The organism is Arsenophonus endosymbiont of Apis mellifera (genome assembly GCF_903968575.1).
GTDB lineage: Bacteria > Pseudomonadota > Gammaproteobacteria > Enterobacterales > Enterobacteriaceae > Arsenophonus > Arsenophonus apicola.
The window spans coordinates 1-57671 of record NZ_CAJCFU010000032.1; the positions used below are offsets into that span (position 1 = coordinate 1).

Consider the following 57671-nt stretch of genomic DNA (forward strand, 5'->3'; position numbering starts at 1 on the left):
TCTTCCGTTACGTGCCAGATACGCTCACACTCTGTAGCGATAGAAGGGACTAGTAGTACTTCCATTGGATAGGGTGAAGGAATGCCGGTAACTTCTCTCAATGCATACCAGATAGCATTATTCCATGCGTCCCTGAAACGAAAGTTTTGCGTCATCAGTGCAATGATACGGGCGAGATTTTGGGTATCTTTGCTGCTGAACTTTTCGTGAGCTTCGGGTTGGTATTTTGGTGCAGAATGTAGCTCTGCTTCCATGCGGTTAAATTCAGCAATATAGGCTTCTTTGAATTGTGCAGCTTTTTTGCCTGTAAACCCCATCACTAAAAATACGAAACCATCTTTGGTCATTTCGTAGTATTTAGATTCTCGTTTTGCACCTTTGCCTATATTTATTTTCTGGAACATCTCCGCAAAATTGCGGACATGAAATTCAGACGAACAATCTAGGTTGCGAATTTTCTTTAAAACATCATCATGTCGCTTACCAAAATAATGAGAAACATCTTGAGATGAGGTAACAGCTTTGCCATTATGAATAATAACTTTAGGTGTGATAGTAGAAAGTTGAAGTGTCATATGACCTCCGATGGTAGTATTAAAATTTCTCACCACCGTTGAGGTCAATCTTGGGTGGTGAACTGAACAGGGTTGACCTTACCGGAACTACCGACCGGCCAGCTTTTCAGCTGCCCTATCCAGCCCACCATTGAATTGTGGCTAGATTACGACATTAAAAAACACGCTCGCGGCGTGTGCATGTCGCGGTAGTTTACGGCGAGAGGTCAATCCCGACACCTGAATTATCAGATGCACACAAACTATAGCGCATGATTTCTTCTTTCGTCAATGGGTATTTTGTATTCGTAGTTAAACGAATGGTTAGGGTGTTTTTGGAATTGAAAATGAGTGTGAATTTAGACTGAGATTTTAGCCGAAATGAGCTAAAATTAGAACTCACTATAAGCCGTAACTAATTGATTTATAGTGAGTGAAATCGCTTGTTTTTACGTGTAAATATGTATATTAAATGAGCTATAATTTTTTAAATGATTGATATATATGTATTTTATTTTTGTTAAGTGACTATCTTAGGAATAGTATAATTCTCTCTAATTGCGACTAATAACCTATCTTGTACCAGATCCAATTGAGCAGGTTCGAGATTTAAAAAAGAGCCGGCCGAAGTTTGTCGTATTCCTTGCCGAATAATTTCTTCCAGCTCTGCTGAAACGATTAGCACATGCAATTTTTGTTGAAAAATAAAACTAGCTGTAATGTAACGTGCTAAAAGTGTTCGAATTTGTTCAACTAACATAATCGGATCTTTTTCTTTCGGGCCCCATTGCACCAGCCCGCCTAAAATTATCTTAATATTACGAATTGATATCTGTTCTTGTAATAGACGTTGTAATACTTCGGTAATTCGTTGGATCGACACATGGCGATAGCACTCTTTCAATAATTCAGGATATTTCCTTTCTAATTGATCCAATAAATCTTTGGTTTCTTGAATACCAAAAAACTCACTGATATTACGGGTTATTACCTGACTGAAGTGACAGTAAAATTCGCTGATATCACTTGCAAACAGATAGCCTAGCGGTTCTAATCTATTTTTCTCTTCTTGCTGTACCCAGTAGTAGGTTTCACCTTGTTTCTGAGTTGTTTGGCTCTTAAGTCCCAACTGACCAAATTCATTGGTTTTATTAAGCACCCGATAACTTTCAAAGATAATATGAAATTCTGCGCTTCTAACTTCATTGACTAAAATAATGACTTTATAGGGTTCTAATTCGGCAGAATAATTAATAATAAAGTCAGGCAATAACAATCCATATTGGATTAAGATCTGATTTTTTAACCACTGGGTTAATTGATTATTTTCAATATAATCTTTATGTTGCTCTGAGATTGAAATAATTAATGGCACCGCTTCATGATAAGAGATATCCACGTTAGATTGAGACTGAACATTATTTTCTCGGTTATTAATACTACTATGATGGCCACTAATTTTTTTCTGATTTTTAGCTATTTTTTTATTAGCTAAGGTTTTTCTTAAATAGGAGCCGCTAATTAATATTGATAGCAAAATAAATATCAGTGTTGGAAAGCCAGGTAAAAAACCCATAATAAACGTTAAAACTGCGGTAATAATTAGAGAAAAATCATGGGAAAACAGCTCTTTGATAATATTTTGACCCAGATTTTTCTGTGTACCTCCCACTCTGGTGACAATAAAACCAGCACTAATTGAGATCAGTAAAGCAGGGATTTGGGCGACTAATCCATCACTGATGGTAAGCATGGTATAAGTTGTCAATGCCTCGCTGAAACTAAAGCCCATCTGTACCATGCCAACAGAAATGCCGCCTAAAAAGTTGACAAAAATAATCACAATGCCAGCAATAGCATCTCCCTTAATAAATTTCATAGCACCATCAAAAGCGCCGTATAATTGACTCTACTGTTCAAGCTCAATACGACGATGCTTAACACCATCATTATCAATAATGCCAGATTTTAAATCAGCATCGATGCTCATCTGTTTACCCGGCATGGCATCAAGCGAAAAACGGGCAGCAACTTCAGCCACTCGTTCAGAGCCTTTGGTGATCACGATAAACTGAACAACGGTTACGATAGCGAAGATCACCAATCCCACCACTAAGTTGTCACCAATCACAAATTGACCAAAGGAGGTAATAATGTCGCCGGCATCGGCATCAAGTAAGATCAGACGGCTAGTGCTAATAGATAATGCCAGTCGAAATAAGGTAGTAATTAACAATAGAGCAGGGAAACTGGTGAAATGAATGATCTTGGTGATATAGAAAGAACTCATTAATACCAATAGTGAAATGACAATGTTTAAGCCGATCAGCAGATCAACAATATAAGTCGGTAATGGTAGTATGAGCATGGCTATCACTAAGATCATGATGCCAAGTACGATAAGTTCAGGCTTGTTTCTAATTTGCAACAAAACTGATTGCAACATATTGCGTTCCCTGCTTTGAAAATTAAAGACGACTTAAGCTTTTTTCTTTTTGATAAAGTAAATCAAGTAATGCAAGTAAGTATGATTGTGTTTTTTCCCTGATCTCAGGGCTTAAGTAGATTTCTATAGTTAACGATTTAAATGCTGCCATCAGTTGTTGAAGCAATAAAATATGTTGTGTGATAACAATAGTTAGCTGTTTATTAGCAATAATATCTTGGATAATCATCATCATCGCTTCGGGATCACTTAATCCCTTAATAAAAATAGGTAACCAACTCACTTGAGCATCAGGCTGGATTAAAAAGGGTAGATTAGAGCAGTAAGCGAAAAAGATTTTGTCAGCAGAAGAGAGTTGTTTGATTCGGCCTAAAGAGGATAAATAGACAGCAAACTCGGGCATAAATGAGCAACTTGGCGACAATGCTTGCATATCACAAAGTAGCGACTGCAAAACAAAATCGATAATTAAAAAACGTTTATCATAGCCATATTGATTAACCCACTCCTCATAAAACCATAGTGGCTCAATATCTTGGCTAATAAAATCGCGGTATAACTGGCGGAGTTGCATGGTGCTTAATGCTGTTTGATAACTAAATTGTTTAGCTTTTAGCGCAATATTGATACCAGCTCGGGTTGCTTTTGCTCGTTGATGACTACCCTGGCAAAGTGAATTGATCTCAGCTTCAATCTCAAGCGCCAATGCGGCAGAAAAATAGCGCCGACGTAAAAGCTCTTTTAGCACTGAGACAAAGTCACTATCATCAGGAAAAAACTGTCTCAGTAAGGTTAAAATATCAGCTAACTTATTCTTTTGATTGTTTAATAATTTGATCGCTGTAGCCAGTTTTTTATCTACATTATCTTCCAAAATCCGGCTAGCTATATCACTACTATCCTGTTGTTTCTTTTGTAGATCTTGGCGGCGATTAAATTGACTCATTGCCATCGACATATCATCCATAATATCTAACAACTGGTGGTGGTGATTTACTACCATTGCTGTAGGTTTAGTGGTTTCAATGTCTGATGGTTGTTGGGTTTTTGGTAGCTGGCGTAACAAAACTGATGAGTTAATTTTATTGATATCTACCATTTTTATTACCTATTCTCTTTATTGATATAAGTATAAAGCAGGTCAATAGCGGCCTGTGTTTGAGGATCACTCGGTTTAAATGGATTTTTTCCCAGCGAATCATTTAACAGATTTTTTCCCTGAACCAGTCTGGGTTGCAGCATAAAAATACGCACCATTTTTTTATTGGTTGTACTGCTATAGCGAAATAATCCACCTAACCATGGAATATCGCCAAGTAATGGGATTTTACTCTCACTGGAATCAATATCTTCTCTGGTATAACCACCAATCAATAGACTATCGCCTTGGGCAACACGAGCCACTGTACTGATATTGGTACGATTAATAACTGGCAACGCATCGATTTTTTCTGTTTCACCGCTATTGGTTTTTTTTTCAGCGCCATCTTCCAAATTAATAACCATCTCAATTTCATCGCCGGTAGGCGAAAGGCGAGGGACGACACTGATCATTGTGCCAAATGTGGCTGACTCTAACGTGGCAATACGTTCTCCACGTACTTGAGCATAGAAGGTAGTGCTATTATCAAAGATGGCCGGCGTATTTTCTTGTGTTAGGATAATAGGGCGGGAAACCATTTGCGCGCTTCCTTCCAGACTCATTGCCCGTATTTTGGCTAAAAAGTGGATCCCGGCAGCAGCGCTAATATCGCTGGTATTAAGTAAAAAGTTACCATCTTTAGAGTGATAACTGCTTTGCCAATCAATACCTAGCCGATCCGCTTCATGTTTGGCGATATCAATGATCCATAATGACAGCTCAACTTGCCGTTTCGGTTGATCTAGCCGTTGGATCATTTTATTGATCAATTGAATACCTTGAATACTGCCCTTGGCTAACAGACTGTTCGAACCAGGCAAAGGCACTAACTCGATTGATTCTTTGCCGATACGGGTAACAAAGGAGGGATCTGGTTCATATTGTTCGTCAATACTAGCAATTTTTTTATCAGTTTGATTTGCGGTTTGCCTATTGGATTGAAAAAGTTGTTGTAGAACTGTACTAATGCCAGGTAAAACTAATTTTTCCCCCCGAATCGAGTAGCTTCTATCGGTGACAAAGGTATTTTTTAAAGCAAAAATGTGAACATAATCATTACCAAAGCGTTTTTCTTCAATAATATCCTGTTTTAATTGGAGTGCTTCTTGATCCAGATATTCTGCCGCAGCTTGAACCAATTTCACATAAATTGGCGGCCCAGAGACATAAAAGGTTTTATTATTGCTGCCACCGCGTAAAGGATAACGTGGATCGTAAAGACCAATGGCATATAAATACTCTTTTACGCGCTTAAAATCGATCTTTTTCAGGTTAAGCATCTGTTGTTTCATTTCACTACCATCGTAAATATAGATGACGTTACCATCATTAAAATAGATAAATGCCATTCTACGTACGAAGGTATCAAAAGCGGTTTTGGGGGATGAAACATCAAATCGACCTGAAATTCGCTTCTTTTTTACTGCTGAACTAAGAATAAAAGGTTTATTCAATTTATCGGATAATACGTCAAAAAATTGCTCAACCCGACTATCAACGGCAATAAATAGTTCATTGTCCTGTTCAATCTGCTCTTTAAGTAAAACATCGTCTTTTAAATTCGAAAATGTCGTTGCTTGATTAGGAAAAACCATCAATAGAAAACAACAGGAAACGATGGCCTGCAATAACGGGCTAATCTTCATAGAATGACTTCCTTATCAATCTAAATGACTTAGGTGTGGCACCAAAAATAACTTTTATCTCTTTTGAAAGATGTGAAGCGGAACTAAAACCGTAATCCAAAGCTATATTGGTTAGGGGTTTATTTTTTAGAATTATTGATAAGATTGCTGAAGTAGCGCGCCATGAACGTAACTGTTTTTTACCACATAGACCTAAATATTGATGACAAAGGCGCCGAAAATGGGTCTCTGAAACGCCATACTTCAGACGAATTTCCGTTATATTATTAATATTTTGTTTCATTTGATTAAGTAAGTGACGGGTAATCCAATAGCATTCATGATTTCTCATCGCTTCAATTAATGGCTGCAATGGCGTCCGATAAGGAGTTAGTAAAGTATTGATGAGTAAAGTTTGAATATCTTTTCCCGCGCAAGCATCGAGAATATACATGTGATTTTTAGTAACTACTGATTGATTAGAATAATTGGGAAGATTGTGATTAGCTAAAGCATAATCGATGTAAGCAACCAGTTTTATACAAGAAAAGATATCTGCTTTTTCTATTGTCCACTGGTTATGGCTAGGTTTTATTGTTGTAACCTGTTCAAGGGATAAAAATATTTGTTTATCAGTTAAATGATAATATTGATTCTGTTTGTCTTTTACAATTCCAAATGAATTATTAGGGATATATAAAAATAAAAAATATTTAATGTTTATATTATTAATATCTATTTTATTTTTAGGTATAAAATAGTTCATATATTCCTTCCCTGATAAATCTTATTTATAATATAAGTAAGTTTTATAATATGATGTTTAACTTGTTAGCTTTAAATTTTTTGTTAAAATGATACACTACTCTTCATAAGAAAAAAAACATAAATATATAAATAAAAAAAATCAAATTTAATCTTTGATGTATTTTTTTCTTTTATAATTTTTCAATATAAATAGTGATAAAGGTATATTAAATATTTTAATAATTTCAATATAGATAAATTTTATGAATATAAATAATAATTATGTAATTCGTTTTTTTACTGGGAAACTCAGTGGTACGCTTTTTTCGTTAATACCTGGTCACTATCAACTTATAGTTGGTGATGAACAAAGTATTTGTCAATGGTCAGAGCAACATAATAATAAAAATGATAAGGATTTTATACAACTCTATGTACCCACCCATCAGCAAAATAAGCTGATTATTATTGACGTTATTTTGCCTAATATTGATAATCAACAGGATAGTTTTTGCTATAGTATAAATGAAAAAAATAAACCAGCTAAGTCATTGGAAGCTAAATTCAATTACCCAACTTTCTGGCAAAAAATACCGCTATTTGCGATAAAAAAAATTGATGAAAAATGGTGTGATGAGTGTGAGAATTTATTTTGTTTAATTGAGAAATCCTATAAATCAAATAAAAATTACTTGATAAAAATAGCAACCACTTTTTTATTGCTTGTCTTATTTTTATTCTGTTATTATGTGTTCTCTTATGAAGTTAATATTAATAAAAAATTTTTATTTACTAAAGGAGTTATTAATCATTCACAAGCATTTGATTGTGAACAATTTTTGAATAAAAAAAATAATATAAAAAAAATTGTTGATGAAATTAATAGTTCTATTTCTAATACGGAACGTTTTTATTTCCATATAGTAAATTATAATAGTATTTCCTTTATTTATCAGAATAAAACAACTAAAGAAATGATTAAGGAATTATTAAATAAATATCAACCATGTCAATTTAATGTGAATGCTATTTTATTATCTGATTTAATTAATTATGTCGATAATAAAATTTCAAATATAGTAAAAAGTTATAAATTATGGTTGTCTGAGAAAGGATTAATTATTCAATTGCGTGAAGTTCTTACGGAAGACGAAATTTATCAGTTGAAATCGCAATTAAAACCTTATCAGACTCAACTAGGAAAAAATTTTTTTCAATTTCTATTACCTGAAGAGCAGGAAACTGAATTAGAAAAAACGCAACTTAAAAGTACCAAGGGATATATTTTCGTTCAGCCGGAACACCGATACTTTCCCGCTGGTTAGTTATTAACATTATTGGAAAGGAGATCCTTGTATGTCAATTAATAATAGTACTATTGGAGATATACTTAAAAAGACTAAAGCGACATCTGATGACTATCAAAAATGTATTAAAGATGCGGTTGAAAGATTGAAGAAAGATCCATCCAATTCAGCGGATTTGGCTGAATTTCAGGCTGCGATGGCGGGATACAGTGTTTTACTGAACTATATGTCAACGACTATTAAGACACACAAAGAGAATGCACAGACTATATTGGGTAATATGCGTTAAGGATAAATGATGAATATTAATAATAAAAGTAATATTTCTGCCATGACTGAACCTGCTGAAGGGGAATCGATGACGTTACAACAGGTTATTAGTCAGGCATATCGCCAACACTATCAAGTTGAACAGCAAGTTACTGATACATTGCAAACAGACGATCTCTCTTCACTTCTTGCTATACAGCAAACTACACATGATTATCAGGTTGAAATGTCATTATTAAGTACCTTAGCTCGTAAGGCATTAACAACCGTTGAAACGGTTATAAAGGCGCAATAACTGTGACAAGACTCTTTCGCCATATGCGCTTTTTTATCACGCTATCTCTTCTCATTTTGCTTTTATCTGGTTGTCATGATGAAGCGTTACTTAATTCGCTGAATCAACGACAGGCAAATGAAGTACTGGCAGTTTTGCAAAAACATCACATCACGGTCAGTAAAAGTGCACAAGGAAAAGGGCTCTATAAAATTAATGTGGCGAAAGAGGACTTGCCTGCTGCGGTACAACTATTACAAGAATATCAATTACCTTCGCCAGAACGGCTTGAGATTTCCCAATTATTCCCTGCTGATGCCTTAGTTAACTCGCCACAAATTGAAAGAGCCAGGTTAATTTCAGGTATTGAACAGCGACTTGAACAATCCTTAATGGCACTGGACAAAATAGCTGATGCGCGTGTCCATCTTAGTTATCCTATTGCTGCTAATAGCCGTAGCCAGGCACCGATGAAAGCCTCCGTCATCATATTTTATCATGATGAAAACCAAGATGTTGATGAATTAAAATTGGGTATAAAAGCATTTATTAAAAATGCAATTAGTGAATTGGAGTCGCAATATATTACGGTGTTCTTAATTCATAAAATATCACCAACAATTCCTTCTTATACTGAAAAAAATGTATCTGGCGGAGCATATTATTTATATGTTCTATTATTTTTTATCATAATAATAGTGGGTGGCGTGATCTATTGGGGCATTAAACGTAGATCAGCAACCACAGCTAAACAACATTGAAACAACAAACTTTTAATTTGATACAAACAATAATGTACCAACCAGCCAGTTATATTCATCATTCATTTGGTTACCCACCCTATGATAAGTTAACGATGGCGGAAAAACGGATCTATGATCAACAGGTAATGGTGCGCTTCCAATTGCCAACAGCGCTTGATTTTGATCTTGATGATAACTTACCCGCACAGTTATATATTAATTATTGGTCTAGGCTACCAATAGCGGCTTTATATTTAGGTGGTTTATATCAGTTACCGCAACTGATGATTGCCAATCAACTCAAACAATTGCCAGAGCCATTCAGACAATTTTTATCCTGGGCCAGGCTGCTGTTGCCGCCGCAAAAACAACAAATTGTCCCGCTAATTGCCACATCCTATTCACCAGAAGAACTAACAAAGTATGGTATGTGGGCAATGTTACCATTAATTGAAAAATGCTCTTTGGCATTAACAGCCCGCTTTAGTTTACTGTTTAATAAAAATTATCCACAGTGCCAAGCCAATACTGTTTTACCGGTTAATTACTCATTATTAAAAGCAACGCTTAATTATGTTACCTACACGACCTGAAAAATTATTGACTCAAGCGATTGATAATGTATTGATCCGCGCTAAGTTCAAACAGAGCCATGATTATCATGAACGACTGATCAGCCAGGCTAAGAAACAGGCCAAGAAAATAATTATTGCCGCGCAGACAGAAAAAGAAAAAATATTTAACCAAGCTAAAATTAATGGCTATTGCCAAGGCATCAGCCAGACATCTACCGCGTTAGCTATATTTATTCAGGCATACCAAACCCTAAATCACACCCTTTATAACGATATAATTAAACAGATAGAGCAAACATTAATTCAATTTTTATTAACCGAACCGGTAATTGAACAACTGTTACTTAATTTAATGGCCAAAATTGACCTACAACAGCAAAGCAAAATTTATCTGCCGGAAAAGCTGGCAGCTACATTATCTGATCGCTGGTCAGACAAATTTAGCAACATAAAACTCACTCACCACAAAGAAAACGGCATAAAGCTAGAAATGGCTAATGAAATTCTCTACTTCTCGCCGGAAAAAAGTGTAAGCGAAATGATGAAAAACATCATCGCCGATAAACAGATCACCGCCAGTAACCAGCAGCAAATAGATTGCATCACTGAATTGAAAGAAAACTTAGCCAAAACGCTACAACAACAGTTTGAACACTATCTGACACTCAGTGAGCAAAACTTGCCAAAATCAGATAGATGATTGCTTTTTAAGCACTTAACGCCATCGCCTAACAATAACAGTTGCGCCTGACGAGATGACAAGTATAATAGCGCCGTTTTCCACAATTCTCCCTCACTGCCGAAGTGGCGAAATTGGTAGACGCAGTTGATTCAAAATCAACCGCCTTCGGGTGTGCCGGTTCGAGTCCGGCCTTCGGCACCATAAAACAGCTATTTTGATGTTTTTTTGAAGTCTCTAATTTCATAATCAACTTAAAAACAAGTCAGTTACACTATTTCGTGTTCGTTCTTGGTCTCTTGTAGTCTACACTTCATTTGGGACATAATCGGGAGCCTGTCAATTCGATCAGGATTTATACCCCAAAATGAAACTCAATGCTTGCCAGATAATTTTGCACGAAACGGGTAACAAACTGCTGGCTGAGCAGCCTTCGCGGGCAAATAAGTTTAATTGTCAACGGGTCAAACAAGTTCATTTGGACTTACTCCTATAGCTGATCTAAAAAAGCTCGTTGGCTTAGTGCGCTAAACATCCCGGTTATGCCTATAGCACTTTCGCCAAGTTTTTGCTTATATTTTTCTAACATATGCACAATGCCTAAGAACTTTTTTTGTTGTTCCATTGGAGGAACTATTACTCTAACCTGCTCAAGATTTTTCTGACTAATTCCTTTGATAGTCGCACCAGTAACGAATTTTCGAATGAAGTGATCTTTAACTAACGGATCTGACAAATAATGGAATAAAAACCGCTTATCAATTTGGTTTTTATCTGGAGTTATACGAATCATCGAAGATTCAAAAATCAATGGTTCGTCCGACTGAGGGATCAAACTGGGTTTGGCAGCTCCTTCGTAATTTAGAGAGCGCCTAGATATCATTAGATCTTCATGAGTTAAAATATATTTCACTATATCAGCATCGCTAGCCTGAACTCTTTTTAGACTACCCCGTTGAATAATATCGTAAAATGCATCAGTCATGTGAACCATTTCAATACCGTATTTAGAGTATTTATCCCTAGGAAAGTAAGCTCCATTTTGAAATTTCCCTACCACTAAAGAGACAAGAGGCTTCACATCCCATCCTTTCGGATTCGTAACCGGATCACCAAACATCGCCAAAAACGTAGCCCGCAAAAAATCATCAGCTAATTTTATGGCTTGCTTGCGTTTTTGGCGGATATTATCAGCTTTATCGAGAATATTGCTTATTTTTTTCTGTATATTTTTTTCGGGCAGAGGGATGGATAAGTTTAACAAAAAATTTTTACTAACATGAGGAATTGTTGCCCCTGTACAATGCTTTCTAATTTCTCGAAACTTAGATTTTAAAAAATATCCGACATAACGTGTTTCGATATCATATTTAGGATTTATTCTCAGTCTTGCCAAAGTGCTTCCAATTTTACCTATCAACCCATAGCCAACAGTCCCAGCATTAGCTCCATCCCATGCGATAATGAGATCATTAGCTGTAACTGTAATCCCATTTAGGTCATCGGTAAAAACTAAATTATTATTATTTCTCAAATCATCTATCTGGATATATCTATGGCTTGTAGATGAAGGAGACTGAGAAATAGTATATTTTTTCCCTTTTGAAACTGTAAGAAAACTTCCCAAGGGCATTATTTTTATTGAACTCACAGCATCCCCTCCAGCTCATCCAAATCAGCCAGGATCTCTTTTTCCAACTCTTTTAACCGCTGTAGTATCACTTTTGGATCTTCATATTCCTCTGCTTGATACACGATTTCTTTATAACGGTTAATTGATAGGTCATATTTCTGCGCGGCTAAGTCCTCTTTTGGCACCACAAACGCTGCTTGTGTGCGATCTTTAAAATCAATATCAGTATCAATTCCTTCTGGGTACTGCTGTTTCAGTAACGAGGCAAATTTTTCGCCCATAAAGTTATCAACTGGCAGTCCGCGCAAAGTACGATAGTGTTTCCAACTGGCTAGCAGATGCGGCAGGTCGTTATCTTTTATCGGATTACGTTTGTCATCTAGGCTGTAGCCGTCATTTTGCAGGTCGTAGAACCAGACTTCATCCGTTTGCCCACCTTTGGTGAAGATGAGGATTGCTGTCGCTACGCCAGCGTAAGGTTTAAAGACGCCAGAGGGTAGGTTGATGACGGCTTCTAGCTGGTTATCCTCTACCAGCGTTTTACGCAGTGACTGATGCGCCTTGCTGGAGCCAAACAGTACGCACTGCGGTACAATAGTCGCGCTGCGTCCGCCCACTTTCAGCATTTGTAGGATCCGCGCCAGAAACAGTAGCTCGGTTTTTTTGGTTTTCACCATTGCCGATAGGGTAGGATCAATATCCTCTTCATCCAGTGAACCAGTAAATGGTGGGTTCGCTAGGATCAGGTTAAAGGCGTTTTTACTGGATTGTGGGAAGTTGCTGCTGAAGCTCTGGCTCATGGTGTCCTGATAGTGGATGTCCGGCTCTTCCACACCATGCATAATCAGGTTCATGGCGGCGATGCGCAGCATGGTGGTATCAAAATCGTAGCCGTGGAACATGTTGTTATCCACATGCTTACGCCACTGCGTTAGTAAATCGCCGGTAAATATTTTTTGCTCTTCCAGTTCGCCACGTTCATTGATGCCTTTTTCGGTATGGATCGATTCTAGTGAGCTGTATTTTTCCAGCAAATATTCATAGCTGGTTGCCAGAAAACCACCGGTACCACAGGCTGGATCACAAATTGTCTCACCACGCGCCGGGTTAGGCTCCATCATTTCGACTATGGTGCGGATAATATGGCGCGGCGTGCGGAACTGGCCATTGATCCCGGCAGTCGTAAGTTTGCTTAATAGGTATTCATAGAGATCGCCTTTGGTGTCGCCTCGATCCAACGGTAGGTTTTTGATCACTTCAACAGCTTTCGTTAATAGCGATGATTTAATGATCTCCAGACGGGCATCTTTCATAAAGTTACCCAGCAGCGTTACCTTCATACCGTCAGCTTGGCCAAGTTGGCGGAAATGCTGGAATACGCCGTCGCGTACCACTTCCATCATCTCATCTGAGCCAAGGTTACTGTAGTGGCTAAAACGAAATTCCTGTTGCAGTGGGGAAAAGCGTGGTTTGAAGTCTACCTCAGCAATTTTTTTGCGTTTTTCGTCTCTTTGCTCTTGCGTATCTGGCATGCGGGAATACATTAAATAGGTGATCTGTTCGATAACGGTCAGCGGGTTGGTTATACCACCTACCCAAAAATCTTCCCATAGCCCGTCAATTTTACTTTTTAAGTCACCAGTAATCATTTATTAATATCAATCCTGTTATAAATACAAAAACCCCGTTGCCGGGGCTTGCCATGAACGCATTATAGCGTCGTTGCGTCGGTCACAACAGACAGTTCTTCGATTATCTTTTGTAGTCGAGTGATCTGTGACGAGTCCGGAAATACGCCTGTAACGCCTTCGTTGTGAATATGGGTAAAGGGTTGCTCAAAAAGCTGTCTCATCTCGATTGTACCGTAATCACGAATATGATTTTTTAGCAGAGACAAGAAGCGTAGCTGTTGGCTGGTCAAATTGCTATCAGCAGCAAATTGCGCAAAACGGCCCTCTACCGCCTCATTTTCCATGCCGATAATGGTTCGTAGTAGTTTATCCAGACTGGCGGTTGTCTGTGGGTAGAACGCTTTCAGTGCCCGGATATCGATATTGGGGTTCTGAATTAGCACCAGTTTTGCCAGTTCATCCAGCTCGATTGGCGTTACTGGTTCGCCGTTGCGAATTTTTTTCAACACTGAATTTTGCTCGAACAATGGCTCGAGCGCGCCCTGAACCTGCTGGCGATAAAGCTTAAAATCAATCGAACGAATATTGGTTTTGCGGGTTTCGGTCTGGATCAGGTTGGCATTTTCCGTAATATCTACCTGTATTGCAGGGAATTTTGCTATCTCATCTCTCTCCATCAAATGCATAATGCCGCGCAGATGAATGCGGATATCTTCTAGCTCTTCTAGGCTGGCTTTCTTCCACCAGTCCAAATCACGGAGTTGATTAATGCGTTGTCCCTGCTGCTGTACTTGAGCCAGGTGTGGCGGTAACCGTTCCACTTTTTCTACGATTGCAGGCCAAAGCATATCTAACTCTTCCGCATTGGTATAACGGGCGGTTTGTGCCGTCAGAATGTCTATATCAAAATGCATAGCTTCGCTTTGGCCGCGGACATCCACCCATTGCATCAAAGGTGCTAGAACAGAAAGCAGATCCTGCTGCGTTTTTGGCGAAAGCTGACGCAGGACTTTTTCATCGCTGTACTGCGCTTTCTGTTGCCATTTTTCATGGACTGCTATCGACTTTTCATCTAGGGCATTGATCTGTTGACGAAGTTAATGGGCAACCAAATCTACCGCTTGTTTGTCGAACTTACGCTGGGCTGCAGCGCCCAAGGTTACCCATGCTTCGAAGCGTTTTTGTGCTAAGGATTTTGTCGGTTTGACTTCGGCCTCTTCGCTGTGCAGTTCGTGATAGTCGAAGTTGCCCCAGTGATCGAAGATGCGAAATTTTTGTTTATCCAGTGACTTGCCGTTGCCGTCATTGCCGTACAGTCCTGGACAAAGGCGCGTACCGCGACCAATCATCTGCCAGAACTTCACTTTTGATTTAACCGGTTTGGCAAAGACTAGATTTACAATTTCCGGGACATCAATACCGGTATCGAGCATATCAACAGAAATGGCGATGGTAAGCTCTTTATTGGTACTTTCATCGAGCCCTTTAAAATCATCGATCAGTTGCTCGGCACGGGATCGTAGTTATCAATCACCTGGCAGAAACGTCCGGCGAACTGTGGGTACATTTCATCAAATAATTCATTGAGTAGTAGCGCATGCTTATGGTTGCGCGCAAAAATAATGGTTTTACCAGGTAATTGGTTGTCCAGATCTTTGAGTCCATTTTCCATCAGGTTGCGCAGAATATAGCGGTTGGTATCTTTGTTGTAGATTGCCTCATCTAGCGATTTTCCTTCAAACTCCAGCGTGTTGGGATCAATTCCTTGTTCTTCCAGTTCGCGGATCTGCTGGTCGCTCAATTTTTCCCGTTTGATGCCTTCGCGCAGAAATTCTGTCGTGTGCGTGACAACTTCATAAGGCGCCAAGTTGTTATCAGCGATGGCATCTTCTAGGCTGTAGTTCGCAGTAGGAATACGCCCTTCACAGCCGAACAGACCGAAAGTCGTTTTACTTACCATATCGATCGGCGTTGCCGTCAGCCCAATTTGGAGCGCATCGAAGTATTTAAACAGATCACCATAGACATTATAGATAGAACGGTGGGATTCATCGGCAATGATGAGATCGAAATAGCCCACATCGAAATGGTCCATAATTTTCATCATGCCGGGATAGGTAGCGATGTAGATCCTGGCATTCTGCCGGTCAGATTTCTTCGATTTACCAACTACATACAACGGCTCATTAGTAAACTGATTGAAGGCATTTGCCGCCTGTTTACGTAACTCTTTACGGTCGCAAAGAAATAGAACACGTTTTACCCAGCGAGCATCAATCATTAGCTTGCTGAGCGCAATTGCTACACGAGTTTTACCTGTGCCGGTGGCCTGAACGATCAACGACTGGTGATATTTATTGGTGAAACGTTCGCTGACGCGAGCGATGGTTTCCAACTGATACAAACGTCCTGCTACCGCTTTACCTTCGTTATCTTTAACGTGTGACAGACTGTTTAACGGTAATCGTGTTTCGCGCTGCTGGATAAGATATTGCAGACTCTCCTTACTATAGAAGCCAAATACTCGGCGCGGTGGATAACCCTGAGTTTTATGGTCGTCCCATAGCCAGATATCGTAACCATTGGTGTAGAAGATAACTGGGCGCTGGCCATATTCTTTCTCCAGCCAGTCGGCGTATAGTTTAGCCTGAATTCGCCCCTGTGCGGCATTTACATTAGTTTTTTTAGCTTCGACTACCGCCAATGGTTTATGTGCCTCATCCCACAATACATAATCTGCATAGCCATCACCGGTTGATGTCGGTTGCTCTTTGACAGGATGTTCTTGGGTTACCTGATCAGTATTCTTGAGTTCTTCCCCTACATCCCAATTGGCTGCCAGCAGGCGAGAATCGATCAGTCGGCGGCGTGTTTCGGCCTCATCTATAGAGAGAATATCGGCAACATGCTGGTTGCGATTTTTGGCTTCATTCAGACGTTGGGTGAGAAGCTCAGCCTTTTCCTGCTCTTGCTGTAGGGCGCGTTGCAATGCCAACTCACGCTCACGACTTTCATTCTGCGCTTTGATAGCTTGTTCCAGTCGTTTTTCATCAGCACGCGTAGGTGATTGAGTTAACGGAGGAAGAGTAAATTTAGGGCTGTCATCAACATTGCCGTTGGCATAGCGGACATAGAGCCAAATGCCTAACAGATATGCTTCTTTGAGTAGCCAGTAAGTATCTTTGGCTTTAATGCGTCCGCCGTGTGCAGCACGGTTACCATGGATACGCAGAGCATCCATTTTCATGATGATGGCTTCTGGCATCATGCTGGTAAATATATTGGCGTTCATTAGGTCGTACAAATTTGCCTTAAAACCTTCAGGCAAACGCTCCTGGCGATACAACCAACGCACCATCAATTCTGTGTAATTACGTAGCTTCACAAGACAGCTTTCAGGATCGGAGTGAACATATTGTTCGGCGGTAAATCCGAGCTCGGCCAGTTCTGGCCACTGGCTACGCAACATTTCAAAATTGCGAGACTGCTCCACTAATTATTGCCTTATGTCGAGGATATAACAGGATTTCTGGAAAGAATATCACATTCAATCGGCTAGTTAAGGAAGTATATAACACATCTTCCTAATCATGGAAGAAGGTAGGGTACTTTTTATTATCACTGGTGGTTTCACTAAGGCTGAAATGAAAGAGGTTGGTCCTGACAGAGTCTCTCCGATTGATTTGATTAATGGTGACCAGCTAGTTGATCAACATACAGAGCTATCTCTAGAGGGTAACACCGGTGCAGGTAGAGCGGTTACAATATCAGCAGATTGGTTTATATATATCGATATAATTGCATCATGCCGCCTTAGCAACCAAAAATTAAAACCTAACCCACTAAACCCTCCGCCCTGATCAAAAAGAGATCAAATCATTAAATTGGATTGAGTATTGCAATTTTTTAGCCATCAAAAAGCTAATTTTTATTTAATTATGCGAGATAAAAAATCAATATATTAAAGCAGGTATTTTGTATCAAGTTATGTAGTAGTGTTAATTAACCAGCAAATTGTTAGATAGTTAGTGTTATATATACCGTAAAGATGAATATCCAGAAATTTGCTTTTACTATGGTTATTAAAAATATAGAGTTATTAATAAGTTTTTTTAAATTAAAATAAATAAATTATATTTAATTTGATTAGAGAAAATAAATAATAGATATAAGTTATAATAAAGATTAATTATTAATATTTATTATTTTTATTTTTTATGCAAACCAATTTAATAGGTGGGATATTTTTTATAATATAAATAGATAATTTAAATAGCCAAAAGCAATAATATGCATTTTAGCTATTAATTTATAGAAAATTATATTAATTTTATTATGTTTTTATGCTCTACATATACTACAGTGTAAAAATATGAAAGCGATAAAAAGAGAACTCTTTTAGATGATTATAAATAAGGTGTATAGTTTGATTTTTTATCCGTTAAATATTTTAATGTTTTTCTTATCTGTTTTTGCATAGTTAAATCTATTTCATAACAGAGAGTATCTTCTGCTTTTTCCGAAACGTTAGCAATAACTCTTCCTCTTGGATCAATAATTCGACTACCACCAAACAGATTTATATTACCTTCATTTCCCCAGCGATTGACTGCTACTAAATGGGTTGTGTTTTCTAACGCGCGAGAAGCGGTGTTTATATACCAAATATCTTTGTCTTTTTCTGACCAAGCGGATGGCATGAATAAAATATCAGCCTTTTTAGTTGCCAGAGTTCTGGCAACTTCAGGAAATCCAGCATCGTAACAAATCATGATTCCAATACGACAGATACCAATATCAAAAACCGGCAAGTTATCACCGGGCGTAAACCATAGTTTTTCATAATGGAATAGATGCATTTTTCGATATACAGCCAACCAGTTTTCTCTATTGGGTATCCAAATACCGGCAGAATTATAAATTTCACCGGTTGTATCATCGCGTTCTATAAAACCACAAATTATGACTAAATTAAGTTTGCTGGATAATTGGCTAAATAGCTTATCTGTCTGTTCATTTTTGGTTTCACTAAGTGAATAATATTGTTCTCCTAGTAATGATGGTGAATATCCAGTAGTCGCTAATTCAGGAAAACAAATAATTTGCGCATTGTTTTCCTTAGCCTTATAGCAATAATACTCTAATCTTTGTAAATTTTTATCCTTGTCACCTAAAATTGCGTCCGTCTGAGCTATTGTAACTTTGATCATTTTTTATCTCTTTGGGTATTTTATTGAAAAAATTCTTTAAAATAGATAAGCAGAAATATATCACAGCAGAGATAAATATCGAGTTAACTGATGGAATACCCATAGTTATGGTCATCCCAGCGATAGAGCCTAGAGCCCAGGCAATAATGGAAGCATAATTTATCAATGGTGTAGCAGCAGTATTTGGTAGCTTGCCTTCTTTACGGGTTGAATCAAGCAAATCTCTATTAGTGCGCAGGATATAGTAGTCAGTTAGCATTATCCCCGCTATCGGTGGGAAAATAACGCCAGCTATTATCAAAAATTCAACAAAATTGTCTAAAATACCGATAACGGTAAAGAAAGTTCCTATAGCACCAGCGATTAGCGTCAATAAAACATAATTGGTTTTCTTGCCAGTTAGACACTCAATAACATTGCTCATGCTAAGAGAGACACTATAAAGATTAATATCATTTATTTTAACCACTGCCAAAATGGTACAAATTACACCGATCCAGCCTGCATTTTGAATAAGGATGTTCACTACATCACTTGTACCCATCGCTTTAGCGATCAATATAGAAACACCATTGACAATAAATTCCCCAACAATGATGGAAATTGTTAACATCCAAAAAACATCTTTTGAATTCTGACAATATCGGCTGATGTCAGGGGTTACTAGTATTGCGACAATACATCCACCGGCGACCATGGTTGCCCCAGCGCTTAAGGTCATCGTGTCCTTTTCTGCTGGAATAATATTGATTAATTCTTTAATGTCGATTGTCGTTAATGTATTAAATGTCACCCAAATCATAACAACAAAAAATAAAGGTACCGCTATTTTGGCGGTTAGACTTAATCCTTTGAATCCGCAAGCAACTAGTACGGTAATAAATATGCCTGAAATTGTGGCACACCAGCCGAAATCAAGCTTGCCGTTTAATACATATTCTAAGGCTTTGGCACAAACACCATTTTGTACACCGAACCAGCCGAGCGAACTTATTGCGATAGCAAAGCCAATCATAGTTGAGCCTATTCGGCCAAAGCCGCACCATCTTGACAGCACACTGGTAGGTAATCCTTCCCGGCATCCTATAAGACCCAATCCTAGACCTATAAATTCAAGAATTAAGCTACCCAGTAGCGTTGCTAACATTGCCTGCCAAAATGTCATTGCGTGGCCTAATGTTGCACCCAGGATAAACTGCGATAATGAGGTATTGGCACCGATACGAATTAAAACAACAGAAAATAAATCAGAGCGTGCTGAAGGTGGAATCCTTTCAAGGGAGTGTTCTTTATCCATGTCTATATTTCTCTATATTATTTAGTCAAATAAATAGCTGCGCGGTCTGAGGAATCGCATCGGTACTTTATTATGAATATTTTTATTAATACAATATTCTATAAGTTGCTCCCGAAAGCTAATCCCCAATTTTTGGTAGATAGATTGTAATTTATTGCTAATGGTATGATGACTAACACAAAGCATTTTAGAAATTTCTTTTGGGTTAAACGAATGGGCAACCAGAAACATAACTTCTAATTCTTTTTTGGTAAATTTAGTTTCAATAAGACTATCTGTTGTGCCATGAATTTTACCAAAATTTTTAAATTTCCTAAAAGGTAATAATTCCATCTTTCTTGAATGAAACATAACGCCAACACATTTTCCGTCGATAATAAACGGAAATTTTTCACAAACGTAAGGTTGTAATAATGAATCTTCGCCATAAGGATAAATATCAATCGAAATGATATTTCTTTTCTGTTTTAGTGTCTCAAAATCATGGGTTTGAAAGTATTCTGAGAATTCAGCAATGGGATGGGGTATTTCGCCATCACTTTTGCCGTATAATTTAAAATTAGTAGGTAAATTAAATAACCTGTAGTTTTGAGGATTACTATAAAAATGAATAGATTTGTCGCCGTCAAAAATTTTTATTCCCCACGGATCGCTATTGTTTTCAAACATAGCAATCAGCTGAGGTGATATTTTCACATCCATTATTTCCTCCCGCCGATAGGACTCAATAATACTCATGAATTACCTATAAATAATCTATTTATTCCTTGTAGGATAGCGTCTTAATATAAATAAATTCTGGACATAATGGAAATTTTTCTAATAAATTATTTGTGCATTATTGCAGCAAATTGATGTAAATATTTGATTTTATTTGTTTATTTTTTTATTAAACCAGATAAACTAGCATTAATTAGATTAATAAGTTTATCTAAATAATTAAACTAATGTATTGCACAAATTTTAGCCATACAAATACCTATCTAATAAACAAAATGAATAAAAAAATAATGCGTTCGCCGATGGAAAAAATAGCAATAAAAAATCACTATCTATTGCCTATAGCAAGAGCAGATTGCGGCAAAATTTAGTTATTTATTATCTGCAATATCAAAAAAAATAAAATATTAACTAGAGTCTGATAAAAAATATTAAAAAAGCACTCATGATAAGTGTGCAGTGAAATAGTATCTTTCGAAACCTGCTTAATCAAATAATGGCTAATTGCCTAAATTAGAAATAACGTTATTTGTGAAGAATGGAGCAGTTGGTTATTTTCGTTTGTTACCAAAACTGAATAAAAACCAGACAAAATCAATATGAGGGAACTAATTTAGCGGTTGATACCAATAGGCAACAAAAAAATAGCCTAATGAAAAATAATTATATGATTGTTAAGTAATCTCTGTTTTAGGTTGGTTTTTTTTGCTTATTCTGAGTTAAATTTGTTTCATGGCACAGTTGAATGTCAGAGGTGCAAAGGGATATTGCTTGTTTTTAGTCTTAATATTTTAGTTAAGAAAGAATGATATTAAATAATTGACTTATTCAAAATAATCCGTATCTATTTTCGGTAATTTTATTATTCTCGAACTTACGCCAATTTCATTATCTATCATCAGATTTACTAAACGGTTACCATCAACCAACACCATTCCTTCAACCGATTTTGCAAAGTTTAAAGCGTGTGTCGTGAATGAGGATGTTGTAATAAATATTCCTCTTTTGGCTTTTTGCCCCGCAAGGGCACCATAGAAGGTTTTTAAATCAGGTCTACCAACAGTAGATTGCCAGCGTTTAGCTTGTACATAGATTTTTTCTAATCCAAGTTTATCTAATGAAATTATTCCATCAATGCCACCATCCCCGCTACTACCAACGCCAACGCGCTGTAAATCCTCACGATTAGCGCCATAACCGAGTTGGTGGAGAATGTCGAGAACAATAATTTCAAAGCGGTTTGGAGAGACTTGTAGTAGGTTACTAAGTAGTTCTTCAGCAACTGCATGACGAATTTCTTGATAGGCATCATCAAGTCGATCATCAGGGCTGCTGGTTTCATAAGCAGCAATCTTTGCTGATGAAGGAATATCATTATTCAATGGAGCAATATCTGCATTTTTTTTAAGTGAAATATCGACAAAATCGAAAGTAATATGATCGACCAGTTTTTTATCTAAGGGAGTGGGGTGTTGCTCAGCCCATTGAAAACCTTTGTCGGTTAAACACCATTTTCCACGGGATAGGCTTTGAGAAAGTCCGGCTCTTTTCAGTCGATCGTGTGCCCATCCAGCCCGGTTTTTATAAATAAGTTGACCACTGGTGATAACTTCAGAACGTTGTTCATCGTTTAGCCCTAGAAAATCAGCAGCGTATTCGTGTACCTCTTTTGCCGGTAGCCCGTGTGGATACTTTTGTAGAACTCTTAATACAGGCTCAATGAATTTGTCATAAGTAGGTAATGACATAGGATCCTCTTAACTAACATGGCCAATAGGAAGACCTAATAATTGATAGTATGTTGTCTAATTTTACGATTTAAACACTAAAGTAAACTATCATTGGCCGGTGGTTGCTTTCAATAACCAAATGAACATTCCATAGCTAGCAAAGTCAGCTAAAGAATAGAGCTACTTTTTCATCTAATTTATAAGTTGCTGAGCCCGTTATTTTACGCTGGTAGAGTTAAGCTAACCAGTAAAATAGATCAATTTCTCTCATTATATTGCAGTAAAAATAGCTGTAATGGCTGTTATTAATACGGCCAGCAAGGAAGGCATTATTTTTGCGAAGAGAGGAATCAACCACAACCAGCACCCAAAAAAACGGTGAGCTTGGCTCACCGTTTTACGATTATGCCAGCATAAAATCGCTTTCTTTGACAACGCCATAGATATCCAGCGCAAAGTCGGGAGTGTCATCATTGTCAGCATTTAACAACAATTGACTTAAGTTAAATTCTTTATCATAAGTCAATTGCATTTCTCCTGTTTTTTGCGGAAGGTGGTCGACGAGATGGGGGGCAATACGGTAATGGTCAGAATTAAGTAATATAATGGCAGTCAGATCAATTTTATCGATGCCGGTTTCAAAATCCATGATTACATCTGGATTGTTAAAAGGCGAATCTTCGATGCTGGCAAAAACAAAGATATCTTTGTCGCTGCCATTGCTAATTTTTGGCGCTTTTTGATCATTGTAATAATAGGAACTATTATTACCCCCGGTATATTTATCAATAATTAGGTTAGCTCTTGCAGGTTGCTTACAGTAACCGTAGTTGTTGTTATTGCAATAGCCTTGTTGATTTAGGTAGCCGGCATTATAAGCCATATTGTTGCCGTAATATTGCCAAGGCCAGTTATAGCTATAAGTAAAGCCATTGAATGTCGGAGCCGAATAATATGATGTAGGATAACTGTTATAGCCGCAGGATGGTTTTGTCCAAGGACAGTAAGAATTTCCGTTGTATCCTCCCCATGGTGAGGTTGTCCAGCAAGGATTAGTGACCTCATTATCACAATAATCCTCTAGCGGCTCTTCTTCATCAATGAAATCGTCTACTTCATTAGTTAGTTCATCATCAGTTAGTTGGTCATCTGTTTTTTTCTTGGGCGCAATTGCGTTACGATTACCACCCCATAACATATCTCTACCTTTGCCGCCATAGATGATGTCGTCACCTTTACCCCCTTCAATGGTATTGTTAGCATCGTTGCCGACAATCACGTCATTACCCAAACCACCTATCGCATTTTCAATCGTGGTGTGCTGCGTGATGGAAACATTGGCTTTTAAGCCACCGACATCGGAAAAAGAACCTTCATTTAAGTTAATGCGTTGATTTTGGGAATATTTGGAAAAATCTAAGGTGTCGATACCGCCGCCATCCCAGACACAAAAAATCGCTTTCTGGTTACTGTCGGTGAGGGTATAAAAATCTCTATCGGTGTTGGAGTTAAATCCGTAAATGTCATGACCAGTTCGGATGGAGGTGTTGGCGCCATGAATTTTTTGTATGGCGGCAATATCATGCATCAAAGGCGCAGCAGAGTGATGAAAGTGGTTGTCGCCGCCGGTTTCGGCTTCCGACCAATAACTCATTACACTGAATTGACGGGAGTCTTCCTTATATTGAGCATTTTGTTGATAACCGCCATTTGTAGAATTATAGTCACCGGGATGGGGTAATCCTAATGCGTGTCCTATTTCATGAATATAAGTATAACGGCCATAATCTCCTAATGTGGGATGTTTTAGGTTGGAAGTACTATTACTATTGCACCAAACGGTATTTTTGATGTCGGTATCGAAACTATTAGTAGAGTAATTCCAGTGGGGATTTGATTTTATCTGGGTATGGGCTTGCTCAGACGGGTAACCATCATAATAACCAAAGTCGATCATGGCTTTTTCCGCCGAATTGACTTTAACCAGTTTTATATTAGCCACATCTTCCCAGGCCTGTAGGGCAAGTTTGGCCTGTTTTTGCTGATATGGGGTTAGGCCTTTCGGGTTATAGACACCTTGATATGATCCTGGGGAATATGTTTGCCAATTGGTAAAAGTGTAAGTAATAGTTAACGATTCACTGTTTGTATGTTTTTTTGCCCATTCTTGATTATAAGCGTCTCTTGAGAGATGTTCTGCCGCTTTATCGATATCGTAAGATGGTTTGTTGTTGTTAATTAATTTAGCATTATTTTTTTGATAATTAAGTAAATTTTTAACGCTGTTCCACCCTTTATTTTTTCCATATAAGAAATTATCCATAATTCTAACTGTCTCCAATTTATAAATTAAAAACTATTAATTTTGATTGCTCCCATTCGTGCTTATGAGGTTTCTTATTTTATGATTATTGCTATTGATAAGCAGTCATTTGGAACCTTTTTGCTTTCAGTCTATAGAATTTGAATGTTTAAAAATTGTTATTAAAATGCGATATTAATAGCTTGATTACGATCTACCTATGCGCCGGTTGTTATCGCATAAGCTACCGTTAGCGAATAAAACTTATCATCAAACTCTTTCTGTTTTTAGATTAAAACAATATCTTTTTTACCTTATTGAGTAACAAAATGACTACACTGGTCTGACCTTATTTTATACTATTAATCAATGGGTTATAACTAAAAAATTCACCTATTTAGTGTGTGGTTATTGTTGTCAGGCTTGGGGATTGGTTAAATTGAATAAAAATTGACATATAAAATGACTGCGGATTTAATTTTATTATGGATAATAATCTGTAACATTGTTGCAATAAAAAATCGTTCAGCCGACGAGAAAATTTTTCCGAATCCTCTGGCAGATTCGGAAAAAAATTAAATCGCTAAGCCACCATAGTAAAAAATGACCAATAGTAGGGTTAGGGTCAGGGTACTGGTATTGAGCCGATGCCATTCTTTGGCAAAAATACGGCCGATAACCAGGGTCACAAAGCCAAACATAAGCCCCGTTGCGATATTGCAAGTGAAAACAATAAAAACCGCACACACTAGGCCAGACATGGTGTCAACAAAATCGTTGAAGTTGAGTTTTGATACATTCTGTAGCATCAGCAAGCCAATATACATTAGCGCTGGCGCGGTGGCGTAATGAGGAATTAACAGTGATAGCGGCGCTAAAAATATCATCAATAAAAAAAGCATACCAACCATCACGGCGGTTAAGCCAGTTTTGCCGCCAGCGGCTGTGCCTGCGGTTGATTCTAGATATACCGCAGCGGGGGATGTGCCCATTAAGCCAGCAAAAATCGCACTTAGCGAATCAACAGTAAATGCTTTTCCGCCATTGATAACTTTATCATTCTTATCGAGTAAGTTGGCTTGACTGGCTACTGCGCGTAGGGTGCCGGTCGCATCAAATATAGCAGTGATAATAAGTGCTAATGCATAGGGTAACATTTGCGGCTGTAAGGCAGCACCAATGTTCAGGCTAAAAGTTAGTGATTGTCCACTATTATCTGTCAGTTTGGGTAGGGCAAATAAGCCTTGAAATTGGATGTTGGGATCAAATATTAGTCCGACAATAGAGATGCCAACAATTACCAATAAAATGCTGCCTGGGATGCTGTGTTTTTCTAGACCAAAAATAATAGCCAGACCCACTAGTGACATAATGGCAGGGAATGAAGTAAAAGCGCCAAGGGCAACCGGTAATCCTGCTTGCGGATTTTTGCTAATTAATCCAACGCCATTAGCGGCAATAAGTAGAATAAACAACCCAATGCCGATACCGGTGCCATGAGCAATACCTTGCGGTAAATTGCGTAATATCCAGGTACGGATGCCGGCAATTGAGATAATGGCAAGAAAAACCCCCATGACGAAAACAATGCCAAGTACAATTGGAATGCTAATTTGTTGTCCTAGTACCAGACTAAAAGCGGTAAAGGCGCACATTGAAGTGGTGCAGCCGATAGCCATCGGTAAGTTTGCCCATAGCCCCATCAATAATGAACCGAGACCGGCAACTAAACAGACGACAGTGAAGGTGGTGTCAGGCGGAAAACCAGCCTGGCTCAACATGTTTGGAATAACGATCACCGAATAAACCACGGCTAGAAAAGTGGTGATGCCTGCTAAAATTTCCTGGCGAACATTGCTGTTACGTTCAGTAATTTGGAAAAATGTTGCCAGCGCTGTTGCCGTCTGTGTTTCGCTTGGTGCCTCCGGTAAATTGGCAGACATAGTGATGACCTCTTATAGTGATTAGCTGAAAGGCAATAAGTTTGCGAGTGAATGATTTAACGTGACGATTAGCTGTTTTAGGCCGGCTTTGATAATCCCGTTGGCTTGTTTGAGCCAATAGGCTTAGGATGGTAATTGTGATTAATCTGAGCGCATGAGTGATGATGGAGATTGAGTCATCTAGGTTATTTTTATCCATCGTAGCAGACCTATTTTTTATCGTAACAATAAGCTTTAGCTGATTTTGTGGTGCCTTGGTGAGCAAACAATGACAATATTCGCCTGTTACTGCTATTTGTCAGCTAAGTAAAGCAAATTAAAATAGTTAATTTATTGTTGTATGATGAGTGAGAGGCTGTTTGAGCAGCCTCAATCAATTACAATTTCCCTAAAGCAGTTAATATTTTCTCTGGTGTAAAAGGCCAATCCCGCAACCAAATATTACAGGCATCATGGATCGCAGTGGCAATAGCCGGTGCGGCGCCATTAACACCAATTTCCGAGATAGATTTGGCGCAAAACGGCCCGACCGGGTCGTCACTGGGAACCAAAAAAGCACCAAAGTCAGCCGGTAAATCACCGATTTTGGGTGCACCATAGCTACGGAGATCCCGTGTTAAGGGAATACCTTGACTATCATATTGGATCTCTTCGGTTAGGCTGTGGCCGATGGCGCGTAATGTTGCACCATAGATTTGACCCAGTGCTAAATCTGGGTTAATCGGGGTGCCACAATCGAGTAGGGCGTAGAATTTGTTAAGCCGAATTTGGCCAGTGCGTAGATTAACCGCGACTTCGGCAAAATTGGCACCAAATGGAAAGGCAAAATCATTGGTGACATAACTGGCAGTTGCTACCAGTACACCAAATCCGGTGCCGGTTTCCGCTTGATGGGCGATTTGGCCATAACTGATTTGACCTTGTTTACCACGGATGATACCTGGATGTACCAAAGTAACATCTTCTTTGGGCTCGTTAAGGATTTGAGCGCCGTAAAAAAGTATTTTTTCGCGTAAGTTTTCCGCCGCTTTTTTGGCCGCATTACCTGAGAAACAGGTACCGGATGAGGCGTAAGCTCCTTTATCAAATAGAGCGTGATCAGTCTCGCCAGAAATGACATGGATTTCGCTCAGCGGGCAGCATAATACTTCGGCACACAGTTTTGCCAGCACGGTATCTAAACCGGTACCAATATCGGCACCGCCAGAATGAACAATAAAGGTGCCGTCAGATTCTAGCTTGATCATGCAGTTTGCCTGATCAATTTCGGGAATACCCGATTTTTGCATAATGATAGCAACACCTTTACCGACCCGCCAATCGCCGGCAACGGGTTTTCGCCCGTGCCAGTCAATTAATTGGCGTCCTTTAGCCAAGATCGGAGCTAAGGCACAACTGGCGGCGGTAGGTGCGCTGGTGGGCGTTTTTCCTTCACCGATGGCACCGAGGATCTTCAATTCTTGACCTTCTTGCACCCGATTAAGTTCAATCACATCCAACTGATCAATGCCTAGTTTCTCCGCCAATTCAGCCATCGCCATCGTGAGCGCATAATTACCTTTTGGCGCACCATAGCCTTGATAAGCACCTGCCGGGCAAATATTACTGTAGTAAGTGGTGACTTGAAAGTTAACATTATCGCAGGGGTAAAGAGGCAGTGATAACGCCGGGCCATTACTGGGTACGGTTAGCGCATGATTGCCATAGGGGCCAGTATTGGCGCGGAAATTCATGTCAATTGCAGTAAGTTTTCCATCCTTGGTGGCACCCAGTTTAACGGTTACCTTCGCCACATGGCGTGAGGTATTAGCAATAAATTCTTCTTCACGGCTATAGCGGAAGTAGACCGGCCTACCGGTGACATAGGTAGCCCAGGCACAAACTTCTTCTAACAGTATATCTTGTTTGGAGCCAAAGCCGCCGCCGACTCGTTCTTTAATGACATGGACTTTATGCTGTTTTAGCCCAACGATACGCGCAACTTGGCGACGTAGGTGCCAGGGGACTTGAGTGGAGGCATGGATCACTAAGCGATCACCGTCCATATAGCTATAGCAAATGTGCGGCTCGGCAGGACATTGCTGTACCTGTTTAGATTGGTAGGTACGTTCAATAATCACATCAGCTTTAGCAAATCCGTCAGCAATATCACCGATGCTACCATGAATACTGGCCGCAATATTGTTGACCGGGCGGGCACCGATCGGGAAGTTGATAAACATCTGCTCGCCACGTTTTATGGCGTGTTGATTTTGTTGTGCCAGATCAGCGGGAGCGCCGTTGATATAGACAACCGGTTCATCGTGGACAATTGGGGCATCTTCCGCCATTGCTTCGTCAATTGACATGACCGGTTTTAATACTTCATATTCCACGTCAATAAGTTTTAGCGCTGCTAGGGCAATCTCCTCATTTTCTGCGACGACGGCAGCTACCCGATCGCCAACATGGCGTAGTTTTTTGCCAAACATTCGGCGGTCAAGGGGCGAGGGTTCCGGCGCGCTTTGTCCGCCAGGAGTGTAGTAGATATCTGGACAGTTAAGGTGGGTAATAACATGGATCACGCCAGGTAATGCTTCGGCTTTGCTGACATTAAGTTGACTGATGACAGCATGGGCATGAGGACTGCGTAGCATTTTTATTACACAGGCGTTGTGGGCAATGCGATCTTCGACATAACAGGGTTTAGCTTGCACCATTTTCGCTGCGTCTGTTTTAGGATGGATTTTACCGATTAGGGCCAAATCGTGGCGGAAAATAGGCGCAACGGTTATCTGATGAGCAGGATCGAGCAGCCGTTTTTTGGCTAAATCAACAACCGTATAAAACTGTTGGTAACCGGCATCGCGACTGAATAAGCCAGACAGTGCGTCATCGATAGCTTCACGATCAGGATCAGCAATGCGATTTAGTAAATCAGTGATGATTAAGGCCGCCGCAGGATCATTGTAACCAGATTGCACAATGCCGACATCGATCATGGCTTGCTGCACAATACTCAGTTGATCCCAACTAGCGAGTGATTCCGCCGTCATAATGGTGGCGTTATCCAGTTGAGCGGCGATCAGTAGGGAAGCATTATGAATGGTATGATTAAATAAGATAGCATCAGAGCCAGCGAAGCCAAATCCATCATCACTATTACGCACTGAATGCATACCAATATTGAACAGCAGTTGCTGAACATTATCACCTGCTCTACATTCCAATTCTTTGAGGCAGCCATTTAGCGTGAAACGAACCATCATTTGCTTCTCTCCTCTTTTTGCCGGCAATCAGTCAACAGATCAGCTATTAAAATACCGGCCATGTAGCGCTGGTATGCTGCACTTCCTAGCAGGTTATCTACTGGCCGAATGGCATTACTGATCGCTTTTTCCAGCTCTGCTCCTTGTAATGCTAATGATTCGATAGCAGGTAAGCGGCGCGCTTTTTCACCGACACCATCTAGGGCAATGCGGTATTGTTGCTTATCGGTGATAGCCACTGCTGCCGTAATCACTGACCAGCCGGCGGCTGAGTGACTAATTTTGCGGGTAGCGCAATGGCGAAAAGGTTTTTTAATAATAATTTCACTTAATAGTCGATCATCGGGCATGGCCAAATAATCTTCCAGGCTTAAAATTTGCCCATCAGCACACATTACTTCTGTCTCTAACACTAGTAAAACCGGTAGTAGTACCGACTCTGCTTGCTGAGCGGCGATCTCGCCGCCGACAGTAGATTGGTTACGTAGATGGCGAGAGTAGATAAAGCCTAACGCATCATATAGCGCTTGGGGAATAGCAGGCATATCGCGTAATTGCTGTAGCTTAATTAATGCGCCAATACGTAATGTGCCATTATCCCAATCAACATTATTCATCGGCAAGTTTTGCAGCGAAATGGCTATTTTGCGTTCAGTTTTTGTCGGTGTGGCGTTTAATTTGCTGCCACCAGCAAACCAGACCGCTTGATGTTGAAAACGGCGTTTAAGATCCATTGCCTGTTCAATGGTGGTTGGTCGGAAAAATTGCTCAATCATAATCCACCTGTTAATCGCTTTTTTTGTTGTGTTAGGTTTTTATTTCAGTGTGTCCATGCGCTGCCACAATTTAGCGGCAACTTTTCTGGCTTCAGCGTAAATAGGTTGATGATCGAAAGTAAATTGTCGATTTTCATAAACCATAACACCGTCTATCATTACGCTATCAACACTGGCTGAACTTAAGCCAAAGACCAGATGTCCTGGAATATTTTCTGCTTGCAGTGGTGTTGGTGCTGCATAATCGCAAATGGTTAAGTCAGCTTTATAACCACTTTCAAGCCGGCCAAATTGGGCATTAAAGTTGCGCGCCAGTAAGGTATTACCACTCCATAGATAGCGAGTAAAACTATCGGGCCATAGCTTTCCGCCGGCATCGCGATGTTTAAAAAAGGCAAATTTTAACTCTTCAAACATATCTGAACCGATGCCATCCGTGCCTAAAGCGACATTATGATAATGAGCTAGTTGCGCGTTATAGCCGACATGATTATTCATATTAGAGCGTGCGTTATGCACCAGAAAAGCATCATTTTGGTTGAGGATCTGAATATCGTTGGGTGACAAATAGAGCCCGTGAGCAATTAAGGTTTTGTGATCGATCAGATCATATTCAGCTAAACGGAGTAAAGGATCTTTAGCGTACTTATCATGGCTATGGGAGACATCATAGTGATCTTCTGCCACATGAATGTGCAAACCGCGTTGGGTTTCTTTGATGGCGCTTTGTAATAGACCAAGCCCGTCATTAGATACGGTAAATGGAGCATGAGCACCAATGTGGGCTTCTACCAGATAACGTTCTTTGCTTTTCGTACTATCAATATATTTGGCGAAGTTAATATTTTCTTCGATTCCAGCCTCAAGTTCGGCTAGCCCACCATTACGATCAGTAGTTTCAAAGCAGGTCATGCCGCGTAATCCGGCTTTTAAAAAAGCGTTGCGTAAAGTGTGTAGCGATCCATGAATAAAATTAGGTGAGGCGTGATGGTCGATAACGGCAGTACAGCCACTTTTAATCGCTTCCAGTGCGGAAATCAGGCCACTATAGTAAAGTGCTTCTTCATCTAACGCTCTATCCAGTCGCCACCATAGATTTTTTAAAGTAGAAATAAAATCCGGGCAGGGGGGGATTTGCGCAAGGATGCCACGGGATAATCCAGAATAGAAATGATTATGAGCGCAGACAATACCCGGCATAACAATGCGGCCATTCATCGGTTTAGTTTTTGCTGCTGGAAAACGGGCAGTCAAATTGGGGCCGATAGCCAAAATTTCGCTATCCTTGATGGCGATATCAATATTTTCTCTTATCTGGGCAGGCTCAAATTCGATTGCGGTGGCATTTTTTAAAATTAACATGATCAGGCCTCCACATGAGTTAATAGATATTGATGGTGTTTGTGTACGTGGCTAATGATTTGACACATGTCGTGCAGTTCGGGCGGTATCTTTTGAAATTGGCTGTCATTATTGATGCGTAATAGCCAGGTTTGGCTGTTGAGTCGAACAGAGATGCGATCGCCTTCGGCCCAAAAACCAGGGTTAGTGCTATTAATAAAGTCCTCTTCCAGGCTAAAAATAGTCAGCTTATCTCGGTATGGTTTACCTTGCCAAGGACAGAATTGCGCACAATTACCACACTCATTGCACATGGCATCTAAATGCAACGTTTGGTAGCGATTTTGAAAGCCAGGTATGGCAATCGAAACATTGGCGCGATTTGGGCAGACATCAACACACTTACTGCAAATATAATTACATTCCAGACAGCGATTGGCTTCCTGTTCAACGAAAGCTTCACTGTGTTGTTGGTCAATTAGGGTGACGGCAATTTGACCTTTACGCTGATAAAGATGTTGCGGATCAACATTACTCCAGTACTTATTACCATGATGGCTATAAATATTTTCCCGTCGCAAAATGGTATCGACAGCACGACGGGCGGTACTGATCGCCGCGACAATGGAAGAAGGCCCTTGTTGCACATCGCCGATTAAAAATACGCCGGATTGCGTGGTTTCTCCGCTCACCAGATCAATAGCCGGCTTGCCATCTTGAGCGAGTGGAACGCCCATTGCGGTTAGCATTTGGCTATCTTGTTGCTCACCTATTGCGGTAATTATGCTATCAATTTTAAGCTGGTGGTTTGTTCGGTTGCCACTGCCTGACGACGCCCGGAGCTATCAACTTTACCTAAAGTCATCAATCTGACCGTCAATTTACCATCAATAGCGAAATGTTCAGGATTGGCAAGGAACATAAATTTTACGCCATCAGCTAAAGCTTCTTCATATTCCTCTGGCCAGGCGGGCATTTCGGCTTTTGAACGGCGATAGATGATAGTGACTTGTTCTACATCCGGTATGCGCAGTGCTGCCCGGGCACAGTCCATGGCGGTATTACCGGCACCAATTACCGCCACATGTTTGCCCATCTTCGGGGTAAAACCACGATTATAGTCACGCAGGAAGGGTAGAGATGGGTAGATGTGATGATTTTCACCAGTCAGTTTGATACCACTGTTTTTGTCGGTGCCAACGCCAATCAACACATAATGAAAGCCAGCCGCTTTCAATTTCTCCACGGTTAGATCAGGCTGACAGCCAAATTCAAATTTGACACCGTGTTCAGCAATAAAGTTGATATCATGCTCGATAAGTTCTGCCGGGATGCGAAATTGCGGGATAATATTTTTTACTACGCCACCGGCATTGGACTTTCGTTCATAAATGGTTACTGGATAGCCTGCTCGGGCTAAAAAATAGCCGGCACTGAGGCCAGCAGGGCCGGCACCGATTATGGCAACCGGATGGCGAGTACCTGTACCGGCCGGTTTATGCCAACGCTGTTTATACTCCTGCCAGCCTTTTTCTAAGGCAATTTTTTTCAGTTGACGAATATTTAGCGCACTATCATAGTCCAAGCGAGTACAATTGTATTGGCATTGATGATCGCAAATATGACCGGTAATGGCCGGTAGCGCGTTGCGTTGGTAGATAAGTTCTAACGCATCGGTATAACGCTTTTCACCTAATAAACGGATATATTCAGGGATATCCTGTTTAATTGCACAGGCATTAACACAAGGCGCCACATAGCAATCTGTTAATGGCAAAGAGTTATCAATATTGATCTGTTGGTTGGCTTTCAACTCTTTTTGGCTATAAGCCATATTGATGGCTTGTTTTGCCAATTTGTCTAATCGTTCAACATCAATTTTTTCTGCCTGCCAGGCAGCGCTATCGGTTAATTGTCGTAGGCATTCCGTCATACGCAGATAGCCACCCGGTTTCAATAGATCGGTTGCCATGGTGATGGGGCGAATGCCGGTAGCAAAAATATCACGGATATTGATTTGGCTAGCACCACCTGAATAGGAGATAGGCAGCATGCCATCAAAGGCGCGGGAAAGAACTGCAGCGACATTGATTGATAGTGGAAACAGTGCGCGGCCGGACATATACATCTCTTCGCCAGCGAGTTTGCCCTTATGATTGATAACGCCTAAGGTATTAGTCAGTTTGACGCCAAATCCTAACTGTTTTTCACTGGCCAATGCCATTAACCGCTGTAACATGGCCAAGGCTTGTTCCAGTTGTAGATCGTGCTGGAATGAAACCTCTTTTAGGCCGATATAATTAAACCCGCAGCTATCGAGGATGTCTCTTACCTGTTGATAACCCAGTAGAGTGGGATTGAGTTTGACAAAAGTATTGAGCTTTTTATCTTGCAACATATAACGGCAGATAGCTTCGATTTCATCAGGCGGGCAGCCGTGCATGGTAGAGAGGGTGACACCACTTACCATTTGAGCGGGAATGGTGTTAGCTAATTTTGTCAGTGCAGTTTGGCGATTTTCGGTAGCCAATTGATGAATAAAATCGGCCTCTTCGATCCATGACTGTAATAACTGCCGGTAGCGGTTAAAGGTGGGATGATGAGATGCATCCATCATGCTATCGATAAATTGCTGCATAGCCGGTTGCTGAATACCGGCTAAATCGTAACCGACACTCATATTAAATATAAAGGATTTTGCTTCGCCGGTTTTACGGGGCTCAAAAATGGCTTCGGGTAGATGCAGAATAAACCAGGCTTTGAGATATTCATCCCAGGCTTTAATGAGCGTAAATTCAGTTGACCACTCAGTATTGAAACATTCATCTTCCGCATCGATACAGGGTTTATCTATTTCTAATTGATCGAGGATTTGCACGGTTTTCAGTTCGATAAAGCGGCCGCCAGTTAACCAAGAGACAATAATATTTTGGGCAAGTTGGGTATGTGGTCCGGCAGCCGGTCCAATTGGCGTGGTACAAGTTTCACCAAACACCTTAATTAATGGATATTGATTTTGCTGACGATAAAATTGTTGTTTGGGAATACCAAATATTGATTGGTTTTGTTGGTATTCATCAAAGATGCGCTTCAAAAGTTTATCGAATGGAATTGGGCGCATGATATCTCCCATGAGACTCTCCTTGCTGCGATTTAATTGGGAAAATAGACAGATAGTTGTCATAAACTTTGCAACAATCACGCCAGAAACCAATAACCGAGGAATGGTTAATAAGAAATGTGATTAATATCTAATCTTGTTTTTTATTTGTGAAATAACTCACGCTCAAACAAATAAGAATGATAATCAATAGAAAATAGCCAAGTTCGGCAGATAGTTATCTATTTCATAATTCTCAAAAAAAGAATTTCACTATCACTTTGATAAACCTAACGGGCTACAGATGTATTATTGCCCTTAAACAGAGCCAGCCAGATTTTCTATTGTGCGTAACTCCAAATAAATCTCCGGAGTATCAATATCTGCGATTATTGCCGGTTGATTCAGATCTATATATTGCCACTGACCCTTGCGTACAGCTTGCTGCATAGAGCGACAATCGGTTTGTCTTACCGCCCTATTAAGACAATGACGGGATAATAAAACCGGATGACCCGGTGTTTTTTGATAGCGAGGGATCAGCGCATAAGCACCGCGTTGGCACCAAATTTGCTGAAATATAGTGTTAGTTAGACAAGGCATATCACCGTGGGTAATAAAGCAGTAGTCACTATTAACAGCCTGAGCGCCGGCTCTAATCGAGCTGAATAGCCCCTGCTGATAATCGGCATGATAAATTAAACTGATTGCTGGGTGTTGTTGATAGCGCGCCATCAATTCTTCAGCCCGATAGCCAAACACCAGAATAATGTGAGAACACAATGCTAATGCATTTTTGATACTGGCATCAAGTATTGTTCCATGTTGCCAGGGTAACATCATTTTCCATTGTCCCATACGAGAAGAAAGACCGGCAGCCGGAATAATGCAATCAATAGTTTTGCTGATTTGTGCCGGTTTTTTGGTTAGTTGCGTAAGCGGGATAGCAGATCTATTCATTTTAATGGACTCCTAAGCAATGCCACAGGCCAATATACCCGAACCGCTCACGATGTTTTGTGATAGAACATTGAACTCATCCTCTGTGGTTATTAGTTTGATTGGTGCAGGGGGTAAAACCAGTACGCTATTTTGGCTGGCGCGGCAATTTTCTGTTTTAGGTAAAAAAGTGATTATCAGTACTACCACAAGGATGTATTTGCCTGATGAAAATATTCCCCTATTAATATGTCGCGATCCGGCTCAGTTGCCTGCGGCGGCTTTTGCCTCACCCATTTGTGCGTGTTATGCCGCTTGGCAAGCCAGTAGTGGCAAAGTGCGTGGTTTTTCCCCACAACAAATCGATGCTCTGGGTGAGCGATATTACGCGGATATCTTACTGATCGAAGCCGATGGTTCGCGCGGTCTGCCATTAAAAGCGCCTGCTTTGCACGAACCTTGCATACCGGTTAGTAGTCGCTGCGTAATTGCCGTAACAGGAGGACAGGTTTTAGCCAAACCATTAGGCCCTGACAATGTACAGCGCTGGCCTCTATTTGCTTCCATAACGCAAATTGAACCAGGAGATAAAGCAGATATTGCGGTACTTGAACATTTTATTCGGCATCCGGCAGGAATGTTTAAAAATGTTCCACTGCATGCCCAGCGTATTTGGTTAATTAACCGTTTTTCTCAATCTGAGAATTTTATCACTAACCAATTATCTGCATTGTTACTAACAACAGGACTAGATGCGATTTGGTTGGGAGCAGTCAGGGAGTCTCCTCCTATCAGGAATGTATTGCAGCGTCAGTGAAATTGAATGGATAACTCATTGAGGTAGGTATGAAAATTTTTGTCGAAGCAGCAAAACTGGAGCAGCAGAATCGCCCTTTTGCTATGGCACAAATTATTGAAAGTCGAGGTTCTACGCCGCGCCATTCTGGGCAAATGTTAGTACTCGATGATGGCAGTGTGATTGGAACGATTGGTGGTGGGATGGTAGAGCGAAAAGTGATTACTGAAGCCCTGTTAGCGTTGGCAGAGCGTAAGCCGCGTATTTTTCATGGTCGAATGACCCGTAATGGTCAGCATGCGGTTGGCAGTGATTGTGGTGGCTCAATTTCAGTTTATATTGATGTTCATGGTTTAGCTAGCCGTTTAATCTTGATTGGTGCTGGCCATGTTAATCGTGCTATCGCCCAAACGGCTGCTGCTTTAGATTTTGAAATCGTGGTGCTGGAGGTTTATGCCGATAGCCTTAATGCTGCTTATTTTCCAACCGATAGCAAGTTATTGCAGGTAGCGTCTTTTAACCAAGGGATCGAGCAATTAGCTATTAAAGCGGATGATTATGTGGTGATTGCGACTAATAGCCAAGATTGGGAAGCGCTATCATTGTTGATCCACTTACCCGTCAAATATCTTGGGCTTTTAGCCAGCCGTAGAAAAATACATACCTTTACTCGACAATTATATGAACAAGGGCTGAAGGCAAGTCAATTGGCTCACCTTCATGCGCCTGTTGGTCTCAATATTGGCGCAGAAACGCCGGCAGAAATTGCTATTAGTATTGTCGCTGAAATGTTGCAAATTAAACATCAAGCCGCCGGTGGCTCAATGAAGTGCAGTACTTTTCCTTATCGTCAGCGGGTAGTTATTCGGGGTGCTGGCGATATTGCAACAGGCGTTGCGTTGCGTCTTTATCATGCTGGTTTTCACGTCATTATGTTAGAGGTTGCATACCCTACAGTTATCCGCTGTACGGTGGCTTTTGCTCAGGCTATCTATGCCGGAGAAATGACGATTGAAGGTGTGAAGGCTAAACATGTTACTAGACCGGAGGATGTCGATCCGCTTTTGCAGCAGGGAATTATTCCCATCTTGATTGATGCAGATGCTAGCCTATTACCCGCTTTGCAGCCCGATGGTGTAGTCGATGCCATTTTAGCTAAACAAAATCGAGGAACCCATCGAGCAATGGCGCCGGTGACGATTGCTTTGGGGCCCGGTTTTGAGGCGGGTAAAGATTGTGATGCGATTATAGAAACCAATCGCGGACACAATCTAGGGCGAGTGATTTACCAGGGATCAGCGCAGGCTAATACCGGTGTGCCAGGTAATATTAATGGCCATACCACACAACGTGTTGTGAGAGCGCCGGTCGCCGGTGTTATGCATCGTAATGTCAATATCGGTGATATTGTTAGTGTCGGCGAAGATATTGCTTACATTGACGATACGCCAATTAAAGCGCCATTAAGTGGCCTGGTTCGTGGTTTATTAAATGATAATTTAGCGGTGACGGCAGGGTTCAAAATTGGCGATATTGATCCGCGTGGGGCCGCAGTCGATTTTACTGCCGTGTCGGATAAAGCGCGGGCTATAGCCGGCGGGGTGTTAGAAGCATTGATGGCCTTGATGGCAAAACCGGTTTAGTTGCTAACGGATAAAAATAGCCTAAAGGGAGTAAGGGCGCATCGCGCCCTGTAAGAGGATAACCGGTTCGGCTATAGACAAACAATCGTACCTGTTTTTCCTTCGATCCCTTGTTTGGCTTTATTTAAAACGGTAATTAATGTTTCACGCCCAGGCCGACTACAGGCGAAAGAGAGGGCGGCTTCAACTTTGGGTAACATTGATCCTTTGGCAAAATGTCCCTCATTAATATAGCGTTGGGCTTGGTCTAGATTGAGTCGTTCCAGCCATTTTTCATTATCTTTACCAAAGTTAATCGCTACTTTTTCTACCGCCGTCAAAATAATTAACATATCCGCATCGATCATTTCGGCTAATTTAGCACTTGCCCAATCTTTATCAATGACGGCACTTACACCGCGTAAATGATTGCCTTCACGCACCACTGGTATCCCACCACCACCAACGGTAATAACGACCTGTCCAGCATTAAGTAAGGCTTTGACTGTTTCTTTTTCAATGATAGCGATCGGTTTAGGCGAAGCAACCACCCGACGATAGCCCCGTCCGGCGTCTTCTTTTAGTTGATAGCCATTGGCGATCAATTTTTCAGCTTCTTGCTGAGTGAAAAAAGAGCCAATGGGTTTAGTGGGCTCAAGGAAAGCCGGATCGTCGGCGGCAACTTCCACTTGGGTAATAATGGAAGCAACGGGAATGGCTAAACCACGATTGAGTAACTCTTCACTTAATGCATTTTGTAGATCGTAGCCAATATAACCTTGGCTCAATGCCACACATACCGACATAGGTAACATCGGCGTGTGAGCGGCTGTTTTAGCCGCAGCTTCAAATGCGCGGTTGATCATGCCGACCTGTGGCCCATTACCGTGAGTAATGACCACTTTATGTCCCTGCTCAATCAAATCAGCAATAGCCTGTGCTGTGGTTTTTACGGCGACCATTTGCTCGTCTAAACCATCACCTAACGCATTACCGCCCAGGGCAATGACGATTGTTTTTTTCATAATATTCATTATTCCTGTTATTTATTGTTATTTACTATCAGGGAGGTGTCGGTTATACAGCAAAGCGTTAGCTTGTCTGGAAGGGTTGGCGATGTAAGAATTGTCCCCAACCTGCATTGCCTGTAAATTGTCCTCGACTGAAAACCGGTTTTCCTCGTGATAGGGTATGGATGATTGCTCCTTGGCAAACCATTTCTTCATAAGGGCTGTAATCTGCGTTATCATGTAACTCTTCGTGACGAATAGTGGTGCGTTTATCGGCTGCAATGATAACTACATCAGCATCTGAACCGGGGGCAAGGCAGCCTTTGCGTGGCCAGAGGCCGAATAACTGAGCGGGTTTGCTGCTGGTTAATGCGACAAAGCGTTCTGGGCTAATGCGTCCACTCATTACGCCGGCAGAAAAGAGTAATAACAGCCGATTTTCTACCCCAGGCAGCCCATTTGGGCAGCGGCTAAAGTCGCCTTTAGCGAGCTCAAGTCGTTGCCGATAAGGAAAACTACAGTGATCGGTTGCCACCACATCAATGGTGCCATCGCTAATACCACACCATAATGCATCTTGTTCACGAACATTGCGTAGCGGTGGCGTGAGAATAAATTTCATCGCATCTTCACGCAGATATTGGCGTTCATCTAGCAGCAGATATTGAGGGCAGGTTTCTATCCATACTGCCTGCTGGTGGGCTTTGGCTAGACGTAAGTAGTCGAGTCCGAGACCATTAGACAGATGCACAATATACAAGGGGGCATTGTCAGCCAGTCGTGCTAGATTGATCATGCGGGCGATAGCCTCCGCTTCGCATTCAGATGGCCGACTTAGGGCGTGATAACGCGCGTCAGTCTGACCGGCAGCAAGAAATTGGTTGCGTAAATAGTGAATAATGGCATCATTTTCTGCATGAACGGTGGTTAATGCGCCAGCCGTTTTCAATTGTTTTAATGCTTGTAATGTATCGCTATCATTTAACTTATATTGATAAGTCAGATAAAGTTTAAAACTACTAATTCCATCCGCAACCATAGTAGGAATTTCATCGATAATCGCTTGATCAATATGTTGAATAACACCATGAAAGCTATAATCAATAACCGCTTGTTCAGCCGCATATTGATGGTAGGTTGCCAGTTGATGATGTAAGCTACACCCTTTGGGGCCAAAACCCATATGATCGATGATGGTGGTGGTGCCACCGCAGGCCGCTGCACGGGTGCCGGTAAAAAAATCGTCACAACTACGTGCGAGCCCGGTATCAATATTGAAATGAGTATGGACATCAACGCCACCAGGCATCACATAACACGCTTTGGCTTGAATAACCTGGCAAGGTTCTGATGGGATAATATTGGGGCTAATTTGCTTGATAAGACCGTTTTCGATTAAAACATCACTGTGCTGTTGGCCATCAGCATTGACCACAATACCATCTTTGATCAGTAGATTCATGCGTAAGCTCCCTAATCAGCCCTAATGCAGCATCATTAGGGCTAACGAGTAAAAGGATTATTTTTTCAATTCAGATAGATAGGTTAACGGAATTGAAGCATACATTGCGGCGCAAGTAACCAGATGTTCTTTCCAGGTTTTTTCGTTGGGGGCATGGGCTTGCTCCTCTTTACCAGGACCAAATCCGATCACTGGAATACCATGACGCCCCATAATCGAGACCCCATTGGTTGAGAAAGTCCATTTATCTACCACCGGTTGGCTATGGAATAAGCCTTGCCAGGCTTTACTGAGGGTTTTTACCGTAATATGATCTTCTTCTACTTTCCAGGTAGGGAAATAGCATTCAGTTGGATAAACTAAACCAGTCCAGGAAGGGCGTTCATAGCGATACATGGAAACCGTGGCTTTGGCCTCCTTAACCGATGATAAGGCGCGGATCTCTTCTAATGCCCCTTGCCAGGTTTCACCCCAAGTTAATCGTCGATCAATTGAGATAGCACAGCTATCGGCGACCGCACAGCGGCTCGGCGAGGTATAAAAAATTTCCGACACAGTAAGTGTCCCTTTACCCAAGAACTCATCATTGCCTAACTGTTGGGCCAGTTGTTGGAGTTCCATCAATATCGGCCCCATTTTGAAGATGGCATTATCGCCACGTTCCGGCGCAGAGCCGTGGCAACTGATGCCTTGCACATCAACGCGAATTTCCATACGTCCACGTTGTCCACGATAAATTTGGCAATCTGTTGGTTCAGTGCTAACGACAAACTCGGGTTTTATACCTGATCCCTCGATGATATATTGCCAGCAGAGACCGTCACAATCCTCCTCTTGCACCGTACCGGTTACTAGCAGCGTGTATTGGTCATCCAGTCCGAGATCTTTGATAATTTTACCGGCATAAACCATTGCTGCCATACCGCCTTCTTGATCCGATGCGCCACGGCCACCGATAATATTTTCTGTCTCCATACCTTGATAGGGATCGAAAGACCAATTTTTAATATTGCCTATCCCGACCGTATCAATATGCGCATCCATCGCAATCAAATGAGGCCCATGACCAATATAACCAAGAATATTGCCCATTGGATCGATATCAATTTTATCAAAACCCACTTTTTCCATTTCTTGTTTAATGCGGTGGATAACCTTTTTTTCGTCACAACTTTCACTAGGAATGGCGATTATGTCCCGTAGAAAACGGCTCATGTCATCTTTATATTTTTTGGCGCTATCCAGAACTTTATCGAATGGAACTTGCTTAACCATGTTGTTTACTCCCGTTATAAATTCCTATTTTGCAGCAATCATAAGATGCGTTTTAAGGGTCGCGCCTTATGCTGATGTTGGGTGCTTGCCTTGCCAGACAACTTCGCGGTAGTGTTTGACGTCAGTATCCCCTTCGGTATTGATTAGCAATACAACAGCATCTTTGGTTAGAGCTAATTTTTTTCTTAACGCATCGCGTTGCGGGTGGTAATGCACTGCTGCCAATACCCCTAAACCGACCGCACCCGATTCACCGGAGATAATGCGCGGATCTTTTTGGTAAGGGTTACCCAGTACACGCATGCCTAGGGCAGCGACGGCATCTTGGCATGAGAGAAATTGTCGGGCGCAGTTACGTAGGACCGTCCAGCCGAGCGGATTGGGCTCACCACAGGCTAACCCTGCCATAATCGTAGGCATATCGCCATCAACATTGACGATCTCCCCTTTTATACCGGAACGATATAGACAGTTAGCTAACTCAGGTTCAGTGACGACTGAATGCAATTGGTTAGCACCATAGACATCAGCCAAATAACCAAGTACGCCACCGGCCATGGCACCCACGCCAGCTTGCAGAAAAACATGGCTTGGTCGGCTGATCCCCATTTGGTTCATTTGCTCCACCGCTTCATCGGCTAAAGTGGTATAGCCTTGCATGATCCAGGTAGGAATTTGGCTGTAACCGGGCCAGGCTGTGTCTTGAATAACTTGCCAACCATGCTTTTTGGCGGTTTCCATTGTCATGCGGACGGTATCGTCATAATTCATATCGGTGACGATACACTCGGCACCAAGCGCCAAAATATGCTCTACTCTCTCCTGGGCTGAGCCTTTTGGCATATAAATAACACTGTGCTGACCAAGTTGTTTGGCGGCCCAGGCAACACCACGCCCATGATTACCGTCCGTTGTAGTAGTAAAGGTTATTTTTTCTGTCAGACTGTGTTTTAACTTTTCAAAAGAGAAATTATCGATATTGATATGGTATTTTTCACACAATAATTGGGCGATAGCAGAGGTACTACCTAACATTTTAAACGCATTTAGACCAAAGCGTTGGGATTCATCTTTGACCAATATTTTGCCAACTTGAAACAGATCAGCCAATCCATCTAGCGAGTAGAGTGGTGTTGGTTGATAGTTGTCTATCTTTTGATGAAAAGTCCGCGCCTTACCTGCTTCTTTACGCGAAAACAAGTCAGATTTTTCACCAGTAAAGAAGCGATTTTGCGCGATATCTAACTTTAATGAGGAAATTGACATAGCCAACCTTATTTGTTCATAAAAATACTTTTATGCTATTAACAGCCAATAGATGGCCGGGCAGCAGCATTATTTAACGCGTTTGTCAGCGTCTTTTATTAATTGCTCGAGGATCAAATCAGGTTGAGCGAATTTTCGCGCCAGGATCATGGCGGAGATGATATAGGGTTTCCAGCTAGCTTCTTTATAAGTTGCAATGCGATATTTTTCGAATACACCTTCGGTGACTTCACCTTCACGGCAGGAAACGCCAGAGATATCTGCCGGTAAGCAGTGCATATAGAGTGCTTTGCCGTTGTGGGTAAGCGCCATCATCTCTTCAGTGCAGTGCCAGTTTTTATAATTTGCATTGTGCGCCAAGCAATGTTTTTCTAATGATTTTAAGCCATCATGATCATTGTTACGTAATAATGTGGTGCGTTGCTCCATCACTTTATATGGTGCCCAAGATTTAGGGTAAACAATGTCCGCATCTTGGAAAGCTTGTTCCATACTATTAACCTGACGGAAAGTTCCGCCTGATGCTTGGGCATTATTTTACGCGACGGCGACGACGTCTGGGATAAGTTCATAACCTTCAGGATGGGCTAATGTTACATCCATACCAAAACGCGTCATTAATCCAATAATACCTTGGGGGACGGATAGTGGTTTGCCGTAACTGGGTGAATAAGCCCAGGTCATGGCAATTTTTTTGCCTTTCAGATTTTCTAGCGAGCCAAAGTGTTCACGTAACCAGGCTAGATCAGCCATTGATTGGGTTGGATGGTCGATATCACATTGTAAATTAACTAATGCTGGCCGTTGTGGCAGTACACCTTGTTGATAGCCTTCATCCAATGCGTCACCGACTTCACGCATATAGGCATTACCTGCACCAAGATACATGTCATCTCGGATCCCAATCGCATCGGCACAAAACGAGATCATATTGGCAGTTTCACGTACTGTTTCACCATGGGCAATTTGCGATTTACCTTCGTCTAAATCTTGTTGGGTTAACCCTAACATATTTAATGCGGAAGCGTAGGAGAAACGGGTACGAGTGGAATTGTCGCGAAAGATAGAAATACCTAAGCCATTACGAAATACATTAGTTGCAATATTATCTGACCGCAGAGTTTTGAGTACGGCGGCAATATTTAGCACCTGAATTAACTCATCCTGACTTTGTTCCCAAGTCAACAAAAAATCTTTTTTGTGAAGGTTGGAGTGCAGTGCTTTGATATCCTTGAGCAATTTATTAATTGTTTTCATCATAAAATCCTAATTTAAAATAGCTAGTCAGATAGCGAATATGCTGAGCAGAACTAAGCCAAGGATCTGCATAAGCTATTGAAGAGATATCAATAAGCATGCCAATTTTTTTGCGTAAAAAAAGAAAGGATGGTGGGTAGACAATAGCGTGATAATAATCACAGAAAAGGATTATTAAGGTAAGGGAATGAAAGCAAACAATAAATTTTTGCGTTATTGCTAGTATTTCCAGATTGATATTTCATGTACTGTATAGATGATAACTCTATCATTAAGAAATGATTCTATCCTTAATCAGGATCGGAGGCTAAAAATGGCATCGTTTGGCAATATAATAAATAAAAAAATTAATTAAAAAATAACAGAGTTATCTTTATTAATATGCTTATTGGAATAATAAAAATACAATTAAATTACAATTTATAAATATAAATTTAATTTTTAATTATCGATATTTATTAATTCATAATGATAATTTTGATACAGAATTATCATTTTAATAATGAGCCTTGATATTTTACGATGGACTGTAATCGGGAAGAATCATTTTTCTATCATTTAGGCTATAGGAAGCGATGTGCGGTTATTTGCACATGCCCTATAGTTCATTAGTTACGATATTTGTTGTGTAATAAATTTAGAACATAAGGAAAATGATCATGTTGGGTGTAAGTTCTCAATCTGCTTTAATGCGGATCCAACCAACTATCCTGCGATTTACGAAAGTTCTTTCCCGTGTATTACAACTTGAAGTTGAAATTGTAGACGGTGCATTAAGACGAGTGGCTGGATCAGGGCCTTATGGAAAGTATTTAGGGCAGAAGCTGGAACGAAATTCGCGTTTGTTGCGTTACGTCATTCAAACTGGAAAAGAGAAGGTTGTCATTCAATCCCGCTTGGATCCAGTGTGTCACGATTGTGAAAATAAGGTAAATTGTAAGGAAAAAGCGTTTTTAGGCACACCGATATTTTTCCAGGATGTTTGTGTTGGGGTAATCAGTTTGGTGGCTTTTACTCATGAACAGCAGGAAAGAATTAAACATAATTTACATGAATTTTCTGAATATGTGCAGCATATTTCGACGATTTTTATTTCAAAATTATTAGACGAACAAAATGGTGTAAATCATACCAGCAAAGCATTAATGACCTTAATTGATAATATCGATCAAGGGGTTTTGATATTAAGTAGTCGGAATAAATTAAAATTTGCCAATGCTATTGCACTTAATATACTCAATCTAAATTATGAAAAAATGATCGGCAAGACATTTACCATTCGGCCGCTAATTTATCAGGAAAGTTTTACCGGTGGTCATATGCAATATGTGATCACTTGCGGAGATATATCAGAAATACTGACCGGACAACTGCATAATATACAGGATTATCAAATATTTTTGATAGCTTTTCATCAATTACCGCTTTATGCCAATTCTACATTTGAATCTGATGAACCCCAAATTGAGCATCTGGTTGGTGAGTCACCACTCATGCGTAAGTTGAAAAAATTGATTAGCCGTATTGCGCCTAGCCCTTCTAGTGTAATGATCACCGGTGAAAGTGGTACCGGTAAAGAGGTAGTAGCCAGAGCGATTCATAAATTAAGTCATCGTGGTAACAAAGCTTTTATTGCCATTAATTGTGCCGCTATCCCAGAACAACTACTGGAAAGTGAGTTATTTGGCTATGTGAAAGGGGCTTTTACCGGCGCTTCAACCAATGGGAAGCAAGGATTAATTCAGGCGGCTAACCAGGGAACACTGTTTTTAGATGAAGTCGGTGATATGCCACTGGTTATTCAGGCAAAATTATTGCGTGCAATTGAGGCGCGTGAAATTCAGCCGATTGGCGCCAGTAAAGCTATTCCGGTAGATATTCGGATTATTTCGGCCACCAATCAAAATCTGGAAAAATTTGTTCGGGAGGGCAAATTTCGCGAAGATCTCTATTACCGTTTGAATGTTATTCCTTTAGCTTTGCCGCCATTACGAGAGCGGCAGGGAGACTTGCTATTACTTATTCACTATTTTCTTAATCTCCATACTAAGCGCTTTGGCTGGTGTATCCAGGGATCTCACAAGAGGTGTTGGAGCGTCTCAAGGCTTATCACTGGCCAGGTAATTTACGTGAACTGAGTAATTTGATGGAATATTTGATTAATGTCACTTCTTCCGGCGATGTTATTGATGTGGCATTACTCCCTCCCAATTTGGTGAGTCATCGTAAAAATGATTTTAAGGTTGAGACAGTGGTTGTTCCTAATATCGAAATAAAGGAACAAGCTATTGATGGTGCGGTTGTGCTTGAAGATATGGAAAAACAGTTGATCCGTGAAGCCTTAAGCCGTTATGGCAGTAAAAAACAAGCAGCAAAAATGCTTGGCATTGGTATTGCTACTTTATACCATAAGATCAAACGCTATGAATTGACCTCTGGCTAGCGAAGAAGGGCGATGGTATGGATTTAAAAATACCATGCCCAGAGATAACTTATTCGCAATATTGAATAGCATCAACGATCATTTGGTAACCGGTACAGCGACATAGATTACCGGCTAATCCATGTCGTATTTGCTTAATCGTTAATGGCTTGGTGCGCGGTTTGGCTAAAAAAGCAGTGGTTGCCATAATTAGGCCAGGCGTACAGAAACCACATTGAACGGCACCGGTATTAGCATAGGCTTGTTGTATTTTTGATGCGATACCGTTAATTAATTCGCCTTCTACGGTGCGAATGGTTTTACCTTGTGCCCAGATAGCTAAGTAGAGGCAGCTATCGATGGCGATGTCATCGACGAGCACAGTACAGGCACCACATTCACCGACCTGGCAGCCTAATTTAACGCTAAGTAAGCCTTCTGCCCGTAACACCTCTGCCAGTGACATTGCTGGTGATAGAGTCAGTTGACGATGAACGCCATTAATATGACAATCGATCGTGGTTAACGTTTTGGCATTCATATAATTTTCCCTCCTGCGCGCATGACAGCTACATTTATGACTCGCTCGGTTAAAGTGTGGATCAGATGTAAGCGAAATTCTTTTTCCGCCCGCCATGATGTTCTTGGCGAAACATCGTGGCTCACCGCTTTACCAATCTTAACCAGCGTTTGCCGGGTGAGTGGTTGGCCGCGAGCAGCTTCTTCCGCATGCTTACAGCGTATCGGCGTTGGTGCAGCGACAGCAAAAGCTAGTTTGAGTTGTTGAAATTTCCCCTGTTTAATGTCACAAAGGGCAGAACAACCAATGGTGGCGATATCCATCGCATCGCGCATAGCATATTTGAAGCTGGCGGCACCTTTGTCGCGATAATTTTCAGCTTTAAAATGAAAAGCGGTTAAAATCTCATTGGTAGCTAATGCGACTTTTCCAGGCCCAGTATGAAAGCCATTAATTGAGGTATAACGGCTCCCTTCTGGTGAAGCAATTTCCAGTGTTGCATCGTAGATAAGGGATGGACAAGCGGAATCGGCGCTGGGTGCGCCATTACAAATATTACCAAGGAAGGTAGCGACATTGCGTATTTGCGGGCCAGCGATCATGCTAGCGGCTTCAACCAGCGCTGGAAGATGTTGCTGAGCAATTGGATGATTGATTAATTCATTGAAAGTCGTACCCGATGCAATACGAATATTACCCGCCTGATCACACTGTATACCGCGTAATTCTGGCAAATCATGAATATCAATAATATGCTCAAAGTGTGAATTAAGGTGATGTAATTGGATCAAAACATCTGTTCCACCGGCCAATAATCGAGCGGTAGGTTTTTTTTCTAACAAAGCTACCGCGTGAGAGATATTGTCAGCACGGTGATAATTTTTAATGTCATACATAAATCTAACCTCTTATCAGCCCGGCTTGAACAAATTCGCGAAACAATCTTTTCGGTGTCAGAGGGAGGGAGTTAATCGCAATACCTGTAGCCATTCGTAATGCATTACGGATGGCCGGCGCAGGCGAAATGATGGGCGGCTCGCCTAGTGATTTATGCCCGTATGCTGATTGTGGTTCATAGTTGTCGATAAAAACACATTCCAGTTCCGGTAGATCCAGCATGGTGGGCATTTTATAATCAAGTAAATTAGCATTGCGGACAATACCGCTTTTTTCATCAACGATCAGTTCTTCATATAGAGCCCAACCAATTCCCATTCCCATGCCACCATGGACTTGTCCTTCAGCCAGCTTAGGATTAAGAATGCGGCCAGAATCATGTAGGTTGAGAATACGATTGATAGTCACCTTACATAGTGGAATATCTACCGTTAAATCGACAAAAGTACAGCCAAATGCTGGCGGGTTATTGGTCGTTTTACAGGAAGATTCAGCAGAAAGTTGTCCCCCTAATTCTGGATTGTAAAAAGTATCCATCGCAACATCGGCAACCGTCATGAGAATTTTTTCTGTCTGGCTGAGAGATACAAGCTTGCCATTGATAATGGTGAAATCGCTCTCTGATTGACTGAGCATAATGGCAGCATGTTGAACAATTTTTTGCCGTAACGTCTGGGCGGCTTCTTGTAGTGCCGGTGCGGTGACATAACTTTGCCGCGAACTAAATGCACCAGGATCAAAGGGGGTTATATCGGTATCCTGAGTTGAAATAACATTGATCATATTAACAGGCATGCCCAATGTTTCTGCTACCATCTGGGCAAAAACCGTGTCTGAGCCTTGGCCTATTTCGGTGGCGCCTATTTGTACATTCACAATACCATCTTGATTTAATAGTAGGCGTGAACTGGCAATTTCAACCCCGGCAGGCCAGGTATTAGAGGTATAACTAAAACAGGCAACGCCAACACCACTACGAATATCACCGCTCATTTGTTGACAGGCCGCTTTACGCGTTTGCCAATTAAATAGTTCGCGTCCTTTGGTCAAACACTCAATTATGCCTGCACTTTGGATAATGGAGTGATTAATTGGGTGGCTGTCGCCGGTGCGAGCCGCGTTGATAAGTCGGATCTCTACCGGATCGATGCCTAACTTAGCTGCGGCATCATCAAGTAGTGATTCTAATGCAAAAGTAACTTGAGGAGCGCCATAACCACGCATAGCGCCAGCCGAGGGTAGATTGGTGTAACAGGTGGTCGCCTGGTAGCCAAATGCACTGCGCGGATATAAATAAGCAACTTTATTCGCGGCGGCACCAGCAATTGAGTGGCCATGTGAAGCATAAGCGCCAGTATTGGATAAGACATCCAATTGATATCCTTTTAATACTCCGTCGCTAGTGATGCCTAATTCAGCATCGATCCGAAAGGCGTGTCGGGTGCGTGAAGCATAAAAGCACTCTTCGCGCGAAAGCATCACTTTTACTGGCACACCACCCAGTTTTAGGGTTAAAAACGCGGCCATCGGTTCTTCTAATACGTCTTGTTTGTTACCAAAACCACCACCAACATGCGGCTTGATAACACGTATTTTAGACCATGACATATCCAGTGCTTGCGCAACGATACGACGTACAATATGTGGGATCTGAGTACTGGAGACGATAATAATACGAACGGATTGTTCCATCCAGGCAAAACTGGTAACACTCTCCATGTGACAATGTTGCACAATCGGGGTGGTAAAACGTCCGCTAAATTGATGTTGGCATTTTTCTATCGCTGATGCAGGTTCATTAGCGGTGATTTGAGTTTGTTTAAGTAGGTTGCCATTACTATGAATATTTATTGCATCAGCGGCTTTAGCTGCTTCCGGGCAGGTAATAACCGGCAATTCTTCATAGGTTATTTTTACCGCAGCAGCGGCTTTTTCTGCGGTGAGCTCATCCCGAGCGACAACAATAGCAATGCCATTACCAAAATGGCGTACATGGCGAGTTAACAATAAACGATCGGCTATATCGCGTTTTTTCGCATCAAGTGTCCAGGCATGTCCGGCAGTAGCGAAAGGGATCTGGGGAACATCCTGCCAGGTAAATATATTGACTACGCCAGGTAACGCTAATGCCTGACTATAGTCGATTTCAGCAACAAAGCCATGAGCGATGGTGCTGCGAACATATTTAGCGTAGAGCATGCCTACCATCGATATATCATCGGCATATTTTGCCCGCCCTGTTACTTTTGTCAGCGCATCGATACGCAAATAAGATAAGCCGAGTTGCATCTCCTCGAACTTTTCCTTTTTTTTTAACATTGCTATTTCTCCTGTTGAGAAAAATCAAACTGATCAATGTTAATACGCAATATGTATGCCATTGTGTAAATTGAGCTTATTACAGAGATAAGATTGAGAGGCAGATAAAACTCTAGGCTAAATTTTGTTAGATTAATAAGATAAAGCGCTGATAAGATAATGACAGCATTTTCATATTGAGAAAGAAAGTATTATTTTGATAATTTTTTCATCGTCTATTATTTTATTTGTCAATTAATAAATATTAAATCACTTGGTTATATTTTAATGAATTTATTCTAGATTAATGCATTGTAATTAATTTGTTATTATTACTGCAAGGTTGCTTGAATTATTTTATTTATTATTTGCTATTGTGTTCGCTGAAAATATTTTTTATTAAAATTGATTAAATGATAATTTATAGTGAAATATTATTAGAGAAACGACATTTTATTAGAAATAGATCAAAGAATATAACAATAACAATTTTATTATATTAATTAAAATTAAAACGATAAGGATGAAGGTTTTGATTAAAATCAATCAATTTAATAAGAAGATAGCAAATAAAATATTATTGAATGATATTAATCTAAATATCCACCAGGGTGAGATCCATGCCTTATTAGGTGCCAGTGGTGCAGGTAAATCGACTTTATTACATTGTATAAATGGTTTAGAACTTAACGGATGTAATGGTAAACTTGAATGTAATAATATTAATGTTATGAACTTATCCGGTTTATCTTTACGTCGTTATAGAAAAAATATTGGCATGATTTTTCAAGATTTTGCCTTAATGCAAAGAAAAACGGTTATTGAAAATATTATGCTACCAATGCAATGTTGGAATATTGCCCCCGCTATAAGAGATAGACGCGCAAAAGAGCTGCTGGAATTAGTTGGCTTAGAAGATAGGTCGCAATATCGACCAGCAGCATTATCTGGTGGTCAACAGCAACGAGTGGCAATCGCTCGGGCTCTCGCCTTACAGCCAAAGGTGGTATTATGCGATGAGGCAACTTCAGCTTTAGATCCTGTTACTAGCCATGCTTTACTTGAGCTTATTAAACGTATTAATCGTGTTTTGAATGTGACTATTGTTATGGTTACTCACCAATTAGACATAGCGAAACGTATTTGTAACAGTATGTCGATTATTGAAAATGGAAAAATTACGCTATCGGGAATAACAAAAAATATTTTTGTCACTGAACCGCCTGCATTAAGACGACTTGTTGGGCTTGAAAATATTGACATAAAACCTGGTGAAACCGGCTTTAAATTAATGATAGCGGATCATAGTAATGACGGATCCATTATTATTGATTTGTTCAATATTATTGGTAAAAATTTTAAAATGCTGTATTTGCGCTCAGAATATTTATTAAACGAATTGATTCATTTTTATTATCTGTCAATAAAAAATGAATTTTGTCATAAAGCTAAAGATTTTTTTACCATCAATGATATCTGTTTTAATACCATAAATTAACAATTTTATATTATTTGACTATTATGCAGGTCGAAAATATGTTTCTTAATATTAAAACCACCCAAGTTTTCGATTATCTACCGTTAATTATTATTCCTGCCATATTAGCAACATTAAAAATGTTATTTTTGTCGTTGATATTAGGTTTAATTATCGGTTTTTTTATTGGTGTTTTTCTGGTTTTATTTTCACCTGATGGGTTAATGCCAAAAAAAATTATCTATCATTCTCTTAATGGTTTGGTCAATTTTGTCCGCTCCTTTCCGGTTATTATTTTAATTGTTGCACTTATTCCATTCACCCGTTTCATTATTGGTACATCTGTCGGTTGGCAAGCGGCAGTTGTACCTTTAACCATATCGGCATTTTGTGCGATTGCCAGATTAATTGAGAATTCATTACTTGAAGTTGATAAAAAAGTTATTCTGGCAGCAAAATCTTTTGGCGCCAGCAATCGGCAAATTATCTTTAATGTCATGTTGATTGAGGCTTTACCTGCCATTTTTTCCAATCTGGTTTTTTCATCAATTCAAGTATTGGCAAACACCACTCTAGCCGGCGCGGTTGGTGCGGGTGGATTAGGGGCGATGGCCCTCACTTTTGGTTATCAACGTTTTGATGAGATGATGATGTATTCGATAGTGTTAGTTTTAACGATTTTGGTCTTTATTATACAAAGTGTCGGTAGTCATCTTTATAAAAAATTAAAATAATGTTTTATATTGAAAATTATAGTTAAGGAAGGTTTTGTGAATACACAAAATATGTGGCTGGAAGCGATGCTTGATCTTGCACGTCAGCCTGTTGGTATTCGTTTTTTATATAATGATGAGCTGTATAACCGCTGTGAAACAGCAGAAGCTTCAGCGCCTTTACCCTACTGTTTGGCAGTAAGAAATGCGTCGCTTGGTACAGCTTGTAAACTTAATATCAAAAAAATGGCGTGCCTGTCAGGCGCGCGAGCGCTGGGTGTTTTAAAATCGGAAGAAGATATTGTTAGCCTTAATGATATTAGTTCCGGCCATCGAAGTTACCAAATGGGACTCTATGCTAATTATGCCATTAGCCATCAAGTTGCTAAGGATATGGTATATTGTCAGCATCAGGTCCAAGGCATTGAAATTAAACCTCTCTCTTTATATACGGCATCCCAACCCGACGTGGTGATTATTGTCACTAATTCTTTAAATATGATGCGGATCGTGCAAGGATATGCTTATCATTTTGGTCAATTAAAGGATACTAAAGTTACTGGTAATCAAGCTATATGCCAAGAGTGTACCTCTTATCCCTTTGAGCGGGATCAGGTTAATTTCTCCTTTCTATGCTCTGGCACGCGTCATGTGGCAAAGTGGCATGATGATGAGATCAGTATCGGTATTCCTTTTCATTATCTCGATAAGATTATTGATGGCATTTGTCAAACGGCCAATCCAATGGATAGCAATAAAGCAAAAAAATTGATATTGCAGAAAGCCGCTAAGTATGGATTGTCTAATCAAATAGATATAAAGCTAGGTAATAACTATTACACGGGTGGCTATGGTACCTTGGAATACCATAGACGCAAAAATAATCAAATTATAAAATAGTCTTGCTAAGAGAATTTACAATGAAGAAATTCATTTATACGTTGATTTCAATAGTTATTGTTTTGTTTATATCAGGTCGTTATCTTGCATCAATAGTGAAAGATTCTGATACCCATAACCTATTAAAAAAACGAATCGGCTGTAGCGGAATTTTGTGTGATATTGTCGATTTTAGCGCCGGCGTGATGGCCGAACACGGTATTCAAACTGAACGTGTTTTTATGGATAATGCCGTTAATATTTTACATGCCGTGAATGATGGTAGTGTGGATGCCGGGTTAGGGGTACATGAAAAGTTTTTAGCCTACTTTAACGAAAAAAATAATGCCAATTTGGTAATGGTTAAACCCTATCCATTCACAACTGGGATTGGGTTATATTCAGAAAAATACCACTCGCTGGCGGATTTTCCTGTCGGCGCTAAAATTGCCATTATGAATGATGCCATGAATATGGATCGCGCGCTAACCATGCTGCAACAGGCCGGTTTAATTATATTGGATGCCAATAAAAAAAGTAATTACAGTCTGTTGGATATTATAGAGAATCCGCGCAAAATTACTTTTATCGACGTAGATCAAACACAAACCGTAAGCGCGTTACCGGATTTGGATGGGGCAGTGGCTTTTTTCACTCATATCTATAATGCCGGCAAACAGGTGAATTCCTATATCATTCGTGATAAAGATGCTCAGCAATTTCCAATAGGATTTGTGGTTAAAAGTGAGAATGCTAAGCTACAGTGGGCAAAACTTCTCGCTGACAGTGTACGTACCCAGTCAGTGCGAGTAAGCGTACAAAATAATTTTAATGGTGTATTCGATTATTACTAATATTCAAATCGTGGGTTTGGTGTAGTGATATCTGTTATTGGTTTTTAACTAACAGTATAAATAATATCAACGCAATGACTGATTTATAGTTTCAATCATCGCCGATGGCCAATTTAAATTGGCCATGATTTCTTTCTTTTGCGCATTGCTCTACTAGTAAAACCAATCTGGTAAATCAGCTAGCGCTTAAAAGTAGGTGGGTAATTCGGTTATCAACTGGTAGGTTGTTGGAAATTTTTTAGCCATATCTGCCTCATTTAAACGCATTCTACTTTGGTAGTTAATAAATAAATTCATATGGTGTTGGTTAATAAAAATATCCTTACCACTAAAATTAGGCGCTGCTAACATGGTTAATTCCGACCATTTCTTATTTTGACTTTCATTGCCTACTTTCCGCTCAGCAGAAAAATAGTCTCTTATGGTGTAGACATTTTTTCTCATCAGCTGATATTTGGGCAGATCAGCTAACATGATATCGTAATATTGTAACATTGCTTCATCAGTCAGAGAGAGGGTATTATTAAGTTTTACTCCCCAAGATATTAATTGTTTTTCCACTAAACAACGCACGATTCTGCCTGGCTCGGTAAAATCTGTTGGCAGTTTTTTTACCCCATCACCGGTTTCTGACGCATTACCCACCACCGTAGCATGGCGTCCGGGCATAGCATAAATCGCAATTTTACCGCGCACGTCTAAATTATTGGGCATGACGGGGGTGAAACCCAGCGAGGCTTCATGGCGTGCATAGACAACATAATAGTCGTGGACATTGGATTTAATCTTAGTGCGATGTTCAGCAAACTGAAGTAAACCTGGTACGGGATCGATGGCAAATATATTAACCTTGATATGACATAATTTAGGATCTTTAGCCATTGCATTTGCCATCATATGGCAGGTTACCCCGCCGCGACTCCAGCCGACCAAATTGACGACTTCGATGGGTTGGCTATTGGTGGTTCGGATTTGGAACTGTTTTTTTTGCGCGATATAGCCTGGTTGTTGGGCAAAGAATGAAGGATCAGCTTTCAGCACAGCTAGCGCATGTGCTACGTTATTTTCCCATCCTTTGCCAAGCAACTGTCCCATAATATTATGGTGATTACCAGGTTTTACCCATTTTTCCTTTTCTTGTAAATTTCCACTACCCGGGCCATCGACAATGGTCCAACTATAAAATTCTTGTGCAGCCATATTTTTTGCTAAAGTGGAAATTAATTCACCTTCATGAAAGAACCAGGCACTATTTTTATCTTTATCCTCGAGGACAGTATTGGGTGTACTGTCGTTGCGATTTGAACCAGTACCGCAAAAAAATAGGGTAAATATAGACATTTTTTATCCTGTATCAGTCAATATGAGATCATCATGATGGTCATCCACGGCAGATAAAGATGCCCATCAGCGCAATATAAACAAATCATTAATTCTAATGAGCAAGGTCTGGTCGCTAGCCATATTTCGCAAAATACATTTTGTCATTCTTAAGAATGGCTTTTACTGCGAGATTGCTTGTTCTATTTAATAACTATTCGAATACATGACAAATATATTGGCTCTAGGACGCCATGGTTTAACAACCTTATTCTGCTATAAGTTTTAAACTAGAATGAAAATTTTTTGTTAATGATTATTTAGCTGAAATACATTTAACCCCATGTTGGAAATAGCTGTGTATTAAGTCACCTGTTGGCAAATAATGGTTGAATTAGGTCGAAATGTAACGTTAAGGGTTAACATATCAATTTGTTGCGGTTGACTAATGACATACCAACGTGAGTGGCTGTAAAACATAAAATTAAAGGCATTCGGGTGGATAGGTGTGCCATATTCGGCAAAACTGAATGTATGAATGAGTTGATTGTCACTGGTAATTGCCAGAATAAAAGCGTTTATTTTTTTATTATTAGGATGTTGATTATGAAAAACACGAATAAAGTCTTTACTGATTGGCGAATTTCCTACATCTAATGAACAACCGTTCATTGCTGGCGTAAAAATAAAGTTGTGTTTAGGATTAATACGCGGAACATCTACGAAGCCAGAATATTCTGTTCCTTGATTAAATGGGCACCAATAAGCATTAATGGCACTGCCGTTAGTTGAGTGCTGATTGGATAATGCTAATTCAAATGCATTTTGCTGTTTATTATGAATTTGTAAATCGAACGATGCTTCTTTAATTGCATCACACATTTGGATCCGTTGTTGTTGTTCGAATGTACCGGCAGAAGATACGGCTCTTTGAAACCAAATAATGTTGTTTATTGTGTTATTAGCGATAAACTCTCGGGGGTTAGCTTTAAATTGGTCGTTATAGTTAGGCATTGCCAGTTCCTATTTATCTTTTTGGGTTTTTGTACTTAAATAAAAAGATATTTCTGCTGTCCTAATAATTGCAAAACTCTACAACAGATAATGTGCATATAGTAAAGTTATTAGTCTTAAATAGTTATAACCAACATCCTTTTTACGGTTATTTAGTTATATAATTCTATTATTAATTTGCTAATATTTTATTATGTGTCTCCATTATATTTATTTAGCTATTATTGGTGGTAAACAATATTATTTCTCCCAGCTGGAGAAAATATATCGTTATTGGTTTTTTTATTATGATTTATTAACAACAATAATTTATAAAATTATTATTGGCATTTAACTATAAGGTGTAATTTAAAAATTG

General features: G+C 40.2%; 38 protein-coding genes, 1 tRNA gene and 5 pseudogenes. 15 read left to right on the plus strand and 29 right to left on the minus strand.

Annotated elements, in window-relative coordinates:
- The 5 genes and pseudogenes from H1X92_RS03690 to H1X92_RS03710 form a co-directional block, all read right to left on the minus strand.
- Nucleotides 1–575, minus strand: a 575-nt coding sequence (locus H1X92_RS03690) for a Rha family transcriptional regulator (RefSeq protein WP_180558910.1), incomplete at its 3' end; no start/stop codon positions are given.
- Nucleotides 576–1110: 535 nt separating this feature from the next.
- Nucleotides 1111–3000 (minus strand): annotated as a pseudogene (locus H1X92_RS03695) (EscV/YscV/HrcV family type III secretion system export apparatus protein); the annotation flags it as partial.
- A gap of 22 nt (nucleotides 3001–3022) precedes the next feature.
- Nucleotides 3023–4099: a type III secretion system gatekeeper subunit SctW gene (gene sctW / locus H1X92_RS03700; protein ID WP_180558911.1), complete on the minus strand. Its 1077-nt coding sequence runs from the start codon at nucleotides 4097–4099 to the stop codon at nucleotides 3023–3025.
- A gap of 5 nt (nucleotides 4100–4104) precedes the next feature.
- Nucleotides 4105–5787, minus strand: coding sequence for a type III secretion system outer membrane ring subunit SctC (sctC, locus tag H1X92_RS03705; RefSeq protein WP_180558912.1), 1683 nt, complete (start codon nucleotides 5785–5787; stop codon nucleotides 4105–4107).
- Entirely contained in the window at nucleotides 5777–6532 is a 756-nt protein-coding gene (locus H1X92_RS03710; RefSeq protein WP_180558913.1) for a helix-turn-helix domain-containing protein, read from the minus strand. The genes sctC and H1X92_RS03710 overlap by 11 nt, the downstream gene beginning before the upstream one ends.
- 244 nt (nucleotides 6533–6776) lie before the next feature.
- Here H1X92_RS03710 and H1X92_RS03715 point away from each other — a divergent pair, with 244 nt between their 5' ends.
- From H1X92_RS03715 to H1X92_RS03745, 7 genes are all read left to right on the plus strand, one after another.
- On the plus strand, nucleotides 6777–7838 hold the full coding sequence (locus H1X92_RS03715) for a hypothetical protein (RefSeq protein ID WP_180558914.1): 1062 nt from the start codon (nucleotides 6777–6779) through the stop codon (nucleotides 7836–7838).
- Between the two features lie 31 nt (nucleotides 7839–7869).
- Nucleotides 7870–8109: an EscF/YscF/HrpA family type III secretion system needle major subunit gene (locus H1X92_RS03720; protein ID WP_180558915.1), complete on the plus strand. Its 240-nt coding sequence runs from the start codon at nucleotides 7870–7872 to the stop codon at nucleotides 8107–8109.
- Nucleotides 8110–8115: 6 nt separating this feature from the next.
- On the plus strand, nucleotides 8116–8385 hold the full coding sequence (gene sctI, locus H1X92_RS03725; RefSeq protein ID WP_180558916.1) for a type III secretion system inner rod subunit SctI: 270 nt from the start codon (nucleotides 8116–8118) through the stop codon (nucleotides 8383–8385).
- Between the two features lie 2 nt (nucleotides 8386–8387).
- A complete protein-coding gene (gene sctJ / locus H1X92_RS03730) occupies nucleotides 8388–9125 on the plus strand; it encodes a type III secretion system inner membrane ring lipoprotein SctJ (protein WP_180558917.1) in 738 nt (245 codons plus the stop codon).
- Nucleotides 9126–9157: 32 nt separating this feature from the next.
- The gene (locus H1X92_RS03735; protein ID WP_180558918.1) at nucleotides 9158–9700 is read left to right on the plus strand and encodes a hypothetical protein; all 543 of its coding nucleotides are present in this window, start codon (nucleotides 9158–9160) and stop codon (nucleotides 9698–9700) included.
- Nucleotides 9681–10382: a hypothetical protein gene (locus tag H1X92_RS03740; RefSeq protein ID WP_180558919.1), complete on the plus strand. Its 702-nt coding sequence runs from the start codon at nucleotides 9681–9683 to the stop codon at nucleotides 10380–10382. The genes H1X92_RS03735 and H1X92_RS03740 overlap by 20 nt, the downstream gene beginning before the upstream one ends.
- A 98-nt stretch (nucleotides 10383–10480) precedes the next feature.
- Nucleotides 10481–10565: transfer RNA gene (locus H1X92_RS03745), tRNA-Leu, on the plus strand.
- A gap of 286 nt (nucleotides 10566–10851) precedes the next feature.
- Here the strand turns inward: H1X92_RS03745 and H1X92_RS03750 are convergent.
- From H1X92_RS03750 to H1X92_RS03760, 3 genes and pseudogenes are all read right to left on the minus strand, one after another.
- Nucleotides 10852–12012, minus strand: a complete 1161-nt coding sequence (locus H1X92_RS03750) for a restriction endonuclease subunit S (RefSeq protein ID WP_180558920.1) — start codon at nucleotides 12010–12012, stop codon at nucleotides 10852–10854.
- A complete protein-coding gene (locus tag H1X92_RS03755) occupies nucleotides 12009–13643 on the minus strand; it encodes a class I SAM-dependent DNA methyltransferase (RefSeq protein WP_180558921.1) in 1635 nt (544 codons plus the stop codon). Before H1X92_RS03755 ends, H1X92_RS03750 begins: the two co-directional genes overlap by 4 nt.
- A gap of 62 nt (nucleotides 13644–13705) precedes the next feature.
- Nucleotides 13706–17118: pseudogene (locus H1X92_RS03760) on the minus strand (DEAD/DEAH box helicase family protein).
- Nucleotides 17119–17215: 97 nt separating this feature from the next.
- Here H1X92_RS03760 and H1X92_RS03765 point away from each other — a divergent pair.
- Nucleotides 17216–17485, plus strand: coding sequence for a hypothetical protein (locus H1X92_RS03765; RefSeq protein WP_180558922.1), 270 nt, complete (start codon nucleotides 17216–17218; stop codon nucleotides 17483–17485).
- A gap of 546 nt (nucleotides 17486–18031) precedes the next feature.
- On the opposite strand, the gene H1X92_RS03770 is transcribed toward H1X92_RS03765, so the two are convergent.
- The 11 genes and pseudogenes from H1X92_RS03770 to H1X92_RS03820 all read right to left on the minus strand — a co-directional run bounded on the left by H1X92_RS03770 (nucleotide 18032) and on the right by H1X92_RS03820 (nucleotide 36252).
- Entirely contained in the window at nucleotides 18032–18835 is an 804-nt protein-coding gene (locus H1X92_RS03770; RefSeq protein WP_180558923.1) for a nitrilase-related carbon-nitrogen hydrolase, read from the minus strand.
- Nucleotides 18792–20132, minus strand: coding sequence for a purine-cytosine permease family protein (locus H1X92_RS03775; RefSeq protein WP_180558924.1), 1341 nt, complete (start codon nucleotides 20130–20132; stop codon nucleotides 18792–18794). The genes H1X92_RS03770 and H1X92_RS03775 overlap by 44 nt, the downstream gene beginning before the upstream one ends.
- A 21-nt stretch (nucleotides 20133–20153) precedes the next feature.
- Nucleotides 20154–20834 (minus strand): helix-turn-helix transcriptional regulator, encoded by a 681-nt coding sequence (locus H1X92_RS03780; RefSeq protein ID WP_180558925.1) that lies wholly within the window; start codon nucleotides 20832–20834, stop codon nucleotides 20154–20156.
- 842 nt (nucleotides 20835–21676) lie between these two features.
- Complete coding sequence (locus tag H1X92_RS03785) at nucleotides 21677–22600, minus strand: restriction endonuclease (RefSeq protein WP_180558926.1); 924 nt, start codon at nucleotides 22598–22600, stop codon at nucleotides 21677–21679.
- 385 nt (nucleotides 22601–22985) lie between these two features.
- Nucleotides 22986–24905, minus strand: coding sequence for a M10 family metallopeptidase C-terminal domain-containing protein (locus H1X92_RS03790; RefSeq protein ID WP_180558927.1), 1920 nt, complete (start codon nucleotides 24903–24905; stop codon nucleotides 22986–22988).
- A gap of 554 nt (nucleotides 24906–25459) precedes the next feature.
- On the minus strand, nucleotides 25460–26827 hold the full coding sequence (locus H1X92_RS03795) for an NCS2 family permease (RefSeq protein WP_180558928.1): 1368 nt from the start codon (nucleotides 26825–26827) through the stop codon (nucleotides 25460–25462).
- 377 nt (nucleotides 26828–27204) lie between these two features.
- On the minus strand, nucleotides 27205–30075 hold the full coding sequence (locus H1X92_RS03800; RefSeq protein WP_180558929.1) for a molybdopterin-dependent oxidoreductase Mo/Fe-S-binding subunit: 2871 nt from the start codon (nucleotides 30073–30075) through the stop codon (nucleotides 27205–27207).
- Complete coding sequence (gene ygfM / locus H1X92_RS03805) at nucleotides 30072–30851, minus strand: molybdopterin-dependent oxidoreductase FAD-binding subunit (protein ID WP_180558930.1); 780 nt, start codon at nucleotides 30849–30851, stop codon at nucleotides 30072–30074. The genes H1X92_RS03800 and ygfM overlap by 4 nt, the downstream gene beginning before the upstream one ends.
- A 39-nt stretch (nucleotides 30852–30890) precedes the next feature.
- On the minus strand, nucleotides 30891–32213 hold the full coding sequence (gene ssnA, locus H1X92_RS03810) for a putative aminohydrolase SsnA (RefSeq protein ID WP_180558931.1): 1323 nt from the start codon (nucleotides 32211–32213) through the stop codon (nucleotides 30891–30893).
- Between the two features lie 2 nt (nucleotides 32214–32215).
- Nucleotides 32216–35325: pseudogene (ygfK, locus tag H1X92_RS03815) on the minus strand (putative selenate reductase subunit YgfK).
- Between the two features lie 285 nt (nucleotides 35326–35610).
- Entirely contained in the window at nucleotides 35611–36252 is a 642-nt protein-coding gene (locus H1X92_RS03820; RefSeq protein ID WP_180558932.1) for an NTP transferase domain-containing protein, read from the minus strand.
- Between the two features lie 19 nt (nucleotides 36253–36271).
- Between H1X92_RS03820 and yqeC the strand changes: the two genes are divergently transcribed.
- Nucleotides 36272–37048, plus strand: a complete 777-nt coding sequence (gene yqeC, locus H1X92_RS03825) for a selenium cofactor biosynthesis protein YqeC (RefSeq protein ID WP_180558933.1) — start codon at nucleotides 36272–36274, stop codon at nucleotides 37046–37048.
- 29 nt (nucleotides 37049–37077) lie between these two features.
- Nucleotides 37078–38670 (plus strand): selenium-dependent molybdenum cofactor biosynthesis protein YqeB, encoded by a 1593-nt coding sequence (gene yqeB / locus H1X92_RS03830; RefSeq protein WP_180558934.1) that lies wholly within the window; start codon nucleotides 37078–37080, stop codon nucleotides 38668–38670.
- Between the two features lie 71 nt (nucleotides 38671–38741).
- Here yqeB and arcC read toward each other — a convergent pair whose 3' ends face one another.
- The 5 genes and pseudogenes from arcC to ygeW form a co-directional block, all read right to left on the minus strand.
- Entirely contained in the window at nucleotides 38742–39674 is a 933-nt protein-coding gene (arcC, locus tag H1X92_RS03835) for a carbamate kinase (protein WP_180558935.1), read from the minus strand.
- A 67-nt stretch (nucleotides 39675–39741) separates the two neighbouring features.
- Nucleotides 39742–41121, minus strand: coding sequence for a dihydropyrimidinase (gene hydA / locus H1X92_RS03840; RefSeq protein WP_180558936.1), 1380 nt, complete (start codon nucleotides 41119–41121; stop codon nucleotides 39742–39744).
- 57 nt (nucleotides 41122–41178) lie between these two features.
- Nucleotides 41179–42396 carry a YgeY family selenium metabolism-linked hydrolase gene (locus tag H1X92_RS03845; RefSeq protein ID WP_180558937.1) on the minus strand — a complete coding sequence of 406 codons (1218 nt, stop codon included), beginning with the start codon at nucleotides 42394–42396 and terminating at the stop codon, nucleotides 41179–41181.
- 66 nt (nucleotides 42397–42462) lie between these two features.
- Nucleotides 42463–43662 carry a diaminopropionate ammonia-lyase gene (gene dpaL / locus H1X92_RS03850; RefSeq protein WP_180558938.1) on the minus strand — a complete coding sequence of 400 codons (1200 nt, stop codon included), beginning with the start codon at nucleotides 43660–43662 and terminating at the stop codon, nucleotides 42463–42465.
- A gap of 69 nt (nucleotides 43663–43731) precedes the next feature.
- Nucleotides 43732–44919 (minus strand): annotated as a pseudogene (gene ygeW / locus H1X92_RS03855) (knotted carbamoyltransferase YgeW).
- A gap of 659 nt (nucleotides 44920–45578) precedes the next feature.
- Between ygeW and H1X92_RS03860 the strand changes: the two are divergent.
- Nucleotides 45579–47362 (plus strand): annotated as a pseudogene (locus H1X92_RS03860) (sigma 54-interacting transcriptional regulator).
- A 49-nt stretch (nucleotides 47363–47411) separates the two neighbouring features.
- Here H1X92_RS03860 and xdhC read toward each other — a convergent pair.
- From xdhC to xdhA, 3 genes are read right to left on the minus strand one after another with little or no spacing between them, the layout of a single operon-like run.
- A complete protein-coding gene (gene xdhC, locus H1X92_RS03865; RefSeq protein WP_180558939.1) occupies nucleotides 47412–47882 on the minus strand; it encodes a xanthine dehydrogenase iron sulfur-binding subunit XdhC in 471 nt (156 codons plus the stop codon).
- The gene (gene xdhB, locus H1X92_RS03870; protein ID WP_180558940.1) at nucleotides 47879–48757 is read right to left on the minus strand and encodes a xanthine dehydrogenase FAD-binding subunit XdhB; all 879 of its coding nucleotides are present in this window, start codon (nucleotides 48755–48757) and stop codon (nucleotides 47879–47881) included. The genes xdhC and xdhB overlap by 4 nt, the downstream gene beginning before the upstream one ends.
- Nucleotides 48758–48761: 4 nt before the next feature.
- Nucleotides 48762–51047 carry a xanthine dehydrogenase molybdenum-binding subunit XdhA gene (gene xdhA, locus H1X92_RS03875; RefSeq protein ID WP_180559001.1) on the minus strand — a complete coding sequence of 762 codons (2286 nt, stop codon included), beginning with the start codon at nucleotides 51045–51047 and terminating at the stop codon, nucleotides 48762–48764.
- 541 nt (nucleotides 51048–51588) lie between these two features.
- On the opposite strand from xdhA, the gene H1X92_RS03880 reads away from it, so the two are divergent.
- From H1X92_RS03880 to H1X92_RS03895, 4 genes are read left to right on the plus strand one after another with little or no spacing between them, the layout of a single operon-like run.
- Nucleotides 51589–52554 carry a methionine ABC transporter ATP-binding protein gene (locus tag H1X92_RS03880; RefSeq protein WP_180558941.1) on the plus strand — a complete coding sequence of 322 codons (966 nt, stop codon included), beginning with the start codon at nucleotides 51589–51591 and terminating at the stop codon, nucleotides 52552–52554.
- Nucleotides 52555–52592: 38 nt separating this feature from the next.
- Entirely contained in the window at nucleotides 52593–53267 is a 675-nt protein-coding gene (locus H1X92_RS03885; protein ID WP_180558942.1) for a methionine ABC transporter permease, read from the plus strand.
- Nucleotides 53268–53303: 36 nt separating this feature from the next.
- Entirely contained in the window at nucleotides 53304–54146 is an 843-nt protein-coding gene (locus H1X92_RS03890; protein ID WP_180558943.1) for a DUF169 domain-containing protein, read from the plus strand.
- A gap of 20 nt (nucleotides 54147–54166) precedes the next feature.
- A complete protein-coding gene (locus tag H1X92_RS03895; RefSeq protein ID WP_180558944.1) occupies nucleotides 54167–54979 on the plus strand; it encodes a MetQ/NlpA family ABC transporter substrate-binding protein in 813 nt (270 codons plus the stop codon).
- A 186-nt stretch (nucleotides 54980–55165) separates the two neighbouring features.
- Here H1X92_RS03895 and H1X92_RS03900 read toward each other — a convergent pair whose 3' ends face one another.
- Nucleotides 55166–56320 carry a hypothetical protein gene (locus H1X92_RS03900; protein WP_180558945.1) on the minus strand — a complete coding sequence of 385 codons (1155 nt, stop codon included), beginning with the start codon at nucleotides 56318–56320 and terminating at the stop codon, nucleotides 55166–55168.
- Between the two features lie 342 nt (nucleotides 56321–56662).
- Complete coding sequence (locus H1X92_RS03905) at nucleotides 56663–57313, minus strand: hypothetical protein (RefSeq protein ID WP_180558946.1); 651 nt, start codon at nucleotides 57311–57313, stop codon at nucleotides 56663–56665.
- Between the last annotated feature and the right edge of the window lie 358 nt (nucleotides 57314–57671).

What these genes read in the sequence shown, in the direction of transcription:
- H1X92_RS03780 (WP_180558925.1), bottom strand. Translation starts at nt 20,834, where the DNA reads ATGGATGTGAAAATATCACCTCAGCTGATTGCTATGTTTGAAAACAAT.
- xdhC (WP_180558939.1), bottom strand. Translation starts at nt 47,882, where the DNA reads ATGAATGCCAAAACGTTAACCACGATCGATTGTCATATTAATGGCGTT.
- H1X92_RS03785 (WP_180558926.1), bottom strand. Translation starts at nt 22,600, where the DNA reads ATGTCATTACCTACTTATGACAAATTCATTGAGCCTGTATTAAGAGTT.
- arcC (WP_180558935.1), bottom strand. Translation starts at nt 39,674, where the DNA reads ATGAAAAAAACAATCGTCATTGCCCTGGGCGGTAATGCGTTAGGTGAT.
- H1X92_RS03885 (WP_180558942.1), top strand. Translation starts at nt 52,593, where the DNA reads ATGTTTCTTAATATTAAAACCACCCAAGTTTTCGATTATCTACCGTTA.
- H1X92_RS03735 (WP_180558918.1), top strand. Translation starts at nt 9,158, where the DNA reads ATGTACCAACCAGCCAGTTATATTCATCATTCATTTGGTTACCCACCC.
- ygfM (WP_180558930.1), bottom strand. Translation starts at nt 30,851, where the DNA reads ATGATTGAGCAATTTTTCCGACCAACCACCATTGAACAGGCAATGGAT.
- H1X92_RS03720 (WP_180558915.1), top strand. Translation starts at nt 7,870, where the DNA reads ATGTCAATTAATAATAGTACTATTGGAGATATACTTAAAAAGACTAAA.
- H1X92_RS03715 (WP_180558914.1), top strand. Translation starts at nt 6,777, where the DNA reads ATGAATATAAATAATAATTATGTAATTCGTTTTTTTACTGGGAAACTC.
- H1X92_RS03770 (WP_180558923.1), bottom strand. Translation starts at nt 18,835, where the DNA reads ATGATCAAAGTTACAATAGCTCAGACGGACGCAATTTTAGGTGACAAG.
- H1X92_RS03905 (WP_180558946.1), bottom strand. Translation starts at nt 57,313, where the DNA reads ATGCCTAACTATAACGACCAATTTAAAGCTAACCCCCGAGAGTTTATC.
- ssnA (WP_180558931.1), bottom strand. Translation starts at nt 32,213, where the DNA reads ATGTTAATTTTAAAAAATGCCACCGCAATCGAATTTGAGCCTGCCCAG.
- xdhA (WP_180559001.1), bottom strand. Translation starts at nt 51,047, where the DNA reads ATGCAACTCGGCTTATCTTATTTGCGTATCGATGCGCTGACAAAAGTA.
- H1X92_RS03800 (WP_180558929.1), bottom strand. Translation starts at nt 30,075, where the DNA reads ATGATGGTTCGTTTCACGCTAAATGGCTGCCTCAAAGAATTGGAATGT.
- hydA (WP_180558936.1), bottom strand. Translation starts at nt 41,121, where the DNA reads ATGAATCTACTGATCAAAGATGGTATTGTGGTCAATGCTGATGGCCAA.
- H1X92_RS03755 (WP_180558921.1), bottom strand. Translation starts at nt 13,643, where the DNA reads ATGATTACTGGTGACTTAAAAAGTAAAATTGACGGGCTATGGGAAGAT.
- sctW (WP_180558911.1), bottom strand. Translation starts at nt 4,099, where the DNA reads ATGGTAGATATCAATAAAATTAACTCATCAGTTTTGTTACGCCAGCTA.
- H1X92_RS03895 (WP_180558944.1), top strand. Translation starts at nt 54,167, where the DNA reads ATGAAGAAATTCATTTATACGTTGATTTCAATAGTTATTGTTTTGTTT.
- yqeB (WP_180558934.1), top strand. Translation starts at nt 37,078, where the DNA reads ATGAAAATTTTTGTCGAAGCAGCAAAACTGGAGCAGCAGAATCGCCCT.
- xdhB (WP_180558940.1), bottom strand. Translation starts at nt 48,757, where the DNA reads ATGTATGACATTAAAAATTATCACCGTGCTGACAATATCTCTCACGCG.
- H1X92_RS03765 (WP_180558922.1), top strand. Translation starts at nt 17,216, where the DNA reads ATGGAAGAAGGTAGGGTACTTTTTATTATCACTGGTGGTTTCACTAAG.
- H1X92_RS03710 (WP_180558913.1), bottom strand. Translation starts at nt 6,532, where the DNA reads ATGAACTATTTTATACCTAAAAATAAAATAGATATTAATAATATAAAC.
- yqeC (WP_180558933.1), top strand. Translation starts at nt 36,272, where the DNA reads ATGCCACAGGCCAATATACCCGAACCGCTCACGATGTTTTGTGATAGA.
- H1X92_RS03820 (WP_180558932.1), bottom strand. Translation starts at nt 36,252, where the DNA reads ATGAATAGATCTGCTATCCCGCTTACGCAACTAACCAAAAAACCGGCA.
- H1X92_RS03795 (WP_180558928.1), bottom strand. Translation starts at nt 26,827, where the DNA reads ATGTCTGCCAATTTACCGGAGGCACCAAGCGAAACACAGACGGCAACA.
- H1X92_RS03900 (WP_180558945.1), bottom strand. Translation starts at nt 56,320, where the DNA reads ATGTCTATATTTACCCTATTTTTTTGCGGTACTGGTTCAAATCGCAAC.
- H1X92_RS03740 (WP_180558919.1), top strand. Translation starts at nt 9,681, where the DNA reads ATGTTACCTACACGACCTGAAAAATTATTGACTCAAGCGATTGATAAT.
- sctI (WP_180558916.1), top strand. Translation starts at nt 8,116, where the DNA reads ATGATGAATATTAATAATAAAAGTAATATTTCTGCCATGACTGAACCT.
- H1X92_RS03790 (WP_180558927.1), bottom strand. Translation starts at nt 24,905, where the DNA reads ATGGATAATTTCTTATATGGAAAAAATAAAGGGTGGAACAGCGTTAAA.
- dpaL (WP_180558938.1), bottom strand. Translation starts at nt 43,662, where the DNA reads ATGTCAATTTCCTCATTAAAGTTAGATATCGCGCAAAATCGCTTCTTT.
- sctC (WP_180558912.1), bottom strand. Translation starts at nt 5,787, where the DNA reads ATGAAGATTAGCCCGTTATTGCAGGCCATCGTTTCCTGTTGTTTTCTA.
- H1X92_RS03845 (WP_180558937.1), bottom strand. Translation starts at nt 42,396, where the DNA reads ATGGTTAAGCAAGTTCCATTCGATAAAGTTCTGGATAGCGCCAAAAAA.
- H1X92_RS03775 (WP_180558924.1), bottom strand. Translation starts at nt 20,132, where the DNA reads ATGGATAAAGAACACTCCCTTGAAAGGATTCCACCTTCAGCACGCTCT.